Consider the following 56431-nt stretch of genomic DNA (forward strand, 5'->3'; position numbering starts at 1 on the left):
TGAATGATCTTGCCATCCTCAAACGTCTCCAGCTGCTGTTTTGTGACCGTGTATATCTCCTTTTGATGAAACTGAAAATATTGCACATCACGTTTTGAATCAAACCGTCTTTTTGTCTGATGTTCAATATAATAAAATGTTCTGCCGTTATCTGCGGTGACGACTGTATAATTTGGGACTGTCAGCGGCTCGTTCATTTCATATTTCATCGCACATAACGAGGGAACACGAATCGCACGCCTGTTCTTTTCATTCACCCAGCGCCTGTCAATGCGATGAAGATATCCGCTAGCGATTTGATAATAAGCGCCTTCTCTTTCAATCACAGCTCCGTCAATTAAATCGTAGGGCATACTCGCAAACATATGATGGAATGATTGTGGCGTTTTATATGTGGTATCAAGTACTTCTTTTAATGGAAAGAACGCAGCAAAATGATTCAGTCTCATCCAAAACACAGAGTCAGCATGATGCCAATGTTTTGGTTCGTCGGCCCAGTATTGTCCGTATTTTTCACGAATAAGCGGAAGCAGCCGGCTTCTATGCATAACAGAGCAATGGTCGACTTGAAAGGATGCATGCTCCAACACTTGATCTGCTTCTCGAACGAAGCTCGCCGTTTCCACCAAATGCTGATTCACATGCACGACACGCTGCGAGGAATAGACGATATCTATGTGAGGCTTCGATTGAAAAACCTCGACCATTTTCTCTAAACGATCTTTTCTGTAGACTGTATCATCAGTTACATAACAAACCAGCTCACCTGTTATACGTGTTAATGCTTCATTAATTAGCGTTGCATAACGTACAGTCTTCAGCCGGTTTGCAGGATGAATTTGATGAGAATACAATTGAATGCGCTTATCCACTAAATAAGGCTGCATCTTTTGGATCGTTTCTTGTTCAGAGCCATCATCCATGATCAAAAGCTCCCAATGCTGATACGTTTGTTCTACCACACTCTTTAGCACACGTTCAATGAAATCAGGTTTGTTGTAGCTTGTTAATATCACTGATACTTTCATGACCATTATCCTTTTTTAAATAGATTAAAAAGCCCCCCAGCTGACAATGTTCACATAAGGAACACTTACTCTTAGTTGATTTGTCGCATTTTTAAAGACTGCTACTGAGTCAAACAATTGTACGACAACCACGTTTTGCAGCACATCTCCATTGACTAAATGAACACGCGGCAGCGGAATGCCGAGCTCAAGCCACGGGCGCAGCAATTCTTTAATCTCTGACGCACTCCCTTCCTCACTTTCCTCTAAAAGATGAAGAAGAAGTATAATCAACACAACTTCAAGTATTCCTTCTGTTTCTAGTAATTCTTCGTTCCAGCCATTTAATAGTTGTTCAAATTCCATTCAGATTCCCTCTTTCTTCTCGTTTGATCTTTACTAGAGTATGAGGATCACTTCATTTAGCATCAGCATTTGAAAACATTTTTCAAAAATGTGTGAAGTCATTAAATAAAAAAAAGAACAAGGAATGAGCATTCTGCTTATACCAAAAAAAGAGAACGGCATATACATAGTGGTGTGTTTGAATGGATGAAGAAAGGATGGGGAAAACATGAGCGAAAAGCGTGCCGAATTAAAAAAAGAGCTATTAAAGCTGTTTTTCAAACCGCTTAGTCATGCGTTAACAGTTAATCTCGAAGAAGGAGGAGTTCAAGTGGAAGAAAAATTGAACGATTTATTTAGTGAGGTGGCTGCTGAAGCATCACCTTCAGATTCTGCTACAACACTCGACGTATCTCAACCAGCAAGATGGATTTTCGCAAGACTTGCACCTGGAACAGTCATTAGCATTGTCATGGACTCAGGTGACTTAATCGGACCCGTACAATTCGTATCATTCGATGCTTCAACAGGTGTTGTTTTCGTCACACAAGAAAGCTCTGTGACACCTACAGGCTCTGCAACGACTCTATTAGATGTAGATAAAGTAGAAAGTGTTACGTTCACATCTTAATGTGAGAGGGCCATCATGAAGCTTCTTTATATCAGCTCTGGCTACGGTGGAATCTATCGGATGTTCGATCAATGGATAGAAGATAGCTTCATTGATTCCCCCTTTTCATGCGTCAAGGTGGATAGGGAAACTCTACCCGCTCATATGCACAAAATCCGGACATTTTCTCCGGATTTTGTTTTCATGATGATCGGTGATCATATTCCAACAGAACTGCTTCATCAATTCAAACAAGAAAAGATCCCCGTTGTACTTTGGATGACAGAAGACCCTTTTTATATAGATGTGTCAGCTGCATGCGTAAGTGATGCACAACTGATCTTAACGATTGACGAAGGTGCTTTGTCATTTTACAAACAAATGGGCGCTGATCACACGCACTACTTTCCCATTCCGACCAATACACACGTATTTCAGAAAAAAGAATCACCACATGAGTCGTGCATCTATGACATTGCACTCATTGGCTACCCTTATCCAAACCGCATTAAAGCCATCAATACACTCTTACATCAAAACAAATGGCGCATTCTCGTAGCAGGAAAAGAGTGGCATCGCGTGTTGAATAAATCACGCAGACGATATCGCGATCTCACACTGATGACCCACTGGCTGAGTCCCGAGCAGATGGCAGACATCTATCAAACATCAGCCATTGTTCTGAATCCGCACAGGCCCGCGCAATTTGCCTATAATCAAAACAAAGCCAATGTTCAAAATATGAGCCTCAACAACAGAGCATTTGATATCGCTGCAAGCGGAGGCTTTCAGTTGACAGATCTACAACCGTCACAGGCATTTTCAAGCTTCGCTTTTTACACACATGAAAACGATTTGATTAAGCAGGTCGAGCTCTATGTAAAAAACCCTCAACAAAGACAATCGGTTGCAGAGAACAATTACGAGCAAGTCGTTCGCTGGAACACATTTGATACGTTGCCTTACAGACTTTATGAAATAGTCAAAAGCGCCCTATGACCGGGCGCTTTTTCTAATTGCCATCATCTTATGCCGTTCCTTCTGCATCTTGTCGAGCCAATAAAATCTTCTCTGCCTTTTTCCGATCTTCCTCACTTTTCACAACAAGCGATTGCGCATGATCCATCATATATGCACCAACAGATCCTTCTAAAAAGGAATGAATGCATTCTTTTGCATATGGAACATGAAACGCATAGACAGCTCCATTTAAACGTCCATACGTATAAGGGTGCTCCTGAGTTGGTACAAAAAAATAATGATTGTCCTTATACAGGCTGGCTTCATTGGTGTCATGAAGTGTCCAAGTTTCATTTGGATTTTCTAACGCCTCTGTAAAAGAAGCCGCACAATCATATCCCCCCTCTACTAGAAGCTGCAAGCAGTTCTCAATATCTGCCGTCTGCCTTAGTGGTGATGCTGGATGCAAATACAAAACAATATCAAACGTCTTTCCCTCTCGTTCTAAATAAGCAAGTGCATGCTTCACAGCTACTAAAGAAGGTGTTTGTTCCGTCACATGTGTGCTTGGCAGTTCAATCACATTTGCTCCGTAGTGAGATGAAATGATTTGAGTATTCACATCCTCTGAAGATACGATGACTTCATCTAATTCAATCATTTGTAATAATGGCTGAATGGTCCAATAGATCAGCGGCCGCTCCGCCAATACGCGAATGTGTTCAGCATGATGTCCCTGCTTGCTGCTAAAAGCTGGTATCATAGCTAAAATACGATTTCCCCTATACATGTATGATCTTCTCCCCTCGCGCAGCTCAGTATCAGAGAATACATTCTGAGAGCTGAACTGATCACCGTACTGAAGTTCTTTAGGTGCCTCGCTATTCTACTTAATCTTCTATCTCTACATATTCTATTAAGTCGTCAAGCAGATGGTTATAATTGGTTCACCTAATTTATGCATGAAGTGGTTCTTTTCCTCAAACGTCTTCCACTCTTTCACATATGATGCAAAGTAGAGAAATGAGAGTTGGGGGATTAGATATGTCCAAACAAATAGAAACGAGTTTGAAGACCTTTTTTCGTGACAAAATCATCTTGGTCACAGGCGGTACGGGTTCGATTGGCCGGCAGATTGTGAAAAAATTAACAGCCTGCTCTCCTAAAAAGGTCATTGTCTTCAGTAAAGATGACAGTAAACAATACATGATGAAAAATGAATATGCGGCAAATCCAGAGGTTGTATTTGCACTTGGAGATGTGAGGGATGCCAGCCGCGTCAGGCAGCTTGTCAAAGGAGTAGATATCATCTTCCATGCAGCTGCACTCAAACAAGTACCCACCTGCGAAGATAATCCGTTTGAAGCTGTCCAAACCAACATCATCGGCGGACAGCATGTCATTGAAGCAGCACTTGAACATGAAGTTAGTCATGTTGTCAACATTTCAACCGACAAAGCGGTTTCTCCGACAAATGCCATGGGAGCTACAAAATTAATTTCAGAAAAATTGTTTTTTCAAGCGAATGAAAGTATTTCAAATCAGAAAACGAGGTTTTGCTCTGTCCGGTTTGGCAATGTGCTTGGATCAAGGGGTTCCGTCATCCCCATCATGCTTCAACAGTTGTTAAATGAACAACCTCTAACTGTAACTGATCCTAAGATGACACGCTTTTTTATGTCTATCGAAGAAGCTGTATCTCTCACGCTTGAAGCAGCTATCATGATGAAAGGCGGCGAAACATTCATTCTCAAGATGGAGTCATTACAGCTGGCTGATCTATTGAAAGCATTTCATGAATATGCCGGTCAGATTAATGTTCCTTCTCCTGATATTCTCGTTGTCGGAAAAAGACCTGGAGAAAAACTTCACGAGGAGCTCACATTCCCTCACGAGGCAGATGCACTGTTTGAACATGAACAATTTTATGCCATTTTACCAAGACCACATCTTCACCCTCATTTTCAAAAAGTCCATTTGACCCATTACACATCAAACGAAGCACCGCTCATTACAAAAGAGAAACTGTTTCACATCATTGAACAATTACATCATACCCACCATAAAAAATAAAAAAATCGTCACACGGAAGCAGCTGACTTCCATGTGACGATTTTTAAATCAATTATTGAAAGATGTGTTTCAAATGACCGTAGCCTTCTTTTTCAAGATCATCCTTCGGGATAAACTTTAAAGCGGCAGAATTAATACAATATCGAAGACCGCTTGGCCCTGGGCCGTCAGGGAATACATGACCAAGGTGAGAGTCGGCCGTCTTACTGCGAACTTCAGTCCGCACCATGCCATGGCTCGTATCTACTTTCTCTTCTACCTCTTGATCTTCAATCGGCTTTGTAAAACTTGGCCAGCCGCAATGGGCATCAAATTTATCTAAAGAAGAAAACAATGGTTTGCCTGAAATGATATCTACATAAATGCCCTCTTCCTTATGATCCCAAAATTCATTTTGAAATGGCGGCTCAGTGCCATTATTTTGCGTCACTTCGTACTGCATTCGGTTTAATTCTTTGATGCGCTGCTCTTTTTCGTTAGCCATTATTTATCACTCCAATGAGATTGAATAAAACCTGCTCTGCCCGAACCGACATGGTATCGTTCGTAGTGCATTTTGTTCTTTTTATAATAATGCTGATGATATTCCTCAGCAGGATAAAAAGGACCAGCCTCTAAAATTTCTGTCACGATTGGCTTTTGGAAAATTCCACTTTGGCTCAGCTGCTCTTTTGATGTTTCTGCAAGTTGCCTTTGTTTTTCATTGTGGACATAAATCCCTGTACGGTAGGACTCTCCTCTATCACCAAATTGTCCTCCATCATCTGTTGGGTCTATTTGCTGCCAATATAGTTCTAATAGCTTCTCATACGGAAAAACGTCTGGATCAAAGGTAATTTGAACGGCTTCTCTATGGCCTGTCGTATTTGTACATACTTCTTCATAGGTTGGATTCACTGTATGTCCGCCAGTATACCCTGATTCAACTTTGATAATGCCTGGCTGTTCATCAAAAGGTTTAACCATACACCAGAAACAGCCTCCAGCAAATGTGGCTAATTCTTGTTTTTCAGACATATTAGTGCCCCCTTCATTTAAAAAATGGTATCATCATATTATAACATGATAAAAAATAATGAAAATGATACGACTTGTATACCTAAAAACAAATGAAAGCATTCTGTCGTATCTTAAAATATAATGGGGGTTTAATGATTGGAACAAAGAAAACAAATGATGTATGAAATGGATACTTTACTGAGAACCGTATTTAAGCAAATACGTTATGAAATTAACAGCTTGCTTGAAAACGAATTATCTCGGAATGAATTTCTCATTTTAAATCTGCTGCGTGAACAAGGCGCAAAAAAAGTAACGGAATTCGCCTCAATTCTCGGTGTATCAGCAAGCCATATTACAGCTGTAACCGACACACTTGTAGAAAAAGGCTGGATCACTCGTATCCGTTCAAAAGAGGATCGACGCATCATCAAAATCCACTTAACCGATAAGGGTAAGGAAATTACTGAGCATTTTGAGAAAAAGAAAACAGAATACTTCATGGAACGATTTGAATCATTTGATGATGAAGAACTGAAAACGATGATCAAGTTATTTAAAAAGCTGGATAAAAGTCAAAAGGATTAAGCATAGATTTTAGCGTGGAGGACATGCTACGGATAAAAAGGTGGAATGAACCATGACAAGTCCATATCTTTGTCCGAACTGCAAAACCAACAGAACGCGTTTTAACCTCATCGAGCAGCATTCAGAACCTGTGAAACTTGATCCAGCAACTGGAGCTATTGTCGAAACATATGAAGGAGATCAGCTTTCTCCTTTTCACATGAACTATCAAGGACCGAAAATCAAAGTCCAGTGCGGCGTTTGCGGATTAATTGAGGATGAAAAAACGTTCATTAAGCTGGCTGAATATCATCAATATTCATCTCCTTCTTAATACGAGAGCCTGACACTTTTTGTCAGGCTTTTTTCTATGTTTCTTTTGCCTATACAGATCGTCCCTTTCTTGCATACGCTACAAAAAACACATTGCAGAGAAAGAAGGGATAAAGACGTGCAGCAGCTCTACGAGATGAATCAATTTCTATATCGTCCATTAGCTACCTTTCCCCCATACCATCCGAGAAACACCATTTCCAAAGCTGTTATTCGATTATTTCACGCTGCACCGGATTTAAGTAAGCTTGCTGTATTTGTAAATCAGCAGCCAATCCAAAAAAAGCTGCCATACGGTCAGCTGTCTGCTTATATGGAATGGGATGAGGGTGTTTATGAGATAGAAGTATTTAAGCTGGCTACAAAAGAAAGAATTCTTTCTTCTCGTATGATGATTAATGGAAACGAGACTTACACGCTATGTATCACAGGAGCTCATACCGGCTTTGCGCTGCTCACAGAAAAGCAAGACTCGCTGATTAAGCAAGATGAGCTATCAGCACTCACGTTTATCCAGCTGTCACCAGACCTCCCTTTCATTGATATATATGAACGAGATCAAGGCATCTTATCAAAGGAGCTCGGATATGTAAACGGCACCCAAACCCACCACTTCTCTCCGAATAAGTATCACTTTGAATTAAAAGCTGCCGGTACTCAAAGTGTACTGCTAGATATTCCGAAAGTTCACCTGCAAACAAAGCGGGCCTATCTTATTTTACTTCATGGATTTGCAAACGGAGAGCCAGAGCTAATGGCAAAAGTCGTCTTGTCTCACCAAATGTAAAAAGAGCCTTTCCAAATGGAAAAGGCTCTCAGCGTGTAGACAAAGCCTCGCATTCGGTGTCAGTCCTGCGTGCCGGTGCTCACGAATGTCACATTCACTCTGCGCCAGTACTCGTCCTTCCTAGAATGCAAAGGTTTTCTATTCCGCTGAAAAGAAGACAAATAGCCTTTCCAAATGGAAAAGGCTATTTACGAGACATCTTCAGCTTTTTCTTGTTTTTGAAAATCAAAAGCAAGAATCATGGTACCTAAAAATAATGCACAATAGGCGATATTTAAGTAAAACTGGTCGATATTTTCTGCTTTTAAATGAGAGGCAGCTGTCATGCCAAAGTATGCAGCAAATAAGAGCGACAGTAAACTAAAATATTGATAGACTCGCTTCATAGTTTCACTCCTGACTTACACGTTCTATTGCTTTGGATGATAATATGAGAATTCAATTTCATCATTCTCAAGATCAATTTTGTTCGCTTTGACATACATATCATTCGTCAGCGGCATTTCTGAAAGGCGCACTTCCACTGTTTTTTGGTCTGGTTTCACATGAACGAAATCAGGCAGTTCATAGAATTGACCCATGTAGCTTAAAACAAAACTGATTGGGATGCTTAATTGTCCAATTGAAAAGTCATCTACTTTCAGCAGAACATCCCCATTATCTTCAACAGATGGTGTAAATGATACATTTGCATTAATCGTTGAAGAAAAAGCTTTGATTGCACCTGTTACTTTCACATCTTGGTCAATCGCAACATGAAAATCGGGCATATCGCTTGATCCTTGGTTTTTTAAATAATCATTGACAAAGCTGGTGAGCGATTCTTTTGAACTAGAAATGTTAAAAGCATACTCGCTGTTCACTTCTTTTTTCGAAGCTGATTGATCGCTCGGCAGCAGCATAAAAATACCGCATACAAGAACAATCAATAGATTAATTGACAGTAAAACAAAAAATAAACTCTTCCATTTTTTCATCTTTTCACCCTATTCCTTCGGCAGTCCTTCTTTTTTCACTTCTGAGAATAAACGATTTGCCATAAGAGAGTACCCCTTTTGGTTTGGGTGGAAATCATCATCTGCCAGTAATTTTTCATCTTTATCATCTTCAAATAAATCTGCTACATCGATCATATCAGCATTGCCGTCTTTTTTTAGTTCTTTTTCGGCAACAGCATTCCAGTCTTTGACGACCTCATCAATATCTCTCAGCTCAGACAAGCTGAATTTAAAAGGATTGTACATACTGACATACATGATCTTTGCATGGTCATTATGCTCTCTTAATTGAGCAAGAATGGTCTTAAAACGCTCTTCAAAAGGACCTTGCTCTTTTTGAAAAGGAGCAAATGTCAAGTTGAGCACATTTTGACGGACGACATGCATTAAGTCATTTCCGCCGATCGTAAAGAAAATATAATCAGCGTCTTTCAGTCCATCCTGCACTTTTTTTTCTTTTAATCTTTTTAATAAATCTACCGTTCTACTGCCTTTAATGGCATAGTTTTTTAATGTAACAGACTGTACACCGTCCACTGCTTCTATCTTGTCACGAGTGATGCCGGCATACCCTTTTTTATTTTGATCTCCGATTCCTTCTGTTAAGGAATCTCCAACCGCTGCGATCGTAATATGTTCTTTTACGTTTTGTGTGTCTTCTAGTTTATCCTTTATGCCAGCCTCTTGTGCGGAACATGCAGAAAGAACAAAAGCTAGAGACATCACAATCAAAATCAAACGAGCCTTCAAACGATGATGTCCCTCCTTTTTCTGATTAAAAAAGTGTATCATGTTTTCGCTCATTTGAACATCCTTATGCTAGCTTCGATTCAGTGTTTTGATGTCCTTGATGATTTCATCATATGGCGTATTTTGAACACCATCATAGTTTTTCATCACTTTTCCTTCTTGATCAACGAGGAAAAACAGAGATTGGTGTATCACTTGGTCTTCGTCTTCAGGTTTTTTCACAATCGTCTTAAAGCTTTTCATTGCAAATTTTTCAATCGCTGACTGCGAGTAACCAGTGAGAAAATCCCAATTTTTAAAGGATAATGGATATGCTTTTGCAAATTCCTTTAGCTTTTTCGGTGAATCCACCTCTGGGTCGACGCTAAATGAAATGATGTGCGCATCCAATTTTTCTTCTTTTAACCGTTTTTGTAGCTCTGTCATATGTGCGGTCATCGGCGGGCAAATCGTTTCACAGCTTGTGAAAATAAAATCTGCCACCCAGACTTTCCCCTTTAAATCGTCGAGCGACACCTTTTGACCATCCTGGTTTTGATACTCAAACGGCTGGATTTGATAATTTAACGCATCCTTGATTTGTCCATTTGAACATGAGACTAAAAGAAGCACGCTTATAATCGTAAGCGCACCAAATAAGGCTCCCCTTTTTGTATACATGACAATTACATCCCCTTTTCAATCAATCGGTATAAAAAGTAAAGCCTATAGCGCCCTTACCAGTATGACAGGAAATAATCGGTGTTGTATAAGCGATGTCAACTAGTGCATCAGGTGTGTGATCAAGCAGTGCTGCTTTAAGCTTTTCTGCAAGTTCTAATGCGTCTGCATGTGCAATCCCAATGGCCTGAACGGTTTTCCCTTTCACCGCCTGTACATACTGTTTTGTCAAATAGCGGACAAGAGCGGAGTAACTTCTCACATTCGCTTCTGGTGTGTATATGCCGTCTGTTAAGCTGGCAATTGGTTTAATATGAAGAAGTGAACCGATCAGCGCCTTTCCTCTTCCAATTCGTCCACCTTTCACGAGATTTTCTAATGTATCGATTGTGACAAATAGCTTTGTTTTAAGACGAATTTTGTCCATTTCTTTGAGGATGTCATCACGGCTTGCCCCTTTTTTTGCAAGCTCTGCTGCTTTGGTGACTTGAAACCCTAAACCATAGGAAATAAAATTCGAATCGATGACAGTGATATTTCCGTCTACCATTTTAGAAGCGCTTTCAGCAGTTTGAACCGTACCACTCATCCCACCAGTTAAATGGATACTAATGACTTCGCTTCCATCTGCCGTCAGTTTTTCATATAATTCGACGAATTGACCGATGGCAGGTTGAGACGTTTTCGGCAGTTCCTCAGCGGCCTCCATTTTTTCAATAAATTCATCTGGCTGTATGTTCACTCGGTCAATATAATCAACCCCAGAAATGGAGATATTGAGCGGAATGACATGAATGGAAAGATCATTGATTTTTTCTTGCGGAAGGTCCACGGTTGAATCTGTTACAATTTTAATTTGTTTCACTATCGTCTCATCCTTGCTGTCTTAGTCTTTACATATGATATTACCTTATTTCGTGCATACTTGAAAACAACTGTCAGAACGTTTTTGAAATTGTCACATTTTCTTCTTTTCATGTAAAAAATCCTTGCCAAGATGAGTAGCCGCCATTTGAAAATGGCCGCTCACTCTCTTTAGCAAAGATTCCAATTTACGCATTGTGTTTTAGTGTAGGCTCTTGGTAGATCTGTTCATATGTGCTCCACTTGACGTTACGTTTCACATCCTCCCTGAAAGAGTACACATGCCTCTTTCCTTTAGATACATAGACTTTTTTCAAGAAAGCTTCAAGTCTAAAGGTGAGCATGAAACCATAGGATTCATCTCCCTTTAAAACAGGGACTTCTGTTACCTTGATCTGAGCTCCATCCATCCGTCTAAAACATATTGTTTTGAGCAGCACAAACGATCAATCCTCTTTTCCAATTATCTGTTAAGCCTAAATAAATAGGTGGAATAAATCTTGATCTTTATTCACTTCAACATAGTGGAAGCCTTTTTTATTCATTCGGTCAATCAGCGCTGCATAGTCATCTCTTTCTTTCAATTCGATCCCAACAAGCGCAGGTCCTTTGCTTCGGTTATTCTTTTTCGTATATTCAAAACGTGAGATATCATCATTTGGCCCTAACACTTCATCTAAAAATTCCCTGAGAGCACCTGCTCTTTGCGGAAAATTAACGATGAAATAATGCTGGAGTCCTTCATAAATCATGGAGCGTTCCTTAATTTCTTGCATTCGGCCAATGTCATTATTGCCTCCGCTGACAATACAAACGACATTTTTCCCTTTAATCTCCTCACGATGTGCATCTAAAGCCGCGATCGGTAACGCACCTGCTGGCTCAGCTACAATTGCGCATTGATTATACAGCTCTAAAATAGTTGTACATACTTTTCCTTCTGGTACAAGACTAATCTTATCGACAACAGACTGAAGCGACGTAAACGTCTTTTCGCCAATCCGCTGAACCGCTGCTCCATCTACAAACTTATCTATTGAATCAAGTGTGACAACCTCCCCTTTCTCATGGGAAGCATGTAGTGAGGCGGCACCAAGCGGCTCGACTGCAATAATTTCGGTTTCTGGTGAGATATTTTTGATATATGTACCTACACCAGATAACAGACCTCCACCTCCGACACTTGCAAATAAAAAGTGAGGTTCCACTTCGATATCATTTAATATTTCTACAGCAGTTGTTCCTTGTCCTGCCATGACATCTAAATCATCAAATGGATGGATAAATTCCCGCTTTTCCTTATCTCCGCATTTGACTGCTTCATGATACGAATCATCAAAGGTATCTCCGGTTAAGATAATGTCAACATATTCTTTTCCGAAAAGCTCCACTTGAGATACTTTTTGCCTTGGTGTGGTAGCAGGCATAAAGATTTTCCCGTGGATACCTAAATATTTGCAAGAATAGGCAACGCCTTGTGCGTGATTTCCTGCACTGGCACAAACAATGCCGTTTTCTAGTTTTTCTTTTGGCAACTGGCTCATTTTATTAAAAGCGCCTCTTAATTTAAAAGAACGAACAACTTGCAGGTCCTCTCTTTTTAAGTAGACATTACATTCATATCGTTCAGAAAGTCGCTCATTTTTTTGAAGTGGTGTATGAATCACTACATCCTTCAAATTTTGATGGGCTTTTAAGATGTCTTTCACTTGAATTAGCGTGTTTTCTTTGAGCAACGGTTTCATGTACAAGATCCTTTCTCTTTAACCTTATTTAATTTGTCATTATAACATGAATATTCAAAAAATAAACCAATAGATCATGGATCGGAGATAAATTTCATGAACTTTTTCGTTTTTCTATACATTTGTTCTAATTGGGTGTTATAATAAAACCAATTAGAACCAAAAGAAAGGAATCGCTCGATGACCACACATCCGTTTGCTAATATATATGGAGAACACCAAGATATAAAACACGCCATTCATTTGGCAAAACAATTCACGAAAAACGATCAGCCTGTGTTGATCACAGGTGAAATTGGAACAGGCAAATCACGCTTTGCACAAGAAATGGCCCATTCATTTGCTGCGCAGGCTTCGATGAAATATATCTATTGCCCCATTGTAGATGAAGTGACTTTGCAGGAAACATTTACTCATGCGGCAAATCATGTGCTTTATTTAGACGAAGTCAGCGCACTCAGTATTCCTATGCAGCATCAGGTCATTCGTTTTCTCGAAGTTTCTCCTGCAACAAAAATTATTGCTTCTTCGTCTTTATCATTAGAGGCGATGAGCGTTTTGTCCAGTTTTTTACCTGAGCTGTTTTATCGGCTCAATGTGCTTCATATCCCTCTCCCGCCTTTAGAAGATCGAAAAACAGATATTCCTATTTTAACCGCTGCTTTCTTTCAAGAACTGAACATGACGCCTGATATCGACTCAAGTGTGTGGGAAGTCTTACAGCAATATTCGTTTGAAGGGAATGTCCAGGAGCTCAAAAATATCGTTCATTATGCAGCCGCGATTCTCGAAGGGCAAACAGTTTTCTTGCATCACTTGCCACCTTTTGTATTATTACCTCAACAAACAGCTGGTAAAGGAAAAAAAGAAGAACACCAGCTCACGCTTATGGAGAAACAAGAATTTGTTTTCTTACTCGAAGCCATTAAGTCTCTAAATGAAAAAGGAGAAGCAGCCAGCAGACGTATCTTGTCTGAGTTAAGCAAACAAGGCGACATCCCGCTGACCCCTCAGCAAGTCAGGAGTCGATTAGATGATCTTGAGAAAAAAGCCTATGTGACAAAAGGGAAAGGCAGAGCTGGAACGAAGATTACACTTGAAGGTCTCTCATTTCTGAAGTCGCTTGATGGTTATATACCGGTTCAATAAAGGAGGACATCCATTGTTTACTGTAAAAGAAGAAATTGCCAACGCAATTACACATGGCATTGGCGTCATTTTATCCATTCCCGCCATTGTTTTTCTCGTTTTATTCGCTGTTCAATACGGCACTGTCACTGACATTATTAGCTTTTCGATATTTGGCGCGTCGATGCTGCTGCTTTATTTAAGCTCTACTTTGCTTCATAGCATTCGGCACAAAAAAACAAAAGATGTATTTGAAATCCTTGACCACTCTGCGATTTATGTATTGATTGCTGGTACATATACGCCATTTTTGCTTGGCCCATTAAAAGGCGCACTTGGCTATACTCTTCTTGCAATCGTATGGGCGCTTGCTGCAGGCGGTATCGTTTTTAAAATCTTTTTCGTCAAACGGTTTATCATTGTATCCACCCTTGTTTATTTATTAATGGGCTGGATGATTATCATCGCAATTAAACCTCTGTACGTTCAATTAACAGGAGCTGGATTCAGCCTCTTACTATTAGGCGGTATTTTGTATTCAGTCGGAACGATCTTTTATATTTGGCGGAAAATTCCCTATCATCATGCGATTTGGCACAGCTTTGTTCTCGGCGGAAGTGCATCCATGTTCTTCTGCATTCTATTTTATTGCGTCAACATCCCAGCATGATCAAAAAACCAGCATCCACACTCGGATGCTGGTTTTTTCTATGCGCGCTTTTGTGCGTAATCACTCATCTTGACCGGTGCTTTTATATGGATATCGACATTAACTGGACGAAGTCTTTTGACGATCTTCCCTGTTAAAAGACGGTCTGTGCCGCTTGTTTCAACCGGAACAAGTGAGCAGTTACATTCTTCAGCAAGCGTTTCTGCCATGACACGATACTGTTCAGAAAGCAACAGACTCTGGCCAGATAGAACTCTTTCTCTTGCTTCTTCTAATAACGCCTCATCAGATTGATTCTGCTTGATCACCGCCATCTTCTTCAACCATTGTTTTAAGATGGGATAGCGAAACAGATGCGGTTTTGCCATAAAAGCAAATGGCTTCTCTAAGTGACCAATCAGCAATGTCGTCGTCACTGGGTGATGTGCTTCTGTGACATAAATAACAGGACCATCTGGCAGCTTTTTTTGCTGATGAATGGTCATGACCGACCCTGATTGATCAATACACCCTCTGGCAAACCTTTTTGCATGCTCATGGATGAGATGCATTCGTTTCGTATAGGAAATGCGTGGATCCGTTAATTCATGATCATACAAATGCCTTATACTTTTAAAAAAGGATACAACAACATAAATCGTTAAAAACCAATAACGAAACAACCGTACTCCTCCTACTCACTTATCCTTCTTTTCTGTCATAGACGACAAATTCATAATTGTAGGGGTTTTTTTCGTCACGATGGCCTTTTTCACGTGATACAACCGTCCAATTCTCTTCATCGTAATAAGGGAAGAAACGGTCGCCTTCAAATGAATGATGAATGTGCGTGATATATAGGCGATCTGCGTATGGCATCATTTCCTCATACAGCTTAGACCCGCCAATGATCAATAATTCTTCCTCGGTCTTCGCAATGGTTAAAATATCATCGATTGAATGAACTACCTCGCATTCTTCAGCTTGAAAAGAAGAACTTGTGGTTAACACGATATTCCGGCGGTTAGGCAGTGCTCGTCCAATTGATTCAAACGTTTTTCTGCCCATGACAATGGTATGGCCACTTGTGACTTTTTTAAAATACGCTAAATCAGCGGGTAAATGCCAAGGCATTTGATTATCTTTGCCAATGACTCTGTCTTTTCCTGTCGCCACTATCATGGAAATCATACACTGACTTCTCCTTTAATATGCGGATGTGGATCATAGTTCTCAAGCACAAAATCATCAAACGTAAAATCAAAAATACTTTTGACATCTCTAGTGATGCGAAGCTGCGGAAGTGTGCGCTCCTCACGCTCTAATTGCATTTTGACCTGCGGAAGATGATTTTGATAAATATGAGCATCTCCTAGCGTATGAATAAACTCTCCTGGCTCAAGGTTTGTCACTTTGGCAATCATCATCGTTAGAAGTGCATACGAAGCAATATTAAAAGGCACACCTAAAAAGATATCTGCCGAACGTTGATAGAGCTGGCACGATAATTTACCGTTTGATACGTAAAATTGAAACAAGCAATGACAAGGAGGCAGCGCCATCTGATCAATTTCTCCTGGATTCCACGCACTGACAATCAATCTTCTCGAATTAGGATGATTCTCAATATCATGGATCAGCTTGCTGATCTGATCTACTGTCTCTCCGTCTCCACTCGCCCATGATCTCCACTGCGCACCATACACACGCCCTAGCTCTCCATTTTCATCTGCCCATTCATTCCAAATACGGACACCATTTTCTTGAAGATATTTGACATTTGTATCACCTTTTAAAAACCACAGTAACTCATGAATGATTGATTTCAGGTGTAATTTCTTTGTTGTTAATAAAGGAAACCCTTCCTGTAAATCAAATCTCATTTGGTAACCGAACGTGCTGATAGTGCCTGTTCCTGTTCTGTCACCTTTTTCATCCCCGTGCTGTAATACATGACGGCATAACTCTTTGTATTGTTTCATTTTTTTCATCCTTTATTTATGTTCTTGTTGTAGTTTACCTTATTTCTGCTTTTGTTGAAACCAAAAAAACATGTCTGCAAGATGAGCAGACATGTTTTTTTTATGCTTGATTCACTCGATCCTGCTCTTCGTCCTTAATATCTTGGTGAGAGTGAGCTATGCGACTTGCTGCTGCAGCGGCAAGCGCAGCGACAAGGTCATCGAGGAAGGTGTGTACTTCACCAGGACGACCTTCATCTAATTCTCTAATAATACCAAATTTCTCTTTGTCTAGATAACCGAAGTTGGTCAAACCGATTGATCCATATACATTGACAATGGAAAGCGGAATAATCTCATCAATTCCATATAGCGGTTCATCTGTTTCAACTAAATGCTGCAAAGGTTCTGGCAAAAGCTTTTTTTCTGCCAGCTGATCAAGAGCAAGTCCTGTCAAAACTGCGTGGACAATTTCCCTTTTATTCAGCACTTTTTCAACATTTTCAATGCAGACACTAAGTGGAAGATTTGGGTTGTATTTCTCTTGGAGTTTCAGCACAATGTGTGCAATATCTTCTATTTTTACTCCACGCTCGTTTAACATCTGTTTTGTAATGCGAACCATTTCGTTCATTGTATACTTTTTCAATTGGCATGACATCTCCTTCTAGTGGCTCATCCAGCTCGGCGGGGTGTTTTTATCCCAGTAAATATTACCGAGTTCATGATGCGTCTGGAATCCATCTTCTGCTGTATGGTAGTGAAAGTTAAACCAATATCCGCTGTGAGGCGGCTGATCTCTCCTGACATGAAAACGAAGCAAATCTTCTCCAGTCTTTCTATTATAAATGTGGAAGATTTTTTCCCCATTTCCGCTTGAAGGCTGATCAGTTAAAACAACATCTTGAAATTTTTCGTCATCTTTGAAATTTGTTAAAAAGTCGGTTAACACTTGTTCAATTTTTGGTTGAATCTCTTCTCTATACTCGTCCTCAATGACAGGTGTGATTTTACGACCAAATTTGAGAAAGGATTGGTTTTCTGCACTTGATAGAACCTCTTGCTTATATTGCTCAAAGGGGTCTACCCGCTCTTTGTTGTCTTCTTGCGATAATTCCCAGCTGCGCGTATCATCTGATGTATCATAAACTGCTGTATAAGGTGATTTATCAGATGAAGAAAGTTCAGATGGCTTGTCTGTCATCAAAGCTGATGGAGGAGAGATTAAACCAAAAGTCGCAATCGTAAAGAGTGCAACGAGCGTTTTTCTCATCCACATTTTCATGATATCTAATTCCTTCCATAAGTTATCATACTGCTATTCTAGCATATAATGAATTTTCAGTCATTCAATTTGGTCATTGAGTTGAGACTTTCTTTTTCATGATAAAACGTTTACAATGACAGTAACAACGACTAAAATTTGGGAGGAATGGATATGCTTGAAGGTTTTTTCATCACAGCTTCCTTGCTGACGTTATTTTATTTTGTCTATATGGAGATCACCGATTAAAAGCCCTGAAATAGGGCTTTTTTAATTGTTAAGAGTGATTAAAGTTTTGTTGATTTGTCTTCTTCTATTGAGATATATCCGTAATGGAATTGGGCGGTTTTACGTTTCATCACCTGAAATTGATAGGAATCAGTGGTAAATCGTGTGCTTTTCCAATGATCTTTTAAAACCACTCTTTTTCTAGCCACTCTCATTGCTTCTTTCACAGCGGTTTCATGGTCAAAATGATGCTCAGCTGCATGACGAAGCGGCATCATACTAGCAGACTCTTGTATGGTTTCTTCAAACATCGGGTCAAAATAGACGATATCATAGGATCGATCAGGGAGCTTCTTTAACTGCTCAATACTATCCCCGCTGATGACAGATATCCGTTTCATCGCTTCGTCTGCCTCTTCCACACCCGTTTCCCAAGTGCTGAGTCCTTCTCGAACAAGCAATGCCGTCATCGGATTTTTTTCAATACCGGCCACTTTTCCATTGGCTCCTGTAGCGCTGCTTGCGGTAATCGCATCAGATCCTAAGCCAAGCGTACAATCTAAAAAGGAATCGCCCGGCTTTAATTGTGCTGCTTCTATTAATGGATCTTTTTCCCCTCGCAGAACCCGCTTCACCCTAAACATCGCTGAGCTTGGATGGAAAAAGAACTTTTCGCCATTTGGCTGATACCATTCAAATCGTTCTTTCCCAACAACCAGTACATCCCCCCGCTTGATCGCAAGCTGTTTGACAGATTGTTTGCGCCGCTCGATATACTCACCATGCAAGTCCTTTGCGAGGGCCTTTGCCGTTTCAATTGTTTGTTCATTTGCTCTAAAGCTTGTTGTAATGAGCATGACTTCCTCCATCATAATCAAGAAAAAATGCCCTGATGGATCACAGGACATTTCAACATTTGTATTAGCAATGTTTTTCAAATGCAGATAAGACGTTCTTCATAATATCTTCCATTTCATGACCTTCAATTTCGTCACGCGGGATAAAATGAACGAGTTCATTTCCTTTTAAAAGTGCCATAGATGGAGAAGATGGCTCCTCACCTGTGAAGTATTCTCTCATTTTAGCCGTTGCTTCCCGGTCCTGACCAGCAAAGACCGTCACCATTCGATCTGGTGCTTTTTCTGCTTTCATGACAGCTTGAGTAGCAGCAGGGCGTGCTAAACCGGCAGCACATCCGCATACGGAATTGACGACAACAAATGTTGTTCCTTCTGCTTCCTGCATCGTTTTTTCTACTTCTTCTTCAGTCGTCAATTCTTGAAACCCTGCACTTGTCAGTTCTTGGCGCATTGGTACGACGAGCTGACGCATATATTCTTCATATGCCATTGACATAAAAAAGCCCCCTCTATAATCCTTATGTTGTGAATAAAGGATACTATAGAGAGAGCCAATTTTCAAATGTTCAATTTCACATTAAATTTTCATGATTCCGCCTGTATTGGCTGATGTCACAAGTTTTGAGTATCTGGCAAGGTAACCTGTTTTTACTTTTGGCTCAAAGCCTTTCCAGTTTGCTTTTCTTTTTTCCCATTCTTCTTCCGGGACATCTACACTTAAAATGCGTTTTTCGATATCAACAACGACATGATCACCATTTTCAACAAAGGCAAGCGGGCCGCCTTCTGCTGCCTCTGGAGAAACGTGTCCAATAGACAATCCGCGAGAAGCACCGGAGAATCGTCCGTCTGTAATTAAAGCAACCTTTGGACCAAGTCCCATTCCAACAATTTGTGAAGTTGGTGCAAGCATTTCAGGCATGCCTGGACCGCCTTTAGGTCCTTCATAACGAATAATGACAACATGTCCTGCTTCTACTTTTCGATTAATGATTCCTTCAAGTGCTTCCTCTTGGGATTCAAATACGATCGCAGGTCCTTCATGACGCGTAATGCCGTCTTGTACACCGCCTGTTTTAATGATCGCTCCATCTGGCGCAAGGTTTCCAAATAAAACGGCTAAACCGCCCTTTTCAGTAAATGGCTTGTCAATTGGATAAATGACGTTATAATCTTTTACCTCATGCCCCGCGATGTTCTCGCCTAACGTTTTCGCTGTGACGGTCATGGTATCTAAATGAAGAGCCCCCTCTTTTTTGGACAATTCATTTAGTGCAGCGGTCACTCCGCCAGCTTCATGTAAATCTTCAATATAAACATCTGAAGCTGGAGCAAGTTTCGATAAATGAGGCACACGTTCTGCGACTTCATTGATACGTTCAAGTGAATATTCAACGCCTGCTTCATTTGCAATCGCCAATGTATGAAGAACTGTATTGGTTGAACCACCAAGTGCCATATCTAAAGCAAATGCGTTATCAATCGCTTTTTCGGTGACAATATCACGTGGTTTAATGTCTTTTTTGATCAGCTCCATCAATTGTTTTGCTGACTTCTTCGCAAATTCTCTTCGTTCTGGTGAAGTCGCCAAAATGGTTCCATTTCCAGGAAGAGCAATCCCTAGCGCCTCTGCTAAACAGTTCATTGAGTTTGCTGTAAACATACCAGAACAAGATCCGCATGTTGGACAGCCAAATTGCTCTAATTCGTTTAATTCCTCTTCATTAATTTTCCCTGATTGGTATGCGCCTACGCCTTCAAAGACAGAAGAAAGAGAAATTTTTCTGCCATCACTTGTTCTCCCAGCTTCCATCGGTCCACCACTGACAAATACCGTTGGGATATTCACACGCATGGCAGCCATCATCATACCTGGCGTGATTTTATCACAGTTCGGAATACAAACCATGCCATCAAACCAGTGTGCAGACACCACGGTCTCTACTGAATCAGCAATGATTTCACGGCTTGGCAATGAATATCTCATCCCAATATGCCCCATCGCAATACCATCATCTACCCCAATTGTATTGAATTCAAATGGAACACCGCCAGCTTCACGAATGGCTTCTTTCACAATTTTTCCGAATTCCTGAAGATGGACATGCCCTGGGACAATATCAATATAGGAATTACATACGGCAATAAACGGTTTGCCAAAATCCTCATCTTTTACCCCAGCTGCTCTTAGTAAGCTTCGGTGAGGTGCTCTGTCAATTCCTTGTTTAATCATATTACTGCGAAGTTCTGCCATCTGTTTAAAAAGCCTCCTATACTACTAGTCTTGTTGACTGTATGATTTTGAGTTCATTTTATTTTACAAATTTTCTGTTTATTTAGCCACCTATAATAGATAGTGACTGATTTCTCTGCTGAAGCAAGTGCTCAGCAAGGATTGTGTCATAAAATCTGACCTCCAATATTCTATATTGGTACTACTATATAGAGTTTTTTCTCATATTTCAACAATATTCAAAATAATTTTTCTAAAAAAATTTTTCTGCCAATAAAAAAGCCATTTTCAGAAAACAAGCTGCCTTTTATTGGCAGCCTGCTCGTCTTTCTTATGATTCTGATGCATTTTTTCTACTTTCTGTCATTTGCTTCCACACAGAGCCTTTTGCTTCTTCTCCGTGCTCAATTCGTTCGATGGCCATTTTCACTTGAAGACTGACTTCAAATTCAGGGTCCTGCTCCGCTTCTTTTAAAGCTTCTAGTGCTGTTTCGTCACCTTCTTCATAAAGGAACATGGCCGCACGCCAGCGGACAAGCTTACTTGGGTCCTTTAAGGCTTTGATCATCGCTTCAATCGCACTAGGATCACCAAGATCCGAAATACAATCTCCTGCAGTTCTTCTAACTGTCACTGTTTTATCTTCAAGCCCTTTATACAAAATAGGCAAAATGTCTGGATCTTCAATCATGCCAGCATTCACAACAGCTTGTCTGCGAATCGATGTTTTTGGATCCTCCATCGCTTTCATTAAAACAGGTATATCTTTTTTCTCTGGCTGCATTTGCTCTAAATGAGCAAAACGTTTCTTCCAATCTTCATCGCGCAACATCTCTTCTGTCACATCGTATGCTTTTCGATTCACTTGTTTATCTACAGCCTCTTGACCTTCCTTCACTGCCTCTGTTAAACGGGATAAACGCTCGTCGTCATATGCAGCTTGCAGCTCTTCTGTGACTTCTTGACCGATATCAGCAAATTCTCCAAAACGTACGCCATGTTCTTTCCACACACGTTCAAATACAACATTATCTGAACTGCTTCTTAGCTTTAAAATCGCTGCCTGGAAACGTTCAGGCATTCCAAATCGTTCTTCTCTTTCACCGTCTGTCAGCTTCACCTGCATCGGAATCCCATTAAACATTTGAACAAACACTTTGACTTCTCCAAATGTGTCATCACCTGACTGCGATGCTCCCTGAAGCCCTTCTGTTTCTTGTCCAAAGGCTTCTCTGACTTGCTGTAAAATACCTTGCCAGTCAAATTTCGCATTACGCTCAACCGCTAAGAAATCGGCTACATGGTAAACACCTTTTACACCTTCAATGGTTAAAATGCGCTTAATCATCTCTGGCGCTTCGTCTTTTTGATCTTTTTTGTAGTTATTGCTTTTACCGCCTGCAAGCGCTTCTGTCAAAATGACTTTCATTGTATTCGGGCTTGGCGTTGGTTCTATGGCAGTTATTTTCATCTATACATCCTCCTTACACACATAAAGACCCTACTCATCTGTAAGGCCGCATTCTTCTTTCCATGTCTTAATAAATAGACACATAAACTCATGTCGCTCATGAGCCAGCTGCTTTCCAGCACGTGTGTTCATCAAGTCTTTTAATTGAAGCAGCTTTTCTTGCATATGCAAAAGTACTGTGCCTTGGTGAGCACCCTCTGTATAGTGAGGCTCCCCTTTTGCACCTGCATATGTAAACACCCTTGCAATTCCGGTTGCACCTATTGCATCCAGTCGATCTGCATCTTGAACAATGGCCCCTTCTAATGTCACTGGCTTATGTTGCATATGCCGGTGACGAAAAGACATCGTTGTAATGATATCCATGATATAGCGAATATCTCGCATGTCCACTTCCCACAAAAGGAGCTGCTGCTTAAGATCATGCGGTGAAAGCTTCCATTCACTAGACAGCTTGTCATCAATTACATCATGGACAATCGTTGCCATTTCAATGACAAAAAGCGACCCGCCCTCCTGTTGTGCAATATGGACGGCAAGCTGGCGAACACGATTGATATGAGCTTCATCGTGTCCAGTCGGTTCATTCTTTAGCTGTTTTGAAACAAAGGAGGCAGCTGCCTCCAATTGTTCTTGCTGCTTACTCGAATACATGCTTATTTCTCCAAAAGAGCGATAATGGAGCTTTCTAATTCTTTTGGTGGTGTTTTAGGAGAGAATCGTTCAGTCACTTCTCCGTTTTGGTCAACGATAAATTTTGTAAAATTCCATTTCACCGTTTTTGTACCAAGCACACCTTTCGCATGACTCGTTAAGTATTTGAAAAGCGGATGCGCATTGTCACCATTGACATCTACTTTTGCAAACATCGGGAAGGTCACACCATAGTTTAACGAACAGAATTCTTGAATTGCTTCTTCCCCTTCTGGCTCTTGATTCATAAATTGATTGCACGGAAATCCTAAAATTTCAAGGCCCTTTTCATGATATTGATCGTATAACTCTTGTAATTGTTTAAATTGAGGGGTCAGTCCACATTTGCTCGCTGTGTTCACGATGATCAGTACTTTCCCTTTGTAATCTGCCATTGATTTTTCCTGACCGTTAATGGTCTTGACCTGAATATCATAAATTGACATCTCATAGCCTCCTAGGATTCACTTTTTCCTATCGTAACATGCTTCTTTTAGAAAATCGCTTTTTATGCTTCCTGCTAAAAGAGTCCAGTCACACTGCCGTCTTCTAATAAATCCATCTCAAGTGCCGCAGGTTTTTTAGGGAGACCTGGCATGGTCAGGATGCTTCCCGTTAGTGCAACGATAAAACCTGCTCCTACAGATGGTTTTAACTCTCGAATCGTAACGGTAAAGCCTTTTGGTCTGCCGATTAAAGCCGGATCATCCGATAGTGAATATTGCGTTTTTGCCATACAAACCGGCAAATGGGCCCAGCCATTTTTCTCAATTGCAGCTAGCTGCTTTCTTGCTTTTGATGTAAGGTTGATGCCGTCTGCACCATAAACCACTTTGGCGACTTTTGACAACTTTTCTTCAATGGAATCTTGCTCCTCATATAAATAAGAAAAGCTGTTTTCATTCTTTTCAATGAGTGTCGTGAGCTCTTCGGCAAGTGCTACGCCGCCAGCTCCTCCTTCTTCCCATACATTGACGGCTTTGACTGGATGTCTATTCGTCTCGCACCAGTTTTCTATTGCTTGAATTTCTTCTTTTGTATCGGTAATAAAACGGTTCACTGCAACGATGTATGGTAGACCGAAGGCTTGCACTGTTTCAATATGTTTCTCTAAATTATGTATACCTTCTAATACAGCCTGTGCATTTGCTTCCTTGAGCTCTGTTTTCTGCATTCCGCCATGCATTTTAAGCGCCCTGACAGTTGCTACAATGACAACAGCGCCTGGTTTAAAATCACCGGCTCTTGTTTTGATGTGAAGAAATTTTTCCGCGCCGAGGTCTGCACCAAATCCCGCTTCTGTTACGACGTAATCTGCTAGTTTTGCCGCCATTTTTGTGGCAATTAAACTATTGCATCCATGTGCAATATTGGCAAAAGGACCACCATGAACAAGGGCTGGAGTTCCTTCAATCGTTTGAACAAGGTTTGGTTTCAGCGCATCTTTTAAAAGCAAGGTTAATACGCCTTCATATCCTAGATTTCCAACTGTGACCGGTTCACCTTCTTGATTGTAGGCAACAACAATAGAAGAAAGACGTTTTTTTAGATCGGTTAAGTCGTCTGCTAAACAGAGGATGGCCATCATTTCGGATGCAACCGTAATATCAAACCCATCTTCTCTAGGGTACCCATTTAATTGACCGCCAAGTCCTACGACCACTTGTCTTAGAGCACGATCGTTTAAATCTAACACTCGTTTCCATACAATTCGGCGTGCGTCGATCCCAAGCTCATTTCCGTGATGGATATGATTATCAATAAAAGCAGATAAAGCGTTATGTGCAGATGTAATCGCATGAAAATCCCCTGTGAAATGAAGATTGATTTCTTCCATAGGCAACACCTGTGAATATCCGCCGCCAGCTGCACCACCTTTAATACCCATTGTGGGACCTAGTGAAGGTTCACGCATGGCAATGATCGCTTTTTTCCCGATTTTCTCGAAGGCTTGACCGAGGCCAACTGTTACGGTGGACTTCCCCTCACCTGCTGGCGTTGGGTTGATCGAAGTCACAAGAATCACATTTCCTTCTTTTTGTTCCTTCAAACGGTCAAAAATAGTCAAAGATATTTTCGCTTTTGTGAAACCATAGCATTCTAATTCTTCGTCATGTATTTGTAATTTTGCTGCGATGTCTTGAATCGGTCTCAGCTTTGCCTTTTGGGCAATGTCAATATCTGATAAATGCTTTGTGATCATGATTAATGGCCTCCTTTTTTGACAGAAACAGCTTTCTTTTTTGCTCTATTTTTCATTGTAACATAATTGAAACATTGAAATATCGCCAGAAAGTTCCTATAATGAAGTGAAATTAGCTTTGGTTCAGGGGGTGGCGAGTTGCCTATTAACATACCAGTTCATCTGCCGGCAAAACAAATACTAGAGAGCGAAAACATTTTCGTCATGGATGAGACAAGGGCATTCAAACAAGATATCCGTCCTTTGAATATCGTGATCTTAAATTTAATGCCAAAAAAAATACAAACTGAAACGCAGCTGCTGAGAATGCTCGGAAATTCTCCTTTGCAAGTGTATTTTACATTTTTGATTCCAAGTACACATACACCGAAGAATACATCGAGAGAGCATCTAGATGAATTTTATACGACCTTTGACTCGATTCGCCATAAAAAATTTGATGGCATGATCATTACAGGTGCACCAATTGAGCATTTAGCTTTCGATGAAGTTTCCTATTGGAAAGAACTGCAGGACATTTTGGACTGGAGTAAAACGAATGTGACGTCTACTCTCCATATATGCTGGGGGGCACAGGCTGGTCTTTATCATCATTATGGCATTGAAAAAATCAAGCTTCCAGAGAAAAAATTCGGTGTTTTTGAGCATCTTGTCAAAGAGAAAAAAGAAAGATTAGTAAGAGGTTTCGATGAAGTATACTATGTCCCACATTCTAGGCATACAGATATTAATACAGAACAATTAAAAAACACGCCGAATCTAAAAGTATTGAGCACGTCTGAGGAAGCTGGTGTTTGTTTAATTGTTTCAGATGATGATAAACAAGTATTTTTAACTGGACATCCTGAATACGATACAGATACATTGAAGCAGGAATATGAAAGAGATTTGTTGAAACATGATACAGTCAAAAAACCCGTCCACTATTTCATCGAAGATGGAGACACATTAGTTCCAGTGAACCGCTGGAAAGCCCATGCTACTTTGCTGTTTATGAATTGGCTTAATTACTATGTTTATCAAGAAACACCATATGTGTGGGAATAAAATAGACTGTAGTCTGATGATAAATGCTTAAAATGTGTTAAAATACAAATGGCTCTGTCTTCCATTATCAATTTAGTCTGTTTGTTTTTTAAAATTAGTTTAATTCTTTCGTAACGAATGATATGCTCTCGCTGTTTATATGTTATCTTTATGTATATGTAGACCTATGAGATTTATAGTTTCGTTCGAAGTTTTGTTGTTGTTGATTACATTTGAGGTGAATATTCTTGAATACCAATAAAAAAATATTAATCTTGACCGCAAATTATGGAAATGGACATATGCAGGTTGCAAAAACACTGTATGATGAATGCAAATCCCAAGGGTTTGAACATGTGATAGTTTCTAATTTGTATCAAGAATCAAATCCCATTGTGTCCGAAGTGACTCAATATTTATATTTAAAGAGCTTCTCCATTGGGAAACAATTTTATCGCTTGTTTTATTACGGTGTAGATAAAATTTACAATAAACGCAAATTTAACATTTATTTAAAGATGGGAAATAAGCGTCTAGATGAATTAATTCAATTACACAATCCGGATATCATCATCATTACATTCCCGATGATTGTTGTACCTGAATACCGAAACAAAACAGGTAAAGTCATTCCAACATTTAATGTGATGACAGACTTTTGTCTTCATAAAATTTGGGTACATGAAAACATTGACCGATACTATGTTGCAACCGATTATGTGAAACAAAAGCTAGTAGAAATCGGCACACATCCAAGCGATGTCAAGGTAACAGGCATTCCGATTAGACCACAATTTGAAGTAGACGTGCCTAAATCGATCATCTATAAAAAATATGGATTATCATCAGACAAAAAAGTCCTTCTCATTATGGCGGGTGCCCATGGTGTACTAAAAAATGTGAAGGAACTGTGTGAAGCACTACTTCTTGACAGTGAAGTACAAATTGTTGTTGTGTGCGGTAAGAATGCAGCGCTGAAGCAATCGCTTAGCGAACTTGAACAAGCACACCCAAATCAATTGAAGGCGCTTGGATATGTGGAACAAATTGATGAATTGTTCAGAGTAACGGACTGTATGATTACAAAACCGGGCGGAATTACATTAACAGAAGCAACAGCAATTGGTGTCCCAGTTATTCTTTACAAACCTGTTCCAGGACAAGAAAAAGAAAATGCTCTTTTCTTTGAAGATTACGGTGCTGCCATTGTCATCAACAGACACGAAGACATTTTAGAATCTGTCACCAACTTGTTGCAAGACGAAGAAAAATTAGAATCCATGAAACAAAACATCAAAAAATTACACTTAAAACAGTCTTCTCAAACCATTTTAGAAGATATCGTCGAACAATCAGATCTGATCATGAGCAACAAATCGTATGCTCAAGCATTATCATAAAAAGGTGTCCGTCAATGACGGACACCTTTCTTCTTTTAACCTTGATTCCCATTCGTTGTATACACTTCTTCAAACGGCTGCACGACAACAAAGCCGCTTCCGCTAAACTTCATTTGAATGGACTCTCCGCTTCCCCTGCCAATAAACGTTTTGAACGATACATCTGTCACAAATTCAGTCTGTAAATCTCCTGACCATGCGACCGTCGCATTCGGATCTGTATAAACAGAATCACCTGGCTGAACAATCAGCGTCAGCGGTTCGTAATGACTTGTGATTGCCACAAGACCTGGTCCTTCAAGTTTGACATTAAATAATCCGCCTGCAAGCATGCCAGACACCTTTTTCATTAATTTAATATCCCACCGAACAGACGGTTCAAATGCGAGCAAGTCGTTTCCATTAACGAAAATAGACTCCCCTTGAGCCAATCGAAGAATCGAGATTTTTTTCCCTTGGTCTGCTACATATAATTTCCCATCACCTGTGGCCTTCATCAAAGAAGTTCCTTCTCCTGATAACATTTTTTTGAACATCTTTGACACACCGTGTTCAAACACACCTTCACGTTCAAACTTTATTTTCCCGCGATATGAAACCATGGAGCCTGTTTTTGCCCAAATGGTATCCGTTAAATTAATTTCTAACAATCTTGGTGTTTCAAGTTCAAAAACCCCTTCCCCTTTGTCTTCTTGCTGCGTATTCTGAACAAACTCCTCAATTGTGTAACGATTCATGACGCACCTCTTTCTGTATTTTTACTATATACGGACAAGTTATACGTTAGGTTTCATGAGATTAGGACGTTTTATAGATAAATGTCATTCACTAAAAAAACAAAAAAATCAAACATTCTGCTCAAAATTTGGCTTGCCTGCTTGACGCTTTACTTTTGATGGTGTATAGTGGAACCATCATTTAACAACTTCTTAAGTCGTTAGGTGATGAAAAATTTTTTTTAGTATGCCGAAAGGTGTGCTACAGTACTAGGAGGAAAAAGCAATATGCAAAACGGTAAAGTAAAATGGTTCAATAATGAAAAAGGTTTCGGCTTCATTGAAGTTGAAGGCGGAGACGACGTATTCGTTCACTTCACAGCTATCGAAGGTGACGGTTACAAATCTCTAGAAGAAGGACAAGAAGTTTCTTTTGAAATCGTTGAAGGTAATCGTGGACCTCAAGCTGCAAACGTAACAAAAATCTAATCAACTCAATCAATGATGAAACGACAAAATAAAGAGAGGCGTATGCCTCTCTTATTTGATTTTCAGCTGAATTTCAATCGCTAAAATATTTTGCTTTAATCTTTGTTCAATTTCAGAGATATCTTTTTCGAGAAAAGGTCTTCCCTTCTTTGCTACATCTACCAGTTGCTCTAGATCACTGTACACCTCTTGAAATGTCCGATGTAATACCGTTTCAAAATCCTTATTATCCATGCCGGCCTTCCCCTTTTCCTCTATTATCCGTCACTTAGTCAAAAAGTAACTCAACCAAAACTTTCTATAGTTATATCGGCTCATTTTTCAGAATATGTTCTTTTTTTACACATTCTATTCGTTTTTTTTTCGTGAACGCGTGATACATCTAGGGGAAAACCGGAGTGTACGCTTATTTTTTGAGTAATTCATTCCCGTATTGTTTGATCTTCTCTCCTACCGTGCATTGCTGTATACAAAAGGAGTGGGCGTATTTTTTGCCAAATTCTTTACGAAAGTGCTTTTTAATCAAGCAATCTGAACAATACGTGTCTTGAAGATCTGTTAATTCTTTTACTGCTGTTTTTTTATCCACTTTATTCAGCTCCGTCTGCTTCTAATTTCAACTTACTTTCGATAGGGACGTCTGCAAGTATCTGTCTGGCAAGCTGATCTGCTTCTGCATTTTGTTTACGATCGATGACTTCATATGTTGGCGTGAGCTTCAGCTCTTTGATCGCAGCCTCAATTCGGTCGAGCCATTTGTTATGTATATCATCATAACAAGGCCATTCCCCTTTGAGCTGATTCATCACAACAAGAGAATCTCCTCTAATCGTAACAGAGTTTCTGCTGGCTCCCAGTTCTTTTAAAGCTTTTACCGCTTCAAATAAAGCCGCATACTCTGCCTCATTGTTCGTGGTGCTCTGAAAAGGGTGATTCTTCCTTAACCGGTATGCATCCTGTCCGAGCTGATAATACACGACAATTCCAAGCCCAGCATCACCTGTTTCTTTGCGAAAACTCGCATCAAAATAGACCTGAAGCTGATCGGGTTCAAGCCTAAGTTCTTCGTTTAGCTTTTCAAGTTCTTTCATCGACCACATCGCACCCTTTTCATCTTCAAATGATAGAAGTGACTGCGGTTCTTTTTTGTCTATATGTTTTGCTAAAAGCAAGGCCTCTTTGAGCTCCATCCAATCTTCTTGGAAAAAAGCAATGGACCCAATCGATTTCACTTTCATTGTATAGTGCGCTCTTAGTTTCATTGATCACATCGCCTTCCCATACTTTTAAGGTAAACGTTCGTTATGCTATAATCAAAAAGTTACATTTTACATTTAGAAAGGAAGTTCATGTCACTTGTTTAATGAAGGTATTTGGATCTTATTTGCGATCATTAATTTTATCATTGTTCTTCTATTTTATAAAGGATTTGGCAAGATGGGGCTTTTCGTCTGGATTGGTTTTGCAACAGTTGCTGCCAATTTACAAGTGGTCAAAACCGTTGAATTATTTGGCTTAACGGCAACACTTGGCAACATTTTATATGGCAGTGTGTTCTTTGCAACGGACGTCCTCAATGAAAAATATGGACAAACCGAAGCGAAAAAAGCTGTCTGGATTGGCTTTGCCACCCTTTTAACATTAACTGTTGTCATGCAGGAGGCTTTGCTTTTCCATCCCGCTCCATCTGACATTTCCCAATCATCATTAGAAACGATATTTGGCTTTATGCCAAGGGTCGCTCTTGGTAGTCTTGCTGCTTATATCATCAGTCAAATGTTAGATGTTTATGTATATTCGTTTATTCGCCGGATATTTCCTTCAGACGGTGCGCTCTGGCTGCGAAATGCGGGGAGTACAATGATTAGCCAGCTACTTGATACACTCGTTTTTACAACCATTGCCTTTCTTGGGACCTACCCATTCCATATATGGATCGAAATTTTCATCACGACTTATGTGATTAAATTTATCGTCGCTGCCATTGGCACACCTTATGCCTATGCGGCGAAAAAAATGGTTCCGATTGATGAAAGGGGGAAATAAATTGCCAGCTGAAATATATATTGACGGTGCTAGTGCCGGAAACCCAGGTCCATCTGGCATCGGCATTTTCTTGAAATATGACGGAAAAGCTGAGTCTTTCTCCATTCCTCTTGGCATCATGAGCAATCATGAAGCAGAGTTTTCCGCGCTCATTGAAGGCATGAAAATTTGCGTAGAAAAAGGATTACGGACCGTTTCATTCCGCACTGATTCACAAGTAGTGGATCGTGCAGCCAATGCAGGATTTGCCAAAAATCCATCTTTTCGTCATTTTATCGAAGAAATGCTGCAGCTTCAAAACGAATTTGATTTATTTTTCATTAAGTGGATTCCGAGCAAGGAAAATCAAGTGGCTGATCAGCTCGCTAGAAAAGCGATTCACCTTTCAAAAGGATGAATCGCTTTTCTTTTGGTTATGCTAATGTGTGAGGTGATACGAATTGGATAAAGAGAACAGAGGCTGCGTGACAAACGGAACGACTCCTCAAGGTGATGCGCAAACAAAAGATAAACAGCCAATATCGCAATTAGAAAATAAGGCGAAAAAAAGCAACACAAAGGGCTAATACATGTAGCCCTTTGTTTCTTTTCTGCATAAGAACAACCTTAACTGATTCCTAATTGACTTAAGCGGTTAACCATTGGTTCGATCCCTTTGATTTGATGCAAGCGAAGCATTGCCGCTGCCCGCTCTGGGTCCATTTTTATTTTTGTTTCGTCAATCGGACAGCTGAGTGGTACATCACATTTAATTTCTGCCAGTATACGAGAAAGCTTCAGATCTTCTAATCCTGCTTGCATTTTCTTTTGCTGAGCTGCCGTTAATGCATGAACATTTTCTAACAGTCGATCAATCGTTTGATACGTTTGAATAAATTTCAACGCTGTTTTTTCGCCGATTCCTTTTACACCAGGGTAATTATCGCTAGAATCACCCATCAGCGCTTTCATATCAATCAGCGCCTTTGGAGATATGCCCATTTCCTCTTCAAAAAGGGATTTTGTATAATGCTTATAATTCCCGATGCCTTTTTGCATTAAAGCCACGGTCACTTGTTCATTCAAGATCTGCAGCAAATCTTTATCTCCTGTTAAGACGGTCACATGTGCTTCGTTTTGATAGATTGATGCAAGCGTTCCAATACAATCATCTGCTTCAAAACCTTTCACACCAATGTTCATGATCCCCAGTTCTTCTGTCGCCTCTTTTGCTAAATCAAACTGCGGGATAAGCTCAACAGGCGCCTCGCCTCGATTGGCTTTATAATCTTGAAACAATTCGTTTCGGTATGTCTGGCTCCCCATATCCCAGCAGCATACGATATGAGTCGGCTCAAATGTTTGGACAGCTGTTAACAAATGCTTCAAATACCCATTCACTCCATTTGTCGGCACACCACGATCATTTATCATAAAATTGCGATGGACAGCCGTCGCATAAAACGACCTAAAAAGAAGTGCCATGCCATCTACAAGTAGTACGTGTTTATTCATTCATCTAAACTCCCTTTTTATAAACAATACTCCTATTCTATCATAGAACATCGAAACGAACATAAAAAAGGCGCCTTCTTCTTTTGATAAAGAAGAGGCAGCCCGATTACTTTTTACCATATTGCATCTTTTTCGTTTCCGCTTCTGCGTAGGATGGCATGCCTTTTTCCTTCGGCATGCGCTCCTCCTGATGCTTTACGTTTTGCTTTTTTGCCATGATCATTCCCCTTTCTGGTTCATTTGTTAAGATGACCAAAAATGAGAAAGTTACTCTTTATTTCTGTTTACGCTGGGTGTATTCCTCCACCATCTCAATCGTGACATGTTTACGAAGCGGAACAATTCCGCCTCGGGCAAGCTCATTCATTTTAGACGTAATGGCGTTGATCTCATCTGTTGAAAATGGTTCATTGTGTTCACATTTTTTCACAGCCGATTCAATCGCCTGCTCTCTTTTTTGTTCAAGTGCAAGAAAAGATTGGATGTGGGCATGTTGTTTCTGTGAATGTGCAGAAATTTCTTCGTGTACGCTCGTCATCGTCTATCAACTGCTTTCTTTTTTATATAGTCTACCATGAATCATATCGTTTTCAACTGGTTCTTCCATTCATTTGTTTGTTCATAAACTTGTTCAATGACCGCCTGTTTTTCAGCATCTGTTGTAAGGCTCGTCATAAATGTCTGTTTTTGCTCATTGAGCTGTTGGAGAGCATCTTGTTCGTACCTTTCCGTATAGGTCTTCACTAGCTTTTCATATCTGCTCAGCAACTCTTCTTTTTCGTTATCTGCCCAACGTGTTGTCATTTGATGTAGAACATCTCGAATGGCTTCAATAAACGTAGCCTTTTCATTTTGTTCAAAGAAGGCTTTCGCTGATTTTTGTTTCTTTAAAAGCGGCTCAAATGGTGTAATCTCTGCTTCAACTTCAATTTGTTTTAGCTCAGCATTTTTCTCCTCAGGGGCTGACAGGCTAAGAGAAAAGTAAGGATCTTCCGCACATGCAACCTGCATCCCTTTTTCCCACTCCTCCTGGAAATAATGGTGGATAAACGATTCCATTCGGATATCAAGTGCCTTGAGCTCCTGCACAAATTCAAATTCATACTCCTTTAACGCTTTCTCAAGTGCCTTTTTTAACTGCTGACCAAAATTCCCTTGAGATATGCCAGGATAAAAAGCCGACTTTAATAGATCATTCGCAAATAATGAAAGCCGCTGTACAATATGATAGAGCTGTTCATGCACGTCTTTTTTTACGCTTTCGGTCACAAGTTTAGACCGTTTCACATCTTGCATTTTTTCGAGAATGGCTTCATAGGATGTCTTGATGTTTTTCTTTTCAGCTTCTTTCTCATCTTCTGATTGATGCAAGGTCGCACGTAGTCTATCGACCGTTGTACATAATGTACTAGCTTCAAAATGCAAAAGTTCAATGGCATCTTTCGTTAATTCTTCCTCGATAAAATAGTCGAGCTGTTTTCTCAGTGTTGCATATTGATTATAAGATGTCGGCTCTTTCCCTTCGATCTCTTCCTTACTAGACACATGATGCAGGTTTGGATTGCGGATACCTTCTTTTGTGAGCTCGCTTCGTACATAGTCAAATACGGTTTCAAGCTCTGCCTGATCCTTAGCCAAATCAGCTGCATTGATGATAAAGAACATTTTATCCATGCTAAAGGAATCTTTTACGAGTCCAAGCTTCCGTAAAAATGAGCGATCAGCTTTTGAGAAAGAATGCTGATAATACGTTAAATAAAGAAGGGCGTCTGCATCCTTCATATACTGGAAGGCGATTTCTGTATGACGCTTATTCATACTGCTAGCACCTGGTGTATCGACAATCGTCAGCCCTTTATCTGTCAGAGGTGTACTTAAATACACCGTCACTTCCTTCACCACACAAGAAACAGATTCTTCCGCTACATAAGGCTTTAATTCTTGAAGTGTGACATGTAAATTGGTTTGGTTGTCAATGTCATCATGAAACTTGGCATATGCTTGTAGAAAATGTTCTACAATGATTCGGTGATCCTGTTCGAGCTGCCGTTTTTTCAGCACTCTTTCCAGCTTTGCCTTAAACGAATCTCCTTTTTCTGTTGTGATCGAAAATCCAAGAATCTGATCGAGTTCCTCTAGAATGTCCTGCTTGGTTTTAAACACCACTTTGACACTTTCATGAGGATGATCTTCCGTAGGTCGTGTCAGTTTGTTAATTGTTGCAGTTGTTGGCGTAGGAGATGATGGTAACACCTTCCGTCCAACAAGCGCATTGGCAAAAGAAGATTTTCCAGAACTAAAAGCGCCAAATAAAGCGAGTGTAAATTCTTTTGCCTGTAGCCGTTCTGTTCGTTTTTCAAAGGAATCTCTTTGAGACTTTAGAATATCTAAAGGCGATAAAATGCGGGAAAGCTCTTTAAATTGTGCAATCGATTGTGCTGTTGTTAAATGCTGCGATTGACGGTATTGATCGCGCTTTGTCCGTTCAGCAGCTTGATCGCTCTCTTCAACATGAATTGATGCGCGATTCTTCTCCAGTTGGTCGTGCTGCATCCATTGCTTTTTCGCATAAAACCAGTCGCCTGGGATATGCTCATCCGTTCCGTTTTGCCAAATATCCCATAAATGCTGAATATCCTGTCTTATTTGTTCATTTTTTTCGTTATACCCCTCAAGGCTCTGAAGCTCTTGTTTCGCTTGCTCCCGTTTTTCCTCTTGCTTCTCCTGTTCATTCTTGAGCTGGTCTTTCAAGGTTTCAATCATCTGTTCAATCAATTGAAGTGCTTGCTGTTTCGCCTGTCTTTTCAATGCTTCACCAGCATCTTTAGCATATTGAAGAACATATTCGTTAGAAAAAGTTGCCCCTTGGTGAATGACCTTTTCAAGCAGGGATTCTTCAATAGGTGTCTCAAATGCCATGGCTTTGTCTAATAACGCTTCCCCAAGCTGATGCTGTTTTATTTCTTTTTTGAGGAGCTCGGCAATGTGCCAGTCAACTTCCGCTTTCATTCTCTTTTTTACATCTGCTAAGAAATCATTTGCCCGCTTTTCCTTTTCCTGCTCGGTTTTATTTTTTGCAAAAAGTAAACCTACTTTAAAGCCAGGTGCTTTTGATTCGATATAGTCACTTGCAAGCTCTCGCATCTTAAATGGCGTGAGGTTTGCATTTTTTAAGATGTTCTCTACTTCAGAAGACACTTCATCTTCTACCTGCTTTGCACCATTTTCAATAAATCGGCGTTTCTCTTCTAGTTCTTTCACTTCATTCCTTTTTTCTTGAAGCTGCTTATCAAGGTCCTCTTCATGCAGTTCTTCTTTTAACGAGTCTATATGTTCTTTTAAAACATGTTCGATTTTCTGCTCTGTATAGGCTCGAAGTGATGCTTTAGGCATGGTTTGTAATTCTTGTAGTTTCTTCACTAAACGGATCATTTCGTTTTTTGGGTGTGCCTCATCCGTCACAGAAGTAAAATATAGATGTTCTTCTTCAATGCCTTCTTTTAAAAGCATCTCAACGACTTGTTTTTTGTAGTTTTCAAAAGTTGTCTCTTGTTCATCATGCCGATCCACTTGATTGACGATGAAATAAAGATTGGGCACTTTCTCCTTAATCGAGCGAATGAAGCGAATGTTTTCTTCAGAATGGACATGGTTATAATGAACGACATAAAAAAGAGCATCCGCTTGATGAAGAATAGAAGCAGCGGATAAAAAGTGCGCATGATCCGTTGAATCAATTCCCGGTGTATCAATGAGTGCCACTTTTTCTTCAAGTCCACTATAATCACCGCTAATTTCCACCATCTCAATTTGTTCCCCATCTTTACAAAAACGCTGCACCGCTTCTTTATCATAAGAACCGCTCATTTTTGCAAAACGTCCATCAGACGTATGGAGCTGAACTTCACTGACCCCTTTCCTGACAACAACCAAGTTTGCACTCGTTGGAATTGGGCTTGTGGGCAGGATGTGATCATGAAGAAGATGATTCACTAGTGATGACTTACCAGCAGAATAGTGGCCGGTAAATGCGATATATACTTCTTCTTCAGCTTCCTTTTTCATAATAGATGCAAGTTTGGCTGCGCGCTCGTGATCATCCCTTTTCAGAAGGCTTTGATACAAAGCACCTGTAGTTTGAACGAGCGAATCTCGAATAGACAAGTCTTTCATGACGATAAACCCCTTTGTTTTTAGAAAAGTCAGTTATGTATGTGTACCATTTTACACAAAATAAAGAGATTTTTCTTCTCATCTGAGGAAATAAAAAAATCTGCTGCCCGATCAGTCGCAATGGACTGCAATCAGGAAGCAGATTTTTTTGAAACACCTTTTAATACGAAGCCAATCAATAAGCTGTATACACAGACCGTACCGAGTAAGAAAATCATTGTCATGTGATCACCGTCCATCCTTCATGATTGAGAATGTTTATCATTAATGAAAGTGTAGCACAATTGATAATGATTTTCAATATTAATTTAGTAAATACTGATTCAGTGCTTTTTCTTCTGTTTGAATTCTGACCATCATCATCCATCCATTTAAACACGTAAACAAAATGGCAGTAATAAATGCGTTAAATAGCAGCGGAATGAACATCAGTTCAATCGCCACCACCACATAGTTAGGATGCTTTAACCAGCGATACGGCCCCTTTTTCACAATCATCGCATTTGGAACGACTAAGATTTTTGTATTCCAAAACGTCCCAAGTGAACATAGTGCCCAGTACCGAATCACCTGGGTAGCAAGCAGAAACACAAGCAGCAATAGGAAAAAACAAGACGGTTGACGATGCAGCAACCATGTCTCTCCAATAAGCGAGAGGAAAAAAGCTGCATGCATAGCGACCATATAAGGATAATGGCTTGCACCAAATTCAATTGCTCCAATCGCCTTCACCTTCTTTTCATTTCTTTTCGCCACAAGCACTTCAATGAGGCGCTGACAAATGAAAATGCCAATCACTATCCAGAAAACCATCACGAGAGCCCCTCCCATTTCATGAGCAATAATTCTGACGAAAAGCCTGGACCAAGTGCTCCGCAAAGCCCCACCTGTCCTGCATCTAGTGACTGATGTTCAAGAAAATGCTTCATGACATATAAAACGGTGGCAGAGGACATGTTTCCATGCTGTTTCAGAACCTCTTTTGAAGAAAATAGCTGATGCTCTTGTAAAGATAAGCTTTCAAGATAGGCATCAATCACTTTTTTTCCTCCAGGGTGAGCAAGAAAAACGGATACATCCTCTGTTGAAAACCCTAGCTGATGTAAAAATTGATCCACTTGCTCTTTTAACCACCCAGAAATGATGGATGGAATGTCACGTGAGAAGATGACCCGAAATCCGTCGGCGGTAAAATCCCATCCCATCACATCCTCAGAATCTTTCATGGTCACTGACTGCGTGCCAAGCACTTTAGGTACTGTTTTTAACCGCATATACTTAGAGGCAGCCTTTTCTCCAGTTAAAAGAACGGCCGCAGTCCCATCACCGAACAGCGAGGTTCCAATTAAATTGCTTTTTGATTGATCTTGCGGCTGAAAAGTGAGGCTGCAAAGCTCGCAGGCAACAACGAGCACTTTCGCTTCTGGATACGCCCTGATGTATTCATAAGCTCGAGATAAGCCTGCCGCCCCGCCCCCGCATCCTAACCCCCAAATTGGCACTCGTTTCGTATAAGGAGAAAATGGAAGAACATTCATCAGCTTTGCATCAAGACTTGGTGTTGATAACCCTGTACTGGAGATGAAAAACAAAGCATCAATCTCATCAAAAGGAACTGGCATTGTAAGGAACGCTGTTTCATGCAGACAGTGAAAAACGGCTTCTTTCGCATGTGCCAATGCTTTTTCGATATAGAGGTTGTTTTTCTCTTCAAAAGAGTGATGTTCTTGATACCAATCAATAGGCTGTACAAACTGCCTGCTCTCTATTTCGCCATTATTAAAAGCTTTTAATAGCCGATCAATATCTTTAAACGATCGTTTAAATTGAGACCTTGCAAATTGAGCAGCTGCTTGCTGATCCACATGATGTTTTGGCAGACTGGTTCCAACTGAAAGAATGTATGCCATCGGCTTCACCTCTTTTTTCGGTTAATATCCCCAATCAAAAAAAGGATATACATGCCAAAACGACACAATTCAGTCAAAATATTTTCCTCCGTCTAACTTTTTGTCTTGACGACAATTGATAAATATTGGATAATATAGGTGAAAACATGATGTAGTTTTCCTCCTTCACAGGTTCGTTCCAAGCCAAGCGAACCTGCTTTTTTTATGCAATTTTAATAGAGTTATTTAACATAGCTTTATGCAAAAAAACACCTCTCAAATGAGAAGTGCAGACCGTAGACAAACCCCACCTTTACTTCAAGTAAAAGTGCTGTATGAAAGGAATAAGCAAATGACTTTTCACGTTCACCTTTTACATAGTAGCCAATCTCTGATTCAGTTGTACTGACTTTGCTTTCTTTTGTTTCTTCTTTATTTTGTAGGGTAAGAGCTTTTCTCTATGTATTTCGCGTTTGATAGCCTCTATCTCCAATATCCACATGAGCATCCTTTTTTCAATGAAATCGTCATTTTACAACACTTTCATACGGAATCTCCTTTCACTTCGCATTAATGGTTAAATCTGTTGCTATCTTAGCGTACTTATACCAACGTTTCGATCATTATTCAGAATTATTTCATTTAAAAATGAATGGATCACCTTTTTTCTGATCAACACAAATAAATAACCATAAAATTCTAATTTATTTGATAACTATATATAAAAAGGTGTTTTTTTCCTGTATACTTAATCAATATGAACACCATGAAAAACAGTGAAAAAAGACAGAATCTACTACATGATTCGGCACAAAATTTAATTGACTGGAGTGATTGTCATGAAAAAGGTGTCCAAAAAACAGACACCCTACAGCACGATATTTCTCTCGAAGATAATTGGTTTAGTGCTTCTTACACTGTTTCTCGTTTTTATCTGGGATATGTCTAAACCCCATTTGCAGGCGACAAATGGGCAAGCAAAAATTGTTACTAGCAGTGACTTCCGAGACACAAGTATCAGTCTGAAAGCAAAAGATCATTCTACAAGAACATTGGATCAACAATTTAGGACCAATCCAAACCAACAGACAACGAATAAAACGGTCTTTTTAACATTTGATGATGGCCCTTCTGCTACATCAAATCAGCTGTTAAATGTCTTAAAAGCACATCAAGTGAAGGCGACATTCTTCATGCTTGGACCGCAAATCCAAGCTCACCAAGCAGCGGTGAAAAGACTTTATCAAGAAGGACATCAATTAGGGCTTCATGGCATGACGCATGATATAAACCGCTTTTACCAGAACAGTGAGTCTCCCGCAAATGAAATGAAAGAAGCTCAGCTCATTCTTGCTTCTGTTACAGGCGTTTACACCCGTCTTGTGAGAACACCTTATGGCAGTGTTCCAAATTTAACATATGATCAAAAAGTACGTTTAAACCAAAATGGCTTTATTTACTGGGATTGGACGATTGATAGCCTTGACTGGAGATATAAAAACTCACAATATGTTCAAGAGGTATTGAATCAACTGCAAATGTTTGAGAAAAATAAACCATGGGAACCAAAAGTTATTTTAATGCATGATCAACCCTCTACCACGAACTATTTAGATAACCTGATTACACAACTAAAAGCAAGGGGCTATACTTTTGCAGTCATTAACGAAACAATGCCGCCGGTACAACATTAATGGCACTAATCACAACAAGCCCGTATCCAAAGGATGCGGGCTTTCAGCTCTCCAAAGAGAAGTGTTTACATAACAGATTGCTTAGGTTCTTCCATTAGCTCCTGCTCTGTTTCTTTTTTAAAAGGAAGCATGTGATAAATAATATGAAGCAAAATAGCGGTAAAGCTTCCGGCGACAATTCCGTTACTTGTTAACAATTTAATCGATTCTGGCAAATGATCAAACATTTGCGGTACCACCGTCACTCCGAGCCCGATGCCAACTGAGCATGCGACAATGAGTAAGTTTTCCTGTTTGGCAAAATCGACGCGTGAGAGCATTTTAATCCCGTACGCAATGACCATGCCAAACATGGCGACCATTGCACCGCCTAGAACGGATTTAGGAATAATCGTTGTAAATGCCGCGATTTTAGGAAAAAGGCCAAATACCATTAATAATACACCTGTCACCACAATGACCTGATTTTTCTTCACACCTGTTAATTGGATCAATCCAACGTTTTGAGAGTAAGCTGTGTATGGAAAAGCGTTGAAGATACCGCCTAATAAGACGGCAATTCCCTCTGCACGATATCCCTTTGCTAAATCCTTCTCTTTTAATGAACGATTCGTTAAATCTCCGAGCGCAAAGTATACACCCGTTGATTCGACTAATGACACAATGGCCACTAATGTCATTGTCATGATTGGTGCAAATTCAAAAGTAGGCAACCCAAAGTAAAAAGGCTCAATGATGCGGAAAACTTGTGCATTCGCCACTTCTGCCGTCTCCACCTTCCCTAAGAAAGCAGCAACTGCTGTCCCAAGTAGAATGCCGATTAAGATAGCAATGGCCTTCATGAATCCCTTTGTAAATCGGTAGAGAAGGACAATAATAAACAACACTAGAAAAGCAAGTCCAAGATTCTCAAAAGAACCATAGTCTGCACTTCCTTCACCACCTGCCATATTGTTCATGGCTACCGGAATTAAGGTAATTCCAATGATCGTGACGACGGAACCTGTGACAACGGGCGGGAAGAATTTCACAAGCTTCCCAAAGAAAAATGAAAGAGCAATGACAATACACCCTGCGGCGATAATACTTCCATATATAGACGAAATTCCATATTTAGAGCCAATCGCAATCATAGGAGAGACCGCAGTAAATGTACAGCCTAGTACAACAGGCAAACCGATGCCAAAAAAGCGGTTTTTCCATACTTGAAGCAGTGTGGCGGCACCGCACATGAAAATATCTGCCGAAATTAAGTACGTCAGCTGGGCTGGCGTGAGCCCAAGCGCATCTCCAACAATGAGCGGGACAAGAACCGCACCTGCATACATCGCCAGTACATGCTGTATCCCTAGCGAAAGGGTTTTGGCTTTTTTAGTGGCACTCATGATTGTACCTCGCGTACAAACGTGACTTTTCCTTCCTCAAGCGATTCGATACGTGCGAGTGACTCGACTCTATAGCCCATTTGCACAAGCTCTTTTCTTCCAGGCTGGAATGATTTCTCGATAACAATTCCAAAACCAGCTACTTTTGCTTTCGCTTGCTTTGCGATTGCAGCTAGTCCCTTAGCGGCTTCTCCATTTGCTAAAAAGTCGTCGATGATTAACACACAATCATCCTCACTAAGGTGCGTGTTAGAGACGGCGATCGTACTTTCTACTTTTTTGGTAAAAGAATACACACTTGCTGTCAAAAGGTTATCCGTTAAAGTCAGTGATTGCCGCTTTCGGGCAAAAACAACTGGCACATGAAGGGCAAGTCCAGCCATGACAGCAGGTGCAATACCAGAAGATTCGATTGTGATAATTTTAGTAATTCCATCATTCTTAAATAATCTAGCAAACTCTTGACCGATCTCATGCATTAACACAGGGTCAATTTGATGATTTAAAAAAGCATCTACCTTTAGCACTTGATTTGACAGAACGATTCCTTCGTTCTCGATCTTTTGACGTAACAATTCCATCATTCTTCCTCCCAGCATATTAGCAACTTTCATTTTTTTGCATAAAAAAAGCATTGCTGTCCATTAAGGAGCAAGCAATGCGAAAACGATCCACGGGATCTTCAGCTCATACAAAAGCTGTTTCATTTTGCTCACTCATAGTCGGACGGTATCGGTGTCCGGTAGAAACTTGCGTGCCTTCATCACGCGATTATATGAGTGTTTCATAGTGTTCAAATTATAACAAGATTTCAGACGCTTGGAAAGCACTTTTCTAGAAAAATACCGAACTTAAATAATCATTAAGCTTTAAACGTTCGTTTTTAGAATATTCAAGCAGCAAAAAAGCACCCTTCTGATTAAAGGGTTCCTCAGATTGTTGACAAAGGGCTAAAATGAACTTTATTTTAGCCCTTTGTCTTCTTTTCAGCGTGATAGAAAACCTTTGCAGTCTAGGAAGGGCGAGCACCGGAGCAGAGCGAATTTAACATTCGTGAGCACCGGCGCGCAGACCCTGACAACGAATGCGAGGGTTTGTCTACACGCTGAAGCACCCTTCTGATCAAAGGGTGCCTTTCATTTATGATAAATATAGTTTCGTGTACTTATCTGTTAAATAATCAATTAAGTATTGAACATTTAATTCTTCACCAGTTGCGTCTTGAATGATCTCAGATGGCTTTTTCCGTTTTCCATGCTTGTGGACATGTTCAGTTAGCCATTCTTTTATCGGTGCAAAAGACCCATTTTGAATCAGTTCATCAAAATTCGGTAAATCTTTGATCATTTGCTGCTTTAATTGCGCCGCATACATATAACCAAGTGCATATGAAGGGAAATAACCAAAACTACCATCTGACCAGTGAACATCCTGCAAAATACCAAGCGCATCGTTAGGCGGCGTAATGCCAAGATATGCTTTATATTTTTCATTCCATAACGCTGGCAAGTCTTCAACGGCTACTTCTTCATTGAAAATGGCTTTTTCAATTTCATAGCGAATAATAATATGAAGCGGATACGTGAGTTCATCTGCTTCAATTCGAATGTAAGTCGGCTTCGATTCATTCACCGCATGCACAAATTCTTCTAAAGTGACATCTTTAAATTGTTCAGGAGATGCCTCTTGCAGCTTTTGATAATACGTTTTCCAGAAATCTTCATGTCTGCCGATAAAATTCTCAAAGAAAAGAGACTGTGATTCATGAATACCCATTGATGTGCCGTCACATAAGAGCGTTCCGCTCAGTGCCTCATCAATATTTTGTTCATAAATGGCGTGGCCGCATTCGTGAATGGTGCCAAAGATCGCCATTCGAAAATCGTGCTCATCATAACGCGTCGTCACACGTACATCCCCTCTGCTTAATGTCACAGCAAATGGATGAACCGTTGTATCAAGTCGTCCTGCGTCAAAGTCATACCCTAACTCTTTTAAGAAAAAGAGACTCAGCTCTTTTTGTTTGTCGATCGGGAAGCTTTTCGATAAAAACGAAGTATCCGGTTTATTTGGCGAAGCTTCAATTTTTTTCACGAGAGGAACGATGGCGTCTCGAAGTGCACCGAATTTTTGATCGAGTTGTTCAACCGTCATATCCGGCTCGTAATTATTGAGCAGCACATCATATGGTGTTTTTTTCACGCCCCAGTACTGAATGAAACGCTTGTTAAAATCAATCAGCTGTTTTAAATAGGGTGCAAAGAGTGAAAAATCTGATTTCTCCCTTGCTTCTACCCAAACATGCTCTGCTTTTGATTGTAGAATGGAGTATTCTTTAAATTCTTCTTTTGGAATTTTGCTGTTTTCATCATATTCTTTTTGCGATAATTCGAGTGCCTTCTGCGTGTCTTTTGACAGCTTTTCTTTCTCTTTATTTAATGCTTCAAGAAGATCTCTCATTTCATCAGAAGTCTTCATATTAAAGATATCGCTGGATAATTGACCGATGGTTTCTGCTCTGAAATCAGCGCTTTTTTTAGGCGCTTGTGTTCGAGAGTCCCAATAAAGTAAATGAAGCGCCTCTGTATAATGGGCGATTTTTCCTAGTAATTGATAAAACGCTTTCTCTTTTGATTCAAGACTCATGCGTTCGTTCCCCCAATCAATAAAATATGTATGTACGTTTCAAGGCTACTTCAATAAATGTTCTTTTGTCAATGAAAAAGGAGGATACGCTGATCGTATCCTCCTCTTATTGAATGGTTTTCTATCATTAAGAGATCACTGGCCTTACTGGAAGAACGGATTCAATTTTACTTTGCAGCTCAATATCTTTCTGACTGCCAAAGTAAATATGAATGCTGCCAGCATCTTGGCTTGTCCGAATCAGTCTCCCAATGCCCTGCCTTAGACGAAGCAACATGTACGGAAGATCCACTTCAGTAAATGCATCTTTCGCTTCATTCCGTTTTGCTTCAAATACTGGGTCATGCGGTGGATATGGAAGTCCCCAAATGACCACATTTGTTAGAGACTGTCCTGGAATATCCAGCCCTTCCCACAAGTGAACGGAACATAACACAGATGTTTCATCCGCTTGGAACTTTTGAACAATGGTACTGATCTCCTCGTCTCCTTCAAAATACACATGGAAAGGCAGTGATTCATTTGATGCTTCGAGCTGCTTTCTAAATACATGCAGTTCATCAAATGAAGGGAATAAAATAAGAGATCGACCGCCATTTTCTTTCACCTGAGATAGCACGTGCTGACCTTTTACAGCTGACTCTGTCATTGGCTGCTGAATTCCGTGGAAATACATTTGCATTTGCTCCTCATAATCATACGGCGAAGCCACACTCATGGATAAATAATCTTTGATCCCAAGGCTTTCAGCTAAATAATCAAATGATTGATTTTCAGACAACGTAGCAGATGAGAAAATATAAGGGATTTTTTGCGAAAATACCTTTTCACCGAGAACTTCTGCTACCGTTTTTGGCATGACGACAAAGGTGGTATCTAATTCCTGCTTCTCCAGCCAGCTAATGGCATTTTTCTGATAAAGCGACAAAGAATACGCCATCTGTTCAATGTACTCTTCCACAACAGACAATTCGTATTGATCAATTGTGTACATCTCTGATTCAAATACGAGCGCTTCTCCAATCTTCTCAAGCAAATCACATAATTCACTTGCTGAACGCTTTACCTCATCTACACGACCAATTTCAAGACGGTGTGATCCTTTGATTTCTTTGGCATTCGTTTTTAAGAGATAAAAGAACTGATCGTTTGTTGCAAGTGCATCTTCAACAAGCTCTGCAAACTCTTCACGAATATCATTTTGCAAAAGACGCTCCAAAAACGTCTCAAGTGTTGATTGTTTCACTCGGTATGTTAGCGCTTTTTGTGCTGCAAACTCAAGAAGATGCCCTTCATCAAATACAACAGAGCTATGCTCAGGAAGGAGCGGCAGCTGTCCTTCACGTTTACGTGACTCCTTTGTCCATACATGCTCCATGTAAAAGTCATGAGAACAAATGATGAGGTCTGTTGCTTTTCGGTAATGGTCTCTTGATAAATTCAAGCCACAGCGGTGCCGCATGTCGCACGTTAAGCAGTCCTGAAAAGAGTCATAACCAATTCTTGACCACTCATCATTTGTTAATTCTGGATACTCTTTTCGATCACCATACGGATAAAATGTCTGCATCCCATGAGATTCATGAACAAATGAAGGAAGCGATTCATAAATGTCGAGCCACTTCTCATCATCTTCACGTTGCATCGTTTTCTCTAGTTTCTTTAAGCATAAATATTGATCATGCGATTTACTTAATCTCGCATCTATTTGAATATCAAGGTGATTGGCAATTTTATAGATATCACCTTCTTGTTTGACCAGCTGTTCAATTAACGTTTCATCTGCACATGCAATGATCGCAGGTTTCCCTGTATATCTTGCATATGTGACCGCAAATAAAAGATAAACGATTGTTTTGCCTGTGCCTACCCCAGCTTCGGCAAACATCACACTTTTTTCTTTAAAGGCTCTTTCTAACTGAAAAGCCATGAATATTTGTTCATCTCGAAGATCAAAGCCCTTTTCTGGCAAAATGTCATAAAACACATCACCAATCCAGTTGCCCAGTTCTTTGTAAAAATTATGTTCTTTTGTTAATGAAAAAGGCAAACGAGATGCTGTCACCTGCTTCAACCCCCAACTTTTGAATCATTCAGACATTCAATAGTAACATTTATGCTGGGGTATGACAATCTTTTTTTAAGAGCGCAGGCGATGCTGGTAGCTTTCCTTCATTAAAAATGCGTGCTCTGAATGGTCTATGTAGTTTTGAGCCATTGCTAAGTTCTCGATGGCTGCCGTAAGTTTAACAGATTGTCCTGTTTTAATCCCTTCTATTTCTCGGGCTGTTGAAGCGAGTGCTTTTTGAATTAACTGAAATTGATCATAATGAATCATGAAGACACCTCTTTTTTTAAAATCAAGTTCAGTTTATTCCGTCCCGTCAAGACTTATACCTTTTTAGCATAAAAAAATCCACACCTTCTCGTGGTGTGGACATTTGTTACGATTCAGTTGTTTGCTTCCTAGGCCGGCGTTTTCCCCAGTATTGATAATAGTCTGTTTTAATAAATCCATTAAACAGTTTTCTCTTTTTCGTCGCTTTTCTTCCGAAACACTCTTCGAATTTTTCATGTGACGTTAAAATGTAAATGGACCACGTATCTAAGTTTTTCAATGCTTCGCCCATGCCTTGATACATTTTTTCCACAGCTGGCTTATCGCTGAGACGTTCACCGTAAGGCGGATTTCCGACAATCACACCATACTCATCTTTTGTTTGAAAGTCTTTCACTTGCATTTGCTTAAATTGAATCAGTTCACTAAGACCAGCTTCTTCTGCGTTCAGTTTCGCAATCTCTACCATACGATGATCAATATCGCTCGCGATAATGTGAAGCGGCTGATCATAATTCGCCTTTTCTTCTACTTCAAGGCGTGCTTTGTTCCAAACGTCCTCACCGATCCATTCCCATGATTCAGATGCGAACTCACGGTTAAATCCAGGGGCAATGTTTTGTCCAATCATCGCTGCTTCAATAGCAATTGTTCCTGATCCGCAAAAAGGATCGACAAACGGACGGTCAGGTGTCCAGTTCGTTAATAAGACAAGCGCCGCTGCAAGGGTTTCTTTAATCGGCGCGCCCCCTTGATCTGCACGGTATCCACGTTTATGAAGACCCACACCAGACGTATCAAGCGTCAGCAATACTTTATCTTTTAAAAGCGCTACCTCGATTTTGTATTCAGGGCCTGTCTCTTCTAGCCATTCAGACTGTATGTTGTAAGATGATCTAAGTTTTTGCGCGATAGCCTTTTTGACGATGCGCTGACAATCCGGCACACTGGCAAGCTGAGATTTAACAGATTTACCAATGACGGGAAATGTGCTATTTTTCGGTAAAAATGCGGCCCAGTCAATGGCTTTAGTCTGCTCAAAAAGCTCGTCGAATGTTCTAGCCGAAAATTCAGCAACTTGGACCTTGATCCGGTCTGCTGTACGCAGCCATAGATTCGCACGGCAAATGGCAAGTGCATCTCCTTGAAAAATGACTTTTCCGTTATCTACAGTGCACTCATACCCAAGGTCTCTTACTTCTTTTGCAACAATCGCTTCAATTCCCATTGGCGCTGTTGCGATGAGTGTATAGGTTTTCATTTGTTTATCACCTGTTTTCTCGTTCTTTTCTTAATCAAGATAAAAGCTCTCCATATGTAGAAATAGGAGAGCTTTGATTTCATCATGTTTATGATAACGGATATAACGTTCTGTAAGCCATGTTTTGTTCCATCGTACTGCAAACGGCAAAAACCTCGTACTCAGGTGGTAATCATCTATCTACAGAATTCTCTGTCCTTCTCTCCGTTTGGTTCCTTTGAGAAAGTTCCCCTACCAAGTTTGGGTTTCTCGCTCGAGGGGTTTACCGCGTTCCACTCTCACCATTTCTAGTGAGACTTCGTCACTGTGGCACTTTCAAGGATACTTTGCCATATCCTAAAAGGACGTAGGCATTTTTCCTGCCGTCAGCCTTTCCCAGGCTGCCCTGGCTTATTTTTTCGCCAGGCACGAACACTACGGGCATCTCAGCACCGTGCGAGCATGGACTTTCCTCTGCAATGTCAAAGCATTACAGCGATTACCCGAACGTTAATCAACATGCGTTATTATAAACGACAATGTCATCTGACACAAGCTTTTTTGGTATTACTCAATCATAAAGTTTGCTGCCGAAAACGTGTTTCTCAAGATTAGATAGTCTTTTTAAAATATCAAAGTTTGTTGTATTGGACTGTGCAGGCTGTCTTTTCCCTTGCTCAACCGCTTCTTCAAGCTGTTTTGACAAGTGAAGGTTTTCTTGTTGGAGTTTTTCAATTTCTTGATGGAATGTCTCATAGTCTTTAATGACCATATCTAGAAATTTATCGACTTCTTCTTGTTTATACCCTCGGACACCTGTTTTAAATTCTTTTTCTAAAATTTCTTTCGCAGAAAGCTTTACTTTATCAGCAAGCATCTTTTTCACCTCATATCGTGAATTCATAGTATATTTTTTCAGAAATACGTGACGTTGTCAAATTTTCTCTTGCTTTTAGTCAAAAAACGGATCTTCCGCCTCAACCTGTGCTCTTAAATCATCCATTGTGATATACATAATTGGGTAGTCGGTATAGGTTTCAGCTTCTTTGATCATATATTTTGGCGAGCCTTCGTGCTCGGGATCATATAAGACGAGAAGGCCGTCCGTTTTTTCAATAAAAAAGCGGTTCTTTTGTTTAAATTGTGCCGGACTTTCATACGGTCTATGCGTGACACTTTCTACAAAATCAGCTTGTGCAAGAACGCCTTCATACAGCTCTTTATTTTGTTCATTCCAGCGCTCTTCCTGTTCATAAAATGGTGTAATGACAGCAAGTTTTAAATCTGGAAACTCCTCTTGAAGCTCAAAGACCACTTCAGCTGTCCATATTTCTGCCCCTAACTGACCTGAAATGAGCACCCATTCCAGCCCGTCTTCAATGAGTGCCGTCAGCCTTTTCCGAAGTTCCGCTTTTATGTATTGAAGTGCAGGCTCGTCTTGTTTGAAGATCCCAAGCTCAAATGGCTTGTACCCTGTGACAGCAATAATTTTCATTTTTTCACCTGCTTTTAAAAAAAGGGACTTATAAAAGTCCCATTTCACTTTATCTGTTACAGCAAGGTCCACCGCAGTTAAAGTGTTGATGTGTTGCCGGGTCCACCTGAGAAAACGTATGCGGGAAGTAGTGAACATGTTGGAAATTTTGGTGATGAACATTTGTTACATGCTGCGGGTGGATGTGCGGCACAATTGTAGTTGACTCACTGTGCGTACAGCAGTGATTCGTTGGATGTACAATTGGCTGTGTAACATTTGGATTGCAATGATGATGATGGTACATGTAGCATTCCCCTCTCCTTGATTTTCTTACATTAATAATGTATGAATCAAGAGGTGTACATGTACTAATGCATTAACCTATTTTAAAAGTTTGCAAGAAAAACATCTTTATAGTTTGAAAACACAAACGCGACCAATATGACAACAAGAAAAAACAAGTAGAAAAGACCCTTATACATGCTCTACGCTCCTCATTCAATATCTAACGTTATTTTACAGGATTCGTGACTTTTCTACAATAAAAGTGCTAAACAATTTTTATTTTCGGCCGAGAGCCGAACGTTGTCTTTTTTTGCGCTTTCCCAGGCAATAATTTCATTGCCCAGCTTTTCTTAAGAGCCGCTTTTCTCGCTTGTCAAGTTCCACAATGTCTCGTTCACTTAAAGACGATTGTGATAACAATGTTTGGGTAATGGAAAGGGCTGCTTTTGGATCTTTTTGACGGTGTTCTTCATACTTTGCAAGCTCTACACCCGCTTTTAATCTTAAATGAACATCACTTGATTCAAATAGACGTCTCCATATGCATGCCGCTTTATCCCATTGTTTTAATCGCTTGTACTGTAACGATAGATCATAAGCTGCTTGATCCGCATGCTCAAACGCTGCTCCCGTTAATTCTTGCAGGTGCTTTGTTGCTTCCTGCACATCACGGTGAGCAAGATGCCACTTAGCTAATGCATATTTCTCATCGTCTTCCTTCACCGCATCTTTGGATAAGATTTTTTTAGACAAATGAATGTAGAGACTGATTAACGATAAGACATCAAGTTCATTGTGAGTCAAAATTCCTTCAATCAGTTTCGGGTTTTGTTCCTTTAAAAAGTGAAAATAGATCATTGGTGCGAGGAACCCCGGTGTATCTCCCTCTCGATTGACGTGCAGTTCCTCTTTTTCTACAACCGAAAGAGCCATACGCTCATATTTATGTTTCCACAATCTCCTTGACCCATGCAGAAGGTCAAAATGACCAAATTCAGGTAGAGCAGGTATTTGATCGCGTAATAATGTATGCCTCGTTTTGACTTGAGGCCAATCAAATGATTTTCCATTATATGTCACTAGCGATTCAACATCCACCTCACTAAGAAAGCTATTGTAAAGTGCCGCTTCATTTCCTGGATTCGTGAGCAAATGTTGTTTTACCACCACTTTATCTGAATAAACTCTCGCATGCCCAAGCAGAAAAATCATATTTCCCGTTCCGCCAGATAGTCCTGTTGTTTCTGTATCGAAGAAAAATAGCTCGTGAGGCTTGTAGCCTTTTGCAGAAAGAGAATGCTGAATCTCACTTTTGTTCCATGCACTCACCATCTCCGGCAGTTCTGCAAATGAATATCGCCCATGCTGATGGTCAAGTGGATAGGTCACTTCCCGAATGAGGCAGAAAGAGTCTTCAAAGTAGTAAGGAGCTGCACCTAATTCCCCCCACTCTTTTAGAAATGGTATGGTTTCAGCCGTCACAGTGTGCGTTTGTCCCTCTTTTACTGCCCCACGCTTTTCATCTGACTGATTGTGCGACAGGTGTTTTTTCATTCTGTTTAATTTTCCTTTTAATGACATGAGTACGTCTTTTCCCCCTTTCCTTAAAATCCTGCCATCAATTGAATGATACTGCTTTTTCCATCGATCTCTTTCATTTCCATGCCAATACAAGATGGACAGCCGTTCTCGCAGCTGCATCGCTCAATCAGCTGAGTGGCTGCACGGGCAATTTCATCAAAGCGAGCCTGGACCTCTTTACTTAAACCGATTCCACCTGGGTAATGATCATATAAAAATACGGTCGGTTTCCCGTTATGGGCTGCCTTTATTTGAGAAATGACATGAATGTCTGAACGGTCACACATGACAAACGCCGGAACAATATGCTGAAGAACATTGGCAATACCGAGCAAGAGCTGTTCAAGTGTTTTTTCTTCAAATGTCCGCTCTGCTTCATGTAATTCAAACCAAGCAGCACTCGTATGAATCTCTTCTTCAGGTAAGTGAATCGGGCCGGAACCGATATTTTCCCCGGTTGATAATCGAATTTTTTTGAAAATAGTCGGCATTGCATTGACGGTCACATCACCGTAGTGAACAGATACCGCCTCTTTCTCTGTTGTTTGATCAATTTCAAGCACCTTGAGCTGAACTGCTAAATTCGCATCTGTATAATATTCTACATCGACTTGTTTCACATAAGCCTTAAGATGCTCATAATCTAGCTTTTCCACTTGATACTGAACCCCTTCATGTAAATAAATCGCTTCATCATGAAGTAAGGTCATCGCACTGAATCGATCCATCTCCCCAATAATTCGAACGTTCGCTACATCAGATTGATCGACAATGACGACATTTTCCTGACTTGCAGATCTCAGACTGATGCCATGAGCCGGGAACGATTGATCTGACCAATAATAACGGTTCCCGCTGAAATGAAGAACCCCTTCTTCATGTAAGTATTGCAAGATTTCTTCTACTTCCATACCGCCAAACTGTTCATCTTCTCGAAACGGTAGCTCGTAGGACGCACATTTTAGATGATCGACTAGGATGATAAGGTTCTCAGGATTGATTCTTGCCGATTCAGGTGGTCTGTTAAAGAAGTATTCAGGGTGTCTGACAATATATTGGTCAAGTGGCGATGAGCTTGCGACCATGATAATGAGTGCTTCCTCATGACGCCTTCCAGCTCGTCCAGCCTGCTGCCACGTACTCGCTACACTGCCAGGATATCCGGTCATGATACAGACTTTTAGCTGTCCAATATCTACTCCTAATTCTAGTGCGTTTGTGCTGACAACACCGAGAATGTCTCCTTCCCTTAAGCCTTTTTCAATCATACGCCGCTCTTTCGGCAAATAGCCCCCGCGATAACCACGGATCGATTTAGGACCAATTTCTTTTTTCACTAGTTCTTGAATATGACTTAGGATGACTTCAACTCTTACCCTACTTCTAGCAAAAACAATCGTTTGAATTTTTTCTTTTAAAAATGTTTTAGCGAGTTGATTCACAACAGTGGCCGCACTTTGTCTAATATTTAAAGGCTTATTGACGACTGGCGGGTTGTAAAAGACAAAATTCTTTTTACCGCTAGGTGCTCCGTTTCGTTCAATGAGATGCACCTTGCTTCCGGTCAGCTGCTCTGCGAGCTCTTTCGGATTCGCAATGGTCGCTGATGTACAAATAAAGGTCGGGTCACTTCCGTAAAATGCACAAATTCGCTTTAGTCTACGAATGACATTGGCGACATGACTGCCAAACACGCCTCGGTATGTATGAAGTTCATCAATGACAATATACTTTAAGTTCTCAAATAAACTGACCCATTTCGTATGGTGAGGCAAAATCGCTGAGTGCAGCATATCTGGATTTGTGATGACAATATGTCCTGCCTGTCTGACGCGCTGGCGAATCGCTGAGGAGGTGTCCCCGTCATAGGTTTCACTGTGAATTGGAACATCCATCTCATGAATGATTTCGTTTAATTCACTTTTTTGATCTTGCGCAAGTGCTTTTGTTGGAAATAAATAGAGGGAGCGGCTTGTCTGATCTTCTGCGATCGACTGAAGAACTGGCAGATTGTAGCAAAGCGTTTTACCTGAAGCTGTAGGTGTCACAGTCACCACATTTTCACCATCCATCACACGTTCAAAGGCTTCCTTTTGATGAATGTACAGTTCGCTCACACCTCTTTTTTCAAGCGCCACTTTGAGTCTGTCATTTACTCTTTCAGGAATTGAAGAAGTCAGTGCAGGCTTCGCTTCAATTTCATGCCAATGCTCAATCTGTTCATCTTTTTTTAAATCTTCTATGAGTTCGTTCATTGTTTTCTTCTTCATCTGGTATCCACCTCTCATTCTAGTGTACCGAATATTTGTTTGCATGACTAGGCGGCAATTTTTTGATGCACCGCTTGTGAGCAAATATTTTGATGTGTTGTAACAATATCTATTACACTTCTATAGTGAAATGATTTTATCAAGGAAGAAGATGATCAGATTGAAAAACGAATTTAAGCCTTTATTTGAACCTTTTACATTCCCAGGGGGTGCCTCTATTGATGGCCGTTTAGTCGTTGCACCAATGACACACTTCGGTTCTCATGAGGATGGCACGATCTCAAAGGAAGAAATTGATTTTATTACCGCTAGATCAAGCGAAATGGGCATGGTCATCACCGCATGTGCAAACGTAACGCCAGATGGTAAGGCGTTTGAAGGACAGCCTTCTATTGCAAGGGATGAAGATATACCTGGCCTTCAAAAGCTTGCTTCTGCGATTCAAGCGAAAGGAACAAAAGCCATTATGCAAATTCATCATGGCGGCTCTCAGGCTCTCCCTCATTTAGTCCCAAACGGGGATGTCGTTGCGCCAAGTGATGTATTTAAAGATGGAAAACAAATTGCGAGAGCTTTGACAGAAGAAGAAATTCCTCACATCATCGACTCATTTAAAGAAGCAGCAAGGCGCGCAATCCAATCAGGATTTGATGGGATCGAAATCCATGGAGCGAACGGATATTTATTACAGCAATTCTACTCCCCACATAGTAATCAGCGTACAGATCAATGGGGCGGAAGCGAAGAAAAACGTCTCGCATTTCCAATTGCAGTTGTAGATGCGGTGAAAGAAGCAATCAAAGAGCATGTAACAAAACCATTTATCTTTGGGTATCGATTATCACCTGAAGAACCAGAAACACCTGGTTTAACCATGACAGAAACATTTACTTTAGTGGACGTACTTAAGACAAAAAACCTTGATTACTTGCATATTTCTTTAATGGAGATTGACGCTAAGGCAAGACGTGGTGCTGATACAAGTAAGACGCGGATGGAGTTATTAAAAGAGCGCTGTGGTGACACGCTTCCACTCATCGGCGTCGGCAGCGTCATTACAGCTGAGGATGCACTGAATGCATACAATCAAGGGATTCCACTCATCGCTGTTGCAAGAGAAGTCATTGTTGATCCCGATTGGGCAGTAAAGATTAAAGAAGGCAGAGAAAACGAGATTGAGACCGTCATTAAACGCAGTCAAAAAGACAAGTACATGATTCCAGAGGGTTTATGGACTGTCATGGAAGCAAGTAAAGGCTGGGTTCCAATGGAGGATTAATCTCCTCAATAAAAAAACTACCCTATCAACTCAGGGTAGTTTTTTTGGATTATTTCATTTTCACTGTAAAAAGCTTGGACGTCTGCTTTTCTACAGAGCCCTTAGGTTCTTTGTCAAGATGTTCTACTAAATCACCATTCATGATGACAATTGGTGTCACTGTGCTTGCCGCTTTTTCTTCAATCAGCGCTAAATCACATGTAATGAGAGGATCACCTGCTTTCACTTTATCCCCTTCTTTTATGTGTGCTTCAAAGCCTTCACCATTTAATCCAACCGTTTCAAGTCCGATATGAATCAGAAGCTCAAGCCCCGAGAGTGTTCGAATCCCAATTGCATGTTTTGTATGGAAGAGTTGAATAATTTCACCATCTACTGGCGACACAATGGTTCCGTTTTTTGGTTTTACAGCTACGCCGTCTCCCATCATCTTTTGAGAAAAAACGGGATCTGGTACATCGGTCATATCCATTAACTCTCCATCAACTGGAGAATAAATGACTTCTTCCTTTACATCATCTTGGTTTTTTCCGAAACCGAATAATTTTTTCAGCAATGTTCATTTGCTCCCTTCAAGCTTTGCTTCTAGATCTATTCAGCGTATAAACCTTCACGCCCATACACCTTGCTTCATTCAACACTATTTAATCATAATTTTTTCCTCTCATCAATTGATAACCGCCTGAGCCCCTTTTGCATAGGCTGTAGATGAGAGGTGATTCAAATGAAACATGAAAGTGAAAAGAAACACGAGTTGTTAGCAAATGAAGACATTCTATATGAAGCAATTGAACAATTTTTTGCATCATCGCCGTTTCACGACATTTTAAATAGTGCAGAGGCGCTGATGACCACGAGCCATTCACTTGCATCCATTACAACTGATGTGACAGAAGATGATCAATATGTATATATTGAGATTCGATTTCCAGACCATTTTGTCGAAGGTGATATCGCACTAGAAGTGAAAGCGCAATATTTACACTTATCGGTACAGGAAAAAATCAAAACAGACACGACTTCCTCCTATTCAAGTTTTACCAAAACCATTTTAATGCCTGCAAAAATAGATGAAACCAATATGAAGAGCGTTTGGAAAGATCAATCACTTCGTGTGACTGCGCCAAAACAAACAACCCAATAGATGTATATCTATTGGGTTTTGCTATGCTTTAAAAATACTAGTAAATCCTTTCGCCAATGAGCCCACTTGATTCATTGTACTCATCATTTGTCCAGCAGTATCAAACATTTTATTAAAATCGTATTGCCCATTCGTTTTTTTAAATTGTGACAGCACACTTTTAAATTGAGATGATTGCTGTTTTTGCGGCCTTGGCAAAGGATAAGGATTCATAGGCTGCTGCATAGGCATCATGCCCGGCGGCTGCATTTGCGGCTGATTCATTGCTTCAGGCTGCGGCTGATAAGGCTGGAAGTTTTCCTGATATCCAAAAGGCGGCTGATAACCCGCAGAAGGCGGCTGGTTCATTTCACCTTGATATGGGGGCATGAAATATTCTGGAGGCTGCGGAGGTTGCTGCATATCTGGATACGGAAAAGGCCGTTGCTGAAATTGATTCATTTCATAAGATGGTTGGTTTGAATAAGGGAA

General features: G+C 40.3%; 64 protein-coding genes, 1 other RNA gene and 1 riboswitch (2 of these 66 running past the window's edge). Of the genes, 17 read left to right on the forward strand and 48 right to left on the reverse strand.

What is annotated here, in order from left to right; translation table 11 throughout:
• Together NSQ17_RS10025 and cgeC are read right to left on the reverse strand one after the other, a co-directional pair.
• Positions 1–1034, reverse strand: the 5' portion of a protein-coding gene (locus NSQ17_RS10025) for a glycosyltransferase family A protein (protein ID WP_342467395.1). 262 nt of this gene lie to the left of the window's left edge; 1034 of the gene's 1296 nt are visible here — the first part of the coding sequence; its start codon is at positions 1032–1034; its stop codon lies off the left edge, out of view.
• Positions 1035–1052: 18 nt separating this feature from the next.
• Entirely contained in the window at positions 1053–1373 is a 321-nt protein-coding gene (gene cgeC / locus NSQ17_RS10030; RefSeq protein WP_007500768.1) for a spore maturation protein CgeC, read from the reverse strand.
• Between the two features lie 208 nt (positions 1374–1581).
• Between cgeC and NSQ17_RS10035 the strand changes: the two genes are divergently transcribed.
• Positions 1582–1983, forward strand: a complete 402-nt coding sequence (locus NSQ17_RS10035; RefSeq protein ID WP_007500770.1) for a hypothetical protein — start codon at positions 1582–1584, stop codon at positions 1981–1983.
• 183 nt (positions 1984–2166) lie between these two features.
• Entirely contained in the window at positions 2167–2961 is a 795-nt protein-coding gene (locus NSQ17_RS10040; protein WP_342467396.1) for a DUF3880 domain-containing protein, read from the forward strand.
• Positions 2962–2989: 28 nt separating this feature from the next.
• Here the strand turns inward: NSQ17_RS10040 and NSQ17_RS10045 are convergent, their stop codons facing one another.
• The gene (locus NSQ17_RS10045; RefSeq protein ID WP_017367462.1) at positions 2990–3712 is read right to left on the reverse strand and encodes an N-acylneuraminate cytidylyltransferase; all 723 of its coding nucleotides are present in this window, start codon (positions 3710–3712) and stop codon (positions 2990–2992) included.
• 254 nt (positions 3713–3966) lie between these two features.
• Here NSQ17_RS10045 and NSQ17_RS10050 point away from each other — a divergent pair, with 254 nt between their 5' ends.
• Positions 3967–4995, forward strand: a complete 1029-nt coding sequence (locus NSQ17_RS10050; RefSeq protein WP_035703287.1) for an SDR family NAD(P)-dependent oxidoreductase — start codon at positions 3967–3969, stop codon at positions 4993–4995.
• Between the two features lie 52 nt (positions 4996–5047).
• Here NSQ17_RS10050 and msrB read toward each other — a convergent pair whose 3' ends face one another.
• The gene (gene msrB, locus NSQ17_RS10055) at positions 5048–5479 is read right to left on the reverse strand and encodes a peptide-methionine (R)-S-oxide reductase MsrB (protein ID WP_342467397.1); all 432 of its coding nucleotides are present in this window, start codon (positions 5477–5479) and stop codon (positions 5048–5050) included.
• Positions 5479–6012: a peptide-methionine (S)-S-oxide reductase MsrA gene (gene msrA, locus NSQ17_RS10060; RefSeq protein WP_017367464.1), complete on the reverse strand. Its 534-nt coding sequence runs from the start codon at positions 6010–6012 to the stop codon at positions 5479–5481. The genes msrB and msrA overlap by 1 nt, the downstream gene beginning before the upstream one ends.
• Before the next feature lie 138 nt (positions 6013–6150).
• Here msrA and NSQ17_RS10065 point away from each other — a divergent pair, with 138 nt between their 5' ends.
• The 3 genes from NSQ17_RS10065 to NSQ17_RS10075 all read left to right on the forward strand — a co-directional run bounded on the left by NSQ17_RS10065 (position 6151) and on the right by NSQ17_RS10075 (position 7681).
• Positions 6151–6582 carry a MarR family transcriptional regulator gene (locus tag NSQ17_RS10065; RefSeq protein WP_007500780.1) on the forward strand — a complete coding sequence of 144 codons (432 nt, stop codon included), beginning with the start codon at positions 6151–6153 and terminating at the stop codon, positions 6580–6582.
• Positions 6583–6634: 52 nt separating this feature from the next.
• Complete coding sequence (locus tag NSQ17_RS10070) at positions 6635–6895, forward strand: hypothetical protein (RefSeq protein WP_008346413.1); 261 nt, start codon at positions 6635–6637, stop codon at positions 6893–6895.
• 117 nt (positions 6896–7012) lie between these two features.
• Complete coding sequence (locus tag NSQ17_RS10075; RefSeq protein WP_342467398.1) at positions 7013–7681, forward strand: DUF4397 domain-containing protein; 669 nt, start codon at positions 7013–7015, stop codon at positions 7679–7681.
• Between the two features lie 188 nt (positions 7682–7869).
• On the opposite strand, the gene ypmT is transcribed toward NSQ17_RS10075, so the two are convergent.
• From ypmT to ilvA, 7 genes are all read right to left on the reverse strand, one after another.
• Positions 7870–8067, reverse strand: coding sequence for a protein YpmT (gene ypmT, locus NSQ17_RS10080; protein WP_008346409.1), 198 nt, complete (start codon positions 8065–8067; stop codon positions 7870–7872).
• Between the two features lie 24 nt (positions 8068–8091).
• A complete protein-coding gene (locus tag NSQ17_RS10085) occupies positions 8092–8658 on the reverse strand; it encodes a YpmS family protein (RefSeq protein WP_017359695.1) in 567 nt (188 codons plus the stop codon).
• Between the two features lie 9 nt (positions 8659–8667).
• On the reverse strand, positions 8668–9429 hold the full coding sequence (locus NSQ17_RS10090; RefSeq protein ID WP_234925057.1) for an SGNH/GDSL hydrolase family protein: 762 nt from the start codon (positions 9427–9429) through the stop codon (positions 8668–8670).
• A gap of 69 nt (positions 9430–9498) precedes the next feature.
• Positions 9499–10089: a cytochrome c oxidase assembly protein gene (locus NSQ17_RS10095; protein ID WP_007500791.1), complete on the reverse strand. Its 591-nt coding sequence runs from the start codon at positions 10087–10089 to the stop codon at positions 9499–9501.
• A gap of 22 nt (positions 10090–10111) precedes the next feature.
• Positions 10112–10954: a DegV family protein gene (locus NSQ17_RS10100; protein WP_017359697.1), complete on the reverse strand. Its 843-nt coding sequence runs from the start codon at positions 10952–10954 to the stop codon at positions 10112–10114.
• Between the two features lie 187 nt (positions 10955–11141).
• On the reverse strand, positions 11142–11393 hold the full coding sequence (locus NSQ17_RS10105; RefSeq protein WP_008346400.1) for a YpmP family protein: 252 nt from the start codon (positions 11391–11393) through the stop codon (positions 11142–11144).
• A gap of 36 nt (positions 11394–11429) precedes the next feature.
• Positions 11430–12698: a threonine ammonia-lyase IlvA gene (gene ilvA / locus NSQ17_RS10110; protein ID WP_047946671.1), complete on the reverse strand. Its 1269-nt coding sequence runs from the start codon at positions 12696–12698 to the stop codon at positions 11430–11432.
• 180 nt (positions 12699–12878) lie between these two features.
• Between ilvA and NSQ17_RS10115 the strand changes: the two genes are divergently transcribed.
• Together NSQ17_RS10115 and NSQ17_RS10120 are read left to right on the forward strand one after the other, a co-directional pair.
• Positions 12879–13847, forward strand: a complete 969-nt coding sequence (locus NSQ17_RS10115; RefSeq protein WP_342467399.1) for a sigma 54-interacting transcriptional regulator — start codon at positions 12879–12881, stop codon at positions 13845–13847.
• A 13-nt stretch (positions 13848–13860) separates the two neighbouring features.
• Complete coding sequence (locus NSQ17_RS10120; RefSeq protein ID WP_039165595.1) at positions 13861–14496, forward strand: hemolysin III family protein; 636 nt, start codon at positions 13861–13863, stop codon at positions 14494–14496.
• Between the two features lie 38 nt (positions 14497–14534).
• Here NSQ17_RS10120 and NSQ17_RS10125 read toward each other — a convergent pair whose 3' ends face one another.
• The 12 genes from NSQ17_RS10125 to NSQ17_RS10180 form a co-directional block, all read right to left on the reverse strand.
• On the reverse strand, positions 14535–15158 hold the full coding sequence (locus tag NSQ17_RS10125; RefSeq protein WP_035703293.1) for an acyltransferase: 624 nt from the start codon (positions 15156–15158) through the stop codon (positions 14535–14537).
• A 19-nt stretch (positions 15159–15177) separates the two neighbouring features.
• Complete coding sequence (folA, locus tag NSQ17_RS10130) at positions 15178–15666, reverse strand: type 3 dihydrofolate reductase (protein WP_340959495.1); 489 nt, start codon at positions 15664–15666, stop codon at positions 15178–15180.
• Positions 15663–16457 carry a thymidylate synthase gene (locus tag NSQ17_RS10135; protein WP_017367468.1) on the reverse strand — a complete coding sequence of 265 codons (795 nt, stop codon included), beginning with the start codon at positions 16455–16457 and terminating at the stop codon, positions 15663–15665. The genes folA and NSQ17_RS10135 overlap by 4 nt, the downstream gene beginning before the upstream one ends.
• A gap of 100 nt (positions 16458–16557) precedes the next feature.
• Positions 16558–17085, reverse strand: coding sequence for a phosphatidylglycerophosphatase A (locus tag NSQ17_RS10140; RefSeq protein WP_008346387.1), 528 nt, complete (start codon positions 17083–17085; stop codon positions 16558–16560).
• An 18-nt stretch (positions 17086–17103) separates the two neighbouring features.
• On the reverse strand, positions 17104–17721 hold the full coding sequence (locus NSQ17_RS10145) for a YpjP family protein (protein WP_024718552.1): 618 nt from the start codon (positions 17719–17721) through the stop codon (positions 17104–17106).
• Positions 17722–17987: 266 nt separating this feature from the next.
• Positions 17988–18785: a class I SAM-dependent methyltransferase gene (locus NSQ17_RS10150; protein WP_173408080.1), complete on the reverse strand. Its 798-nt coding sequence runs from the start codon at positions 18783–18785 to the stop codon at positions 17988–17990.
• Positions 18786–18849: 64 nt separating this feature from the next.
• The gene (locus NSQ17_RS10155) at positions 18850–19284 is read right to left on the reverse strand and encodes a BrxA/BrxB family bacilliredoxin (protein WP_008346384.1); all 435 of its coding nucleotides are present in this window, start codon (positions 19282–19284) and stop codon (positions 18850–18852) included.
• 81 nt (positions 19285–19365) lie between these two features.
• Complete coding sequence (gene ilvD, locus NSQ17_RS10160; RefSeq protein WP_007500822.1) at positions 19366–21042, reverse strand: dihydroxy-acid dehydratase; 1677 nt, start codon at positions 21040–21042, stop codon at positions 19366–19368.
• Positions 21043–21352: 310 nt separating this feature from the next.
• Positions 21353–22492: a conserved virulence factor C family protein gene (locus NSQ17_RS10165; RefSeq protein WP_251211158.1), complete on the reverse strand. Its 1140-nt coding sequence runs from the start codon at positions 22490–22492 to the stop codon at positions 21353–21355.
• Positions 22493–22522: 30 nt separating this feature from the next.
• Positions 22523–23146, reverse strand: coding sequence for an HD domain-containing protein (locus NSQ17_RS10170; protein ID WP_342467400.1), 624 nt, complete (start codon positions 23144–23146; stop codon positions 22523–22525).
• Between the two features lie 2 nt (positions 23147–23148).
• On the reverse strand, positions 23149–23631 hold the full coding sequence (locus tag NSQ17_RS10175; protein ID WP_007500827.1) for a glutathione peroxidase: 483 nt from the start codon (positions 23629–23631) through the stop codon (positions 23149–23151).
• 74 nt (positions 23632–23705) lie between these two features.
• Positions 23706–25388, reverse strand: a complete 1683-nt coding sequence (locus NSQ17_RS10180; protein WP_342467401.1) for a formate--tetrahydrofolate ligase — start codon at positions 25386–25388, stop codon at positions 23706–23708.
• 138 nt (positions 25389–25526) lie between these two features.
• Between NSQ17_RS10180 and metA the strand changes: the two genes are divergently transcribed.
• The gene (gene metA, locus NSQ17_RS10185; RefSeq protein WP_342467402.1) at positions 25527–26435 is read left to right on the forward strand and encodes a homoserine O-succinyltransferase; all 909 of its coding nucleotides are present in this window, start codon (positions 25527–25529) and stop codon (positions 26433–26435) included.
• A gap of 227 nt (positions 26436–26662) precedes the next feature.
• Positions 26663–27814, forward strand: a complete 1152-nt coding sequence (locus NSQ17_RS10190) for a diglucosyl diacylglycerol synthase (protein WP_007500831.1) — start codon at positions 26663–26665, stop codon at positions 27812–27814.
• Positions 27815–27849: 35 nt separating this feature from the next.
• Here NSQ17_RS10190 and NSQ17_RS10195 read toward each other — a convergent pair whose 3' ends face one another.
• Positions 27850–28551 (reverse strand): AIM24 family protein, encoded by a 702-nt coding sequence (locus NSQ17_RS10195; RefSeq protein WP_007500832.1) that lies wholly within the window; start codon positions 28549–28551, stop codon positions 27850–27852.
• 267 nt (positions 28552–28818) lie between these two features.
• Between NSQ17_RS10195 and cspD the strand changes: the two genes are divergently transcribed.
• Positions 28819–29019, forward strand: a complete 201-nt coding sequence (cspD, locus tag NSQ17_RS10200; protein WP_003215784.1) for a cold-shock protein CspD — start codon at positions 28819–28821, stop codon at positions 29017–29019.
• A gap of 51 nt (positions 29020–29070) precedes the next feature.
• Here the strand turns inward: cspD and NSQ17_RS10205 are convergent, their stop codons facing one another.
• The 3 genes from NSQ17_RS10205 to NSQ17_RS10215 all read right to left on the reverse strand — a co-directional run bounded on the left by NSQ17_RS10205 (position 29071) and on the right by NSQ17_RS10215 (position 30281).
• Positions 29071–29253, reverse strand: coding sequence for a hypothetical protein (locus NSQ17_RS10205; protein ID WP_008346368.1), 183 nt, complete (start codon positions 29251–29253; stop codon positions 29071–29073).
• 172 nt (positions 29254–29425) lie between these two features.
• On the reverse strand, positions 29426–29608 hold the full coding sequence (locus tag NSQ17_RS10210; protein WP_008346366.1) for a zinc-finger domain-containing protein: 183 nt from the start codon (positions 29606–29608) through the stop codon (positions 29426–29428).
• A 1-nt stretch (position 29609) separates the two neighbouring features.
• A complete protein-coding gene (locus NSQ17_RS10215; RefSeq protein WP_047946658.1) occupies positions 29610–30281 on the reverse strand; it encodes a ribonuclease H family protein in 672 nt (223 codons plus the stop codon).
• A 94-nt stretch (positions 30282–30375) separates the two neighbouring features.
• Between NSQ17_RS10215 and NSQ17_RS10220 the strand changes: the two genes are divergently transcribed.
• Genes NSQ17_RS10220 through NSQ17_RS10230 form a run of 3 tightly spaced genes read left to right on the forward strand, consistent with a single transcriptional unit; the run spans position 30376 to position 31631 of the window.
• Complete coding sequence (locus NSQ17_RS10220; protein WP_007500834.1) at positions 30376–31065, forward strand: queuosine precursor transporter; 690 nt, start codon at positions 30376–30378, stop codon at positions 31063–31065.
• Between the two features lies 1 nt (position 31066).
• Positions 31067–31462: a reverse transcriptase-like protein gene (locus NSQ17_RS10225; protein WP_079919900.1), complete on the forward strand. Its 396-nt coding sequence runs from the start codon at positions 31067–31069 to the stop codon at positions 31460–31462.
• A gap of 43 nt (positions 31463–31505) precedes the next feature.
• Positions 31506–31631, forward strand: a complete 126-nt coding sequence (locus NSQ17_RS10230; RefSeq protein ID WP_342467403.1) for a small, acid-soluble spore protein L — start codon at positions 31506–31508, stop codon at positions 31629–31631.
• A gap of 40 nt (positions 31632–31671) precedes the next feature.
• Here NSQ17_RS10230 and NSQ17_RS10235 read toward each other — a convergent pair whose 3' ends face one another.
• From NSQ17_RS10235 to NSQ17_RS10260, 6 genes are all read right to left on the reverse strand, one after another.
• Entirely contained in the window at positions 31672–32559 is an 888-nt protein-coding gene (locus tag NSQ17_RS10235; RefSeq protein ID WP_340936817.1) for a 5'-3' exonuclease, read from the reverse strand.
• A 274-nt stretch (positions 32560–32833) separates the two neighbouring features.
• Positions 32834–33097 carry a YpbS family protein gene (locus NSQ17_RS10240; RefSeq protein WP_008346351.1) on the reverse strand — a complete coding sequence of 88 codons (264 nt, stop codon included), beginning with the start codon at positions 33095–33097 and terminating at the stop codon, positions 32834–32836.
• Positions 33098–33138: 41 nt separating this feature from the next.
• Positions 33139–36732: a dynamin family protein gene (locus NSQ17_RS10245; RefSeq protein WP_342467404.1), complete on the reverse strand. Its 3594-nt coding sequence runs from the start codon at positions 36730–36732 to the stop codon at positions 33139–33141.
• A gap of 131 nt (positions 36733–36863) precedes the next feature.
• Positions 36864–36971 (reverse strand): Fur-regulated basic protein FbpC, encoded by a 108-nt coding sequence (gene fbpC / locus NSQ17_RS10250; protein WP_306172627.1) that lies wholly within the window; start codon positions 36969–36971, stop codon positions 36864–36866.
• A 64-nt stretch (positions 36972–37035) separates the two neighbouring features.
• Positions 37036–37545 carry an isoprenylcysteine carboxylmethyltransferase family protein gene (locus NSQ17_RS10255; protein ID WP_342467405.1) on the reverse strand — a complete coding sequence of 170 codons (510 nt, stop codon included), beginning with the start codon at positions 37543–37545 and terminating at the stop codon, positions 37036–37038.
• Complete coding sequence (locus NSQ17_RS10260) at positions 37545–38642, reverse strand: 3-oxoacyl-[acyl-carrier-protein] synthase III C-terminal domain-containing protein (RefSeq protein WP_338703394.1); 1098 nt, start codon at positions 38640–38642, stop codon at positions 37545–37547. The genes NSQ17_RS10255 and NSQ17_RS10260 overlap by 1 nt, the downstream gene beginning before the upstream one ends.
• Positions 38643–39460: 818 nt before the next feature.
• Between NSQ17_RS10260 and NSQ17_RS10265 the strand changes: the two genes are divergently transcribed.
• Positions 39461–40315, forward strand: a complete 855-nt coding sequence (locus NSQ17_RS10265) for a polysaccharide deacetylase family protein (protein ID WP_342467406.1) — start codon at positions 39461–39463, stop codon at positions 40313–40315.
• Between the two features lie 65 nt (positions 40316–40380).
• Here the strand turns inward: NSQ17_RS10265 and pbuX are convergent, their stop codons facing one another.
• From pbuX to NSQ17_RS10325, 12 genes are all read right to left on the reverse strand, one after another.
• The gene (pbuX, locus tag NSQ17_RS10270) at positions 40381–41700 is read right to left on the reverse strand and encodes a xanthine permease PbuX (protein ID WP_160757572.1); all 1320 of its coding nucleotides are present in this window, start codon (positions 41698–41700) and stop codon (positions 40381–40383) included.
• Positions 41697–42281, reverse strand: a complete 585-nt coding sequence (xpt, locus tag NSQ17_RS10275; protein ID WP_268382755.1) for a xanthine phosphoribosyltransferase — start codon at positions 42279–42281, stop codon at positions 41697–41699. Before xpt ends, pbuX begins: the two co-directional genes overlap by 4 nt.
• A gap of 118 nt (positions 42282–42399) precedes the next feature.
• A riboswitch (purine riboswitch) is annotated at positions 42400–42499 on the reverse strand.
• 341 nt (positions 42500–42840) lie between these two features.
• The gene (locus NSQ17_RS10280; RefSeq protein WP_160757571.1) at positions 42841–44346 is read right to left on the reverse strand and encodes a carboxypeptidase M32; all 1506 of its coding nucleotides are present in this window, start codon (positions 44344–44346) and stop codon (positions 42841–42843) included.
• 127 nt (positions 44347–44473) lie between these two features.
• Positions 44474–46411: an ATP-dependent DNA helicase gene (locus NSQ17_RS10285; protein WP_342467407.1), complete on the reverse strand. Its 1938-nt coding sequence runs from the start codon at positions 46409–46411 to the stop codon at positions 44474–44476.
• Positions 46412–46486: 75 nt separating this feature from the next.
• Positions 46487–46684, reverse strand: a complete 198-nt coding sequence (locus NSQ17_RS10290; RefSeq protein ID WP_342467408.1) for a hypothetical protein — start codon at positions 46682–46684, stop codon at positions 46487–46489.
• 106 nt (positions 46685–46790) lie between these two features.
• Positions 46791–47945, reverse strand: a complete 1155-nt coding sequence (locus NSQ17_RS10295; RefSeq protein WP_039165648.1) for a class I SAM-dependent RNA methyltransferase — start codon at positions 47943–47945, stop codon at positions 46791–46793.
• 108 nt (positions 47946–48053) lie between these two features.
• An RNA gene (gene rnpB, locus NSQ17_RS10300) (RNase P RNA component class B) lies at positions 48054–48435 on the reverse strand.
• Positions 48436–48495: 60 nt separating this feature from the next.
• On the reverse strand, positions 48496–48801 hold the full coding sequence (gene gpsB, locus NSQ17_RS10305; protein ID WP_008344631.1) for a cell division regulator GpsB: 306 nt from the start codon (positions 48799–48801) through the stop codon (positions 48496–48498).
• Between the two features lie 75 nt (positions 48802–48876).
• Complete coding sequence (locus NSQ17_RS10310) at positions 48877–49419, reverse strand: DUF1273 domain-containing protein (RefSeq protein WP_202394241.1); 543 nt, start codon at positions 49417–49419, stop codon at positions 48877–48879.
• A 49-nt stretch (positions 49420–49468) separates the two neighbouring features.
• The gene (cotD, locus tag NSQ17_RS10315) at positions 49469–49705 is read right to left on the reverse strand and encodes a spore coat protein CotD (protein WP_072368252.1); all 237 of its coding nucleotides are present in this window, start codon (positions 49703–49705) and stop codon (positions 49469–49471) included.
• Positions 49706–50019: 314 nt separating this feature from the next.
• On the reverse strand, positions 50020–51267 hold the full coding sequence (locus tag NSQ17_RS10320) for a ribonuclease H-like domain-containing protein (protein WP_342467409.1): 1248 nt from the start codon (positions 51265–51267) through the stop codon (positions 50020–50022).
• A gap of 23 nt (positions 51268–51290) precedes the next feature.
• Positions 51291–53537 (reverse strand): DEAD/DEAH box helicase, encoded by a 2247-nt coding sequence (locus NSQ17_RS10325; RefSeq protein WP_326242639.1) that lies wholly within the window; start codon positions 53535–53537, stop codon positions 51291–51293.
• A 160-nt stretch (positions 53538–53697) separates the two neighbouring features.
• Here NSQ17_RS10325 and NSQ17_RS10330 point away from each other — a divergent pair, with 160 nt between their 5' ends.
• Positions 53698–54816 carry an NADH-dependent flavin oxidoreductase gene (locus NSQ17_RS10330; RefSeq protein WP_342468096.1) on the forward strand — a complete coding sequence of 373 codons (1119 nt, stop codon included), beginning with the start codon at positions 53698–53700 and terminating at the stop codon, positions 54814–54816.
• A gap of 49 nt (positions 54817–54865) precedes the next feature.
• Here NSQ17_RS10330 and NSQ17_RS10335 read toward each other — a convergent pair whose 3' ends face one another.
• Positions 54866–55372 carry a PTS glucose transporter subunit IIA gene (locus tag NSQ17_RS10335; protein WP_008344623.1) on the reverse strand — a complete coding sequence of 169 codons (507 nt, stop codon included), beginning with the start codon at positions 55370–55372 and terminating at the stop codon, positions 54866–54868.
• Positions 55373–55540: 168 nt separating this feature from the next.
• Here NSQ17_RS10335 and NSQ17_RS10340 point away from each other — a divergent pair, with 168 nt between their 5' ends.
• On the forward strand, positions 55541–55960 hold the full coding sequence (locus tag NSQ17_RS10340; RefSeq protein WP_007500867.1) for an Hsp20/alpha crystallin family protein: 420 nt from the start codon (positions 55541–55543) through the stop codon (positions 55958–55960).
• 21 nt (positions 55961–55981) lie between these two features.
• On the opposite strand, the gene NSQ17_RS10345 is transcribed toward NSQ17_RS10340, so the two are convergent.
• Positions 55982–56431, reverse strand: partial view of a YppG family protein gene (locus NSQ17_RS10345; RefSeq protein WP_017359729.1) — the 3' portion only. The gene runs 3 nt beyond the window's last position; only the last 450 of its 453 coding nucleotides appear in the window; the start codon falls outside the window, past its right edge; its stop codon occupies positions 55982–55984.

The sequence above is a fragment of the Bacillus sp. FSL W8-0629 genome, assembly GCF_038593225.1.
GTDB classification, from domain to species: Bacteria; Bacillota; Bacilli; order Bacillales; family Bacillaceae; genus Bacillus; species Bacillus altitudinis.

Bases quoted from the DNA above. Each gene is read 5' to 3' on its own strand.
- cgeC (WP_007500768.1), bottom strand. From the start codon at position 1,373: ATGGAATTTGAACAACTATTAAATGGCTGGAACGAAGAATTACTAGAA.
- NSQ17_RS10035 (WP_007500770.1), top strand. From the start codon at position 1,582: ATGAGCGAAAAGCGTGCCGAATTAAAAAAAGAGCTATTAAAGCTGTTT.
- NSQ17_RS10040 (WP_342467396.1), top strand. From the start codon at position 2,167: ATGATGATCGGTGATCATATTCCAACAGAACTGCTTCATCAATTCAAA.
- NSQ17_RS10045 (WP_017367462.1), bottom strand. From the start codon at position 3,712: ATGTATAGGGGAAATCGTATTTTAGCTATGATACCAGCTTTTAGCAGC.
- NSQ17_RS10050 (WP_035703287.1), top strand. From the start codon at position 3,967: ATGTCCAAACAAATAGAAACGAGTTTGAAGACCTTTTTTCGTGACAAA.
- msrB (WP_342467397.1), bottom strand. From the start codon at position 5,479: ATGGCTAACGAAAAAGAGCAGCGCATCAAAGAATTAAACCGAATGCAG.
- msrA (WP_017367464.1), bottom strand. From the start codon at position 6,012: ATGTCTGAAAAACAAGAATTAGCCACATTTGCTGGAGGCTGTTTCTGG.
- NSQ17_RS10070 (WP_008346413.1), top strand. From the start codon at position 6,635: ATGACAAGTCCATATCTTTGTCCGAACTGCAAAACCAACAGAACGCGT.
- ypmT (WP_008346409.1), bottom strand. From the start codon at position 8,067: ATGAAGCGAGTCTATCAATATTTTAGTTTACTGTCGCTCTTATTTGCT.
- NSQ17_RS10085 (WP_017359695.1), bottom strand. From the start codon at position 8,658: ATGAAAAAATGGAAGAGTTTATTTTTTGTTTTACTGTCAATTAATCTA.
- NSQ17_RS10095 (WP_007500791.1), bottom strand. From the start codon at position 10,089: ATGTATACAAAAAGGGGAGCCTTATTTGGTGCGCTTACGATTATAAGC.
- ilvA (WP_047946671.1), bottom strand. From the start codon at position 12,698: ATGAAACCGTTGCTCAAAGAAAACACGCTAATTCAAGTGAAAGACATC.
- NSQ17_RS10115 (WP_342467399.1), top strand. From the start codon at position 12,879: ATGACCACACATCCGTTTGCTAATATATATGGAGAACACCAAGATATA.
- folA (WP_340959495.1), bottom strand. From the start codon at position 15,666: ATGATTTCCATGATAGTGGCGACAGGAAAAGACAGAGTCATTGGCAAA.
- NSQ17_RS10135 (WP_017367468.1), bottom strand. From the start codon at position 16,457: ATGAAACAATACAAAGAGTTATGCCGTCATGTATTACAGCACGGGGAT.
- NSQ17_RS10145 (WP_024718552.1), bottom strand. From the start codon at position 17,721: ATGAAAATGTGGATGAGAAAAACGCTCGTTGCACTCTTTACGATTGCG.
- NSQ17_RS10150 (WP_173408080.1), bottom strand. From the start codon at position 18,785: ATGCTCATTACAACAAGCTTTAGAGCAAATGAACAAACAATTGAAACG.
- NSQ17_RS10155 (WP_008346384.1), bottom strand. From the start codon at position 19,284: ATGTCAATGGCATATGAAGAATATATGCGTCAGCTCGTCGTACCAATG.
- ilvD (WP_007500822.1), bottom strand. From the start codon at position 21,042: ATGGCAGAACTTCGCAGTAATATGATTAAACAAGGAATTGACAGAGCA.
- NSQ17_RS10165 (WP_251211158.1), bottom strand. From the start codon at position 22,492: ATGAAAATAACTGCCATAGAACCAACGCCAAGCCCGAATACAATGAAA.
- NSQ17_RS10170 (WP_342467400.1), bottom strand. From the start codon at position 23,146: ATGTATTCGAGTAAGCAGCAAGAACAATTGGAGGCAGCTGCCTCCTTT.
- NSQ17_RS10175 (WP_007500827.1), bottom strand. From the start codon at position 23,631: ATGTCAATTTATGATATTCAGGTCAAGACCATTAACGGTCAGGAAAAA.
- NSQ17_RS10180 (WP_342467401.1), bottom strand. From the start codon at position 25,388: ATGATCACAAAGCATTTATCAGATATTGACATTGCCCAAAAGGCAAAG.
- NSQ17_RS10195 (WP_007500832.1), bottom strand. From the start codon at position 28,551: ATGAATCGTTACACAATTGAGGAGTTTGTTCAGAATACGCAGCAAGAA.
- cspD (WP_003215784.1), top strand. From the start codon at position 28,819: ATGCAAAACGGTAAAGTAAAATGGTTCAATAATGAAAAAGGTTTCGGC.
- NSQ17_RS10205 (WP_008346368.1), bottom strand. From the start codon at position 29,253: ATGGATAATAAGGATTTTGAAACGGTATTACATCGGACATTTCAAGAG.
- NSQ17_RS10215 (WP_047946658.1), bottom strand. From the start codon at position 30,281: ATGAAACTAAGAGCGCACTATACAATGAAAGTGAAATCGATTGGGTCC.
- NSQ17_RS10235 (WP_340936817.1), bottom strand. From the start codon at position 32,559: ATGAATAAACACGTACTACTTGTAGATGGCATGGCACTTCTTTTTAGG.
- NSQ17_RS10240 (WP_008346351.1), bottom strand. From the start codon at position 33,097: ATGACGAGCGTACACGAAGAAATTTCTGCACATTCACAGAAACAACAT.
- NSQ17_RS10245 (WP_342467404.1), bottom strand. From the start codon at position 36,732: ATGAAAGACTTGTCTATTCGAGATTCGCTCGTTCAAACTACAGGTGCT.
- fbpC (WP_306172627.1), bottom strand. From the start codon at position 36,971: ATGGACGGTGATCACATGACAATGATTTTCTTACTCGGTACGGTCTGT.
- NSQ17_RS10255 (WP_342467405.1), bottom strand. From the start codon at position 37,545: ATGGTTTTCTGGATAGTGATTGGCATTTTCATTTGTCAGCGCCTCATT.
- NSQ17_RS10260 (WP_338703394.1), bottom strand. From the start codon at position 38,642: ATGGCATACATTCTTTCAGTTGGAACCAGTCTGCCAAAACATCATGTG.
- NSQ17_RS10265 (WP_342467406.1), top strand. From the start codon at position 39,461: ATGAAAAAGGTGTCCAAAAAACAGACACCCTACAGCACGATATTTCTC.
- pbuX (WP_160757572.1), bottom strand. From the start codon at position 41,700: ATGAGTGCCACTAAAAAAGCCAAAACCCTTTCGCTAGGGATACAGCAT.
- xpt (WP_268382755.1), bottom strand. From the start codon at position 42,281: ATGGAATTGTTACGTCAAAAGATCGAGAACGAAGGAATCGTTCTGTCA.
- NSQ17_RS10280 (WP_160757571.1), bottom strand. From the start codon at position 44,346: ATGAGTCTTGAATCAAAAGAGAAAGCGTTTTATCAATTACTAGGAAAA.
- NSQ17_RS10290 (WP_342467408.1), bottom strand. From the start codon at position 46,684: ATGATTCATTATGATCAATTTCAGTTAATTCAAAAAGCACTCGCTTCA.
- NSQ17_RS10295 (WP_039165648.1), bottom strand. From the start codon at position 47,945: ATGAAAACCTATACACTCATCGCAACAGCGCCAATGGGAATTGAAGCG.
- gpsB (WP_008344631.1), bottom strand. From the start codon at position 48,801: ATGCTTGCTGATAAAGTAAAGCTTTCTGCGAAAGAAATTTTAGAAAAA.
- NSQ17_RS10310 (WP_202394241.1), bottom strand. From the start codon at position 49,419: ATGAAAATTATTGCTGTCACAGGGTACAAGCCATTTGAGCTTGGGATC.
- cotD (WP_072368252.1), bottom strand. From the start codon at position 49,705: ATGTACCATCATCATCATTGCAATCCAAATGTTACACAGCCAATTGTA.
- NSQ17_RS10320 (WP_342467409.1), bottom strand. From the start codon at position 51,267: ATGTCATTAAAAGGAAAATTAAACAGAATGAAAAAACACCTGTCGCAC.
- NSQ17_RS10325 (WP_326242639.1), bottom strand. From the start codon at position 53,537: ATGAAGAAGAAAACAATGAACGAACTCATAGAAGATTTAAAAAAAGAT.
- NSQ17_RS10340 (WP_007500867.1), top strand. From the start codon at position 55,541: ATGAAACATGAAAGTGAAAAGAAACACGAGTTGTTAGCAAATGAAGAC.